Annotated in this window: 44 protein-coding genes and 1 CRISPR repeat array; of the genes, 20 read left to right on the top strand and 24 right to left on the bottom strand. The window is 72.8% G+C overall.

Annotated features, from left to right (window positions below; genetic code table 11):
* Positions 1 to 661: 661 nt before the first annotated feature.
* The 5 genes from ABZ873_RS07740 to ABZ873_RS07720 all read left to right on the top strand — a co-directional run bounded on the left by ABZ873_RS07740 (position 662) and on the right by ABZ873_RS07720 (position 6773).
* The gene (locus ABZ873_RS07740) at positions 662 to 1969 is read left to right on the top strand and encodes a hypothetical protein (RefSeq protein ID WP_360866796.1); all 1308 of its coding nucleotides are present in this window, start codon (positions 662 to 664) and stop codon (positions 1967 to 1969) included.
* 227 nt (positions 1970 to 2196) lie between these two features.
* On the top strand, positions 2197 to 3039 hold the full coding sequence (locus ABZ873_RS07735; protein WP_360866793.1) for a nitrilase-related carbon-nitrogen hydrolase: 843 nt from the start codon (positions 2197 to 2199) through the stop codon (positions 3037 to 3039).
* A complete protein-coding gene (locus ABZ873_RS07730) occupies positions 3036 to 4331 on the top strand; it encodes an aspartate aminotransferase family protein (protein WP_360866790.1) in 1296 nt (431 codons plus the stop codon). Before ABZ873_RS07735 ends, ABZ873_RS07730 begins: the two co-directional genes overlap by 4 nt.
* A gap of 10 nt (positions 4332 to 4341) precedes the next feature.
* Positions 4342 to 5745 (top strand): dihydropyrimidinase, encoded by a 1404-nt coding sequence (gene hydA / locus ABZ873_RS07725; protein WP_360866788.1) that lies wholly within the window; start codon positions 4342 to 4344, stop codon positions 5743 to 5745.
* Positions 5746 to 5756: 11 nt separating this feature from the next.
* Positions 5757 to 6773: a TIGR03842 family LLM class F420-dependent oxidoreductase gene (locus tag ABZ873_RS07720; protein WP_360866785.1), complete on the top strand. Its 1017-nt coding sequence runs from the start codon at positions 5757 to 5759 to the stop codon at positions 6771 to 6773.
* Here the strand turns inward: ABZ873_RS07720 and ABZ873_RS07715 are convergent.
* From ABZ873_RS07715 to ABZ873_RS07675, 9 genes are all read right to left on the bottom strand, one after another.
* Positions 6737 to 7102 (bottom strand): RICIN domain-containing protein, encoded by a 366-nt coding sequence (locus tag ABZ873_RS07715; protein ID WP_360866782.1) that lies wholly within the window; start codon positions 7100 to 7102, stop codon positions 6737 to 6739. The genes ABZ873_RS07720 and ABZ873_RS07715 overlap by 37 nt on opposite strands.
* A gap of 529 nt (positions 7103 to 7631) precedes the next feature.
* A complete protein-coding gene (gene cas2e / locus ABZ873_RS07710) occupies positions 7632 to 7979 on the bottom strand; it encodes a type I-E CRISPR-associated endoribonuclease Cas2e (protein ID WP_360866778.1) in 348 nt (115 codons plus the stop codon).
* Positions 7979 to 8953 carry a type I-E CRISPR-associated endonuclease Cas1e gene (gene cas1e / locus ABZ873_RS07705; protein ID WP_360866775.1) on the bottom strand — a complete coding sequence of 325 codons (975 nt, stop codon included), beginning with the start codon at positions 8951 to 8953 and terminating at the stop codon, positions 7979 to 7981. The genes cas2e and cas1e overlap by 1 nt, the downstream gene beginning before the upstream one ends.
* A 4-nt stretch (positions 8954 to 8957) precedes the next feature.
* Entirely contained in the window at positions 8958 to 9662 is a 705-nt protein-coding gene (cas6e, locus tag ABZ873_RS07700) for a type I-E CRISPR-associated protein Cas6/Cse3/CasE (RefSeq protein ID WP_360866772.1), read from the bottom strand.
* Positions 9662 to 10411, bottom strand: a complete 750-nt coding sequence (cas5e, locus tag ABZ873_RS07695; RefSeq protein WP_360866769.1) for a type I-E CRISPR-associated protein Cas5/CasD — start codon at positions 10409 to 10411, stop codon at positions 9662 to 9664. The genes cas6e and cas5e overlap by 1 nt, the downstream gene beginning before the upstream one ends.
* Positions 10408 to 11619, bottom strand: coding sequence for a type I-E CRISPR-associated protein Cas7/Cse4/CasC (gene cas7e, locus ABZ873_RS07690; protein ID WP_360866766.1), 1212 nt, complete (start codon positions 11617 to 11619; stop codon positions 10408 to 10410). The genes cas5e and cas7e overlap by 4 nt, the downstream gene beginning before the upstream one ends.
* Positions 11616 to 12383, bottom strand: a complete 768-nt coding sequence (gene casB, locus ABZ873_RS07685) for a type I-E CRISPR-associated protein Cse2/CasB (protein WP_360866763.1) — start codon at positions 12381 to 12383, stop codon at positions 11616 to 11618. Before casB ends, cas7e begins: the two co-directional genes overlap by 4 nt.
* Positions 12380 to 16897 carry a type I-E CRISPR-associated protein Cse1/CasA gene (gene casA / locus ABZ873_RS07680; protein WP_360866760.1) on the bottom strand — a complete coding sequence of 1506 codons (4518 nt, stop codon included), beginning with the start codon at positions 16895 to 16897 and terminating at the stop codon, positions 12380 to 12382. Before casA ends, casB begins: the two co-directional genes overlap by 4 nt.
* A gap of 934 nt (positions 16898 to 17831) precedes the next feature.
* A CRISPR array of direct repeats spans positions 17832 to 18469; the repeat unit is 28 nt; unit sequence CTGCTCCCCGCGACCGCGGGGATGACCC.
* Between the two features lie 58 nt (positions 18470 to 18527).
* Positions 18528 to 20024 (bottom strand): MFS transporter, encoded by a 1497-nt coding sequence (locus tag ABZ873_RS07675; RefSeq protein ID WP_360866757.1) that lies wholly within the window; start codon positions 20022 to 20024, stop codon positions 18528 to 18530.
* Positions 20025 to 20172: 148 nt separating this feature from the next.
* On the opposite strand from ABZ873_RS07675, the gene ABZ873_RS07670 reads away from it, so the two are divergent.
* From ABZ873_RS07670 to ABZ873_RS07655, 4 genes are all read left to right on the top strand, one after another.
* On the top strand, positions 20173 to 20994 hold the full coding sequence (locus tag ABZ873_RS07670; RefSeq protein WP_360867060.1) for a helix-turn-helix transcriptional regulator: 822 nt from the start codon (positions 20173 to 20175) through the stop codon (positions 20992 to 20994).
* A gap of 191 nt (positions 20995 to 21185) precedes the next feature.
* On the top strand, positions 21186 to 22010 hold the full coding sequence (locus tag ABZ873_RS07665; RefSeq protein ID WP_360866754.1) for an inositol monophosphatase: 825 nt from the start codon (positions 21186 to 21188) through the stop codon (positions 22008 to 22010).
* Between the two features lie 81 nt (positions 22011 to 22091).
* Positions 22092 to 23510 carry an NAD(P)/FAD-dependent oxidoreductase gene (locus ABZ873_RS07660; protein WP_360866751.1) on the top strand — a complete coding sequence of 473 codons (1419 nt, stop codon included), beginning with the start codon at positions 22092 to 22094 and terminating at the stop codon, positions 23508 to 23510.
* A gap of 153 nt (positions 23511 to 23663) precedes the next feature.
* Positions 23664 to 24182, top strand: a complete 519-nt coding sequence (locus ABZ873_RS07655; protein ID WP_360866748.1) for an O-acetyl-ADP-ribose deacetylase — start codon at positions 23664 to 23666, stop codon at positions 24180 to 24182.
* Between the two features lie 64 nt (positions 24183 to 24246).
* Here ABZ873_RS07655 and ABZ873_RS07650 read toward each other — a convergent pair whose 3' ends face one another.
* Complete coding sequence (locus ABZ873_RS07650) at positions 24247 to 24729, bottom strand: Lrp/AsnC family transcriptional regulator (protein WP_360866745.1); 483 nt, start codon at positions 24727 to 24729, stop codon at positions 24247 to 24249.
* 133 nt (positions 24730 to 24862) lie between these two features.
* Here ABZ873_RS07650 and ABZ873_RS07645 point away from each other — a divergent pair, with 133 nt between their 5' ends.
* From ABZ873_RS07645 to ABZ873_RS07635, 3 genes are all read left to right on the top strand, one after another.
* The gene (locus ABZ873_RS07645) at positions 24863 to 25846 is read left to right on the top strand and encodes a DMT family transporter (RefSeq protein ID WP_360866742.1); all 984 of its coding nucleotides are present in this window, start codon (positions 24863 to 24865) and stop codon (positions 25844 to 25846) included.
* A complete protein-coding gene (locus ABZ873_RS07640) occupies positions 25839 to 27053 on the top strand; it encodes an aromatic amino acid transaminase (protein WP_360866739.1) in 1215 nt (404 codons plus the stop codon). The genes ABZ873_RS07645 and ABZ873_RS07640 overlap by 8 nt, the downstream gene beginning before the upstream one ends.
* A gap of 87 nt (positions 27054 to 27140) precedes the next feature.
* Positions 27141 to 29207: a SpoIIE family protein phosphatase gene (locus ABZ873_RS07635; protein WP_360866737.1), complete on the top strand. Its 2067-nt coding sequence runs from the start codon at positions 27141 to 27143 to the stop codon at positions 29205 to 29207.
* 51 nt (positions 29208 to 29258) lie between these two features.
* Here the strand turns inward: ABZ873_RS07635 and ABZ873_RS07630 are convergent, their stop codons facing one another.
* Both ABZ873_RS07630 and ABZ873_RS07625 read right to left on the bottom strand, forming a co-directional pair.
* Positions 29259 to 32069, bottom strand: coding sequence for a SpoIIE family protein phosphatase (locus tag ABZ873_RS07630; protein WP_360866734.1), 2811 nt, complete (start codon positions 32067 to 32069; stop codon positions 29259 to 29261).
* A 153-nt stretch (positions 32070 to 32222) separates the two neighbouring features.
* Positions 32223 to 33371 carry a glycerate kinase gene (locus tag ABZ873_RS07625; RefSeq protein WP_360866732.1) on the bottom strand — a complete coding sequence of 383 codons (1149 nt, stop codon included), beginning with the start codon at positions 33369 to 33371 and terminating at the stop codon, positions 32223 to 32225.
* A gap of 142 nt (positions 33372 to 33513) precedes the next feature.
* Here ABZ873_RS07625 and ABZ873_RS07620 point away from each other — a divergent pair, with 142 nt between their 5' ends.
* The 3 genes from ABZ873_RS07620 to ABZ873_RS07610 are packed head-to-tail and all read left to right on the top strand — an operon-like array spanning position 33514 to position 36164.
* Positions 33514 to 35190 carry a BCCT family transporter gene (locus tag ABZ873_RS07620; RefSeq protein WP_360866729.1) on the top strand — a complete coding sequence of 559 codons (1677 nt, stop codon included), beginning with the start codon at positions 33514 to 33516 and terminating at the stop codon, positions 35188 to 35190.
* A 9-nt stretch (positions 35191 to 35199) separates the two neighbouring features.
* A complete protein-coding gene (locus ABZ873_RS07615) occupies positions 35200 to 35700 on the top strand; it encodes an NUDIX hydrolase (RefSeq protein WP_360866726.1) in 501 nt (166 codons plus the stop codon).
* Between the two features lie 35 nt (positions 35701 to 35735).
* Positions 35736 to 36164 carry a hypothetical protein gene (locus tag ABZ873_RS07610; protein ID WP_360866723.1) on the top strand — a complete coding sequence of 143 codons (429 nt, stop codon included), beginning with the start codon at positions 35736 to 35738 and terminating at the stop codon, positions 36162 to 36164.
* Here ABZ873_RS07610 and ABZ873_RS07605 read toward each other — a convergent pair.
* From ABZ873_RS07605 to ABZ873_RS07555, 11 genes are all read right to left on the bottom strand, one after another.
* Positions 36157 to 36669, bottom strand: coding sequence for a methylated-DNA--[protein]-cysteine S-methyltransferase (locus tag ABZ873_RS07605; RefSeq protein WP_360866720.1), 513 nt, complete (start codon positions 36667 to 36669; stop codon positions 36157 to 36159). The two genes, ABZ873_RS07610 and ABZ873_RS07605, sit on opposite strands and share 8 nt — an antisense overlap.
* Positions 36670 to 36681: 12 nt before the next feature.
* Positions 36682 to 38166, bottom strand: coding sequence for a DNA-3-methyladenine glycosylase 2 family protein (locus tag ABZ873_RS07600; RefSeq protein WP_360866717.1), 1485 nt, complete (start codon positions 38164 to 38166; stop codon positions 36682 to 36684).
* Positions 38167 to 38769: 603 nt separating this feature from the next.
* Positions 38770 to 39552: a CDP-diacylglycerol--serine O-phosphatidyltransferase gene (gene pssA, locus ABZ873_RS07595; protein ID WP_360867057.1), complete on the bottom strand. Its 783-nt coding sequence runs from the start codon at positions 39550 to 39552 to the stop codon at positions 38770 to 38772.
* Between the two features lie 64 nt (positions 39553 to 39616).
* A complete protein-coding gene (locus ABZ873_RS07590) occupies positions 39617 to 40273 on the bottom strand; it encodes a phosphatidylserine decarboxylase (RefSeq protein ID WP_360866714.1) in 657 nt (218 codons plus the stop codon).
* A gap of 186 nt (positions 40274 to 40459) precedes the next feature.
* Entirely contained in the window at positions 40460 to 41665 is a 1206-nt protein-coding gene (locus tag ABZ873_RS07585) for an acyl-CoA dehydrogenase family protein (protein WP_360866710.1), read from the bottom strand.
* A gap of 2 nt (positions 41666 to 41667) precedes the next feature.
* A complete protein-coding gene (locus ABZ873_RS07580; RefSeq protein ID WP_030715386.1) occupies positions 41668 to 42180 on the bottom strand; it encodes a MaoC family dehydratase in 513 nt (170 codons plus the stop codon).
* Between the two features lie 2 nt (positions 42181 to 42182).
* Complete coding sequence (locus ABZ873_RS07575) at positions 42183 to 43154, bottom strand: CoA ester lyase (protein WP_360867054.1); 972 nt, start codon at positions 43152 to 43154, stop codon at positions 42183 to 42185.
* A gap of 74 nt (positions 43155 to 43228) precedes the next feature.
* Complete coding sequence (locus ABZ873_RS07570) at positions 43229 to 45310, bottom strand: protein meaA (protein WP_360866706.1); 2082 nt, start codon at positions 45308 to 45310, stop codon at positions 43229 to 43231.
* A 31-nt stretch (positions 45311 to 45341) separates the two neighbouring features.
* Complete coding sequence (gene ccrA, locus ABZ873_RS07565; RefSeq protein ID WP_360866703.1) at positions 45342 to 46679, bottom strand: crotonyl-CoA carboxylase/reductase; 1338 nt, start codon at positions 46677 to 46679, stop codon at positions 45342 to 45344.
* A gap of 389 nt (positions 46680 to 47068) precedes the next feature.
* Positions 47069 to 47896: a TetR family transcriptional regulator gene (locus ABZ873_RS07560; protein ID WP_360866700.1), complete on the bottom strand. Its 828-nt coding sequence runs from the start codon at positions 47894 to 47896 to the stop codon at positions 47069 to 47071.
* 163 nt (positions 47897 to 48059) lie between these two features.
* Positions 48060 to 49856, bottom strand: coding sequence for a 3-hydroxybutyryl-CoA dehydrogenase (locus ABZ873_RS07555; RefSeq protein WP_360866698.1), 1797 nt, complete (start codon positions 49854 to 49856; stop codon positions 48060 to 48062).
* Positions 49857 to 50276: 420 nt separating this feature from the next.
* On the opposite strand from ABZ873_RS07555, the gene ABZ873_RS07550 reads away from it, so the two are divergent.
* A complete protein-coding gene (locus tag ABZ873_RS07550; RefSeq protein ID WP_360866695.1) occupies positions 50277 to 50831 on the top strand; it encodes an adenylosuccinate lyase in 555 nt (184 codons plus the stop codon).
* Between the two features lie 26 nt (positions 50832 to 50857).
* On the opposite strand, the gene ABZ873_RS07545 is transcribed toward ABZ873_RS07550, so the two are convergent.
* Entirely contained in the window at positions 50858 to 52423 is a 1566-nt protein-coding gene (locus ABZ873_RS07545) for an alpha/beta hydrolase (protein ID WP_360866692.1), read from the bottom strand.
* A 273-nt stretch (positions 52424 to 52696) separates the two neighbouring features.
* Between ABZ873_RS07545 and ABZ873_RS07540 the strand changes: the two genes are divergently transcribed.
* The 4 genes from ABZ873_RS07540 to ABZ873_RS07525 all read left to right on the top strand — a co-directional run bounded on the left by ABZ873_RS07540 (position 52697) and on the right by ABZ873_RS07525 (position 57561).
* On the top strand, positions 52697 to 53140 hold the full coding sequence (locus ABZ873_RS07540; protein WP_360866689.1) for an SRPBCC family protein: 444 nt from the start codon (positions 52697 to 52699) through the stop codon (positions 53138 to 53140).
* A 219-nt stretch (positions 53141 to 53359) separates the two neighbouring features.
* Positions 53360 to 54193: a M55 family metallopeptidase gene (locus ABZ873_RS07535; RefSeq protein WP_360866686.1), complete on the top strand. Its 834-nt coding sequence runs from the start codon at positions 53360 to 53362 to the stop codon at positions 54191 to 54193.
* On the top strand, positions 54186 to 55547 hold the full coding sequence (locus tag ABZ873_RS07530; RefSeq protein WP_360866683.1) for a M20/M25/M40 family metallo-hydrolase: 1362 nt from the start codon (positions 54186 to 54188) through the stop codon (positions 55545 to 55547). The genes ABZ873_RS07535 and ABZ873_RS07530 overlap by 8 nt, the downstream gene beginning before the upstream one ends.
* A 13-nt stretch (positions 55548 to 55560) precedes the next feature.
* Positions 55561 to 57561, top strand: a complete 2001-nt coding sequence (locus tag ABZ873_RS07525) for a prolyl oligopeptidase family serine peptidase (protein ID WP_360866680.1) — start codon at positions 55561 to 55563, stop codon at positions 57559 to 57561.
* The last annotated feature ends 110 nt before the right edge of the window (positions 57562 to 57671 follow it).

The raw sequence follows: 57671 nt of genomic DNA, 5'->3' as shown, positions 1-57671 counted from the left end.
CAATGCGGGCATGGAGACCGTGACTTCACTGGCGATCAGTCAACTCTCCGGATACTTACGGGGCTTGACGCAGCGGCTGGATCCCGGAGCGGGCTGGTACGGGGAGTTCCTGCGCCGGGACCCGGAGGGCCTGCGGGCCTGCCTGGAGGGGGCGGCGATACCGCCGTGGGACGTGGTGGAATCCCTGCTGCGGGACCTGGCGGGGCTGCGGGGCGCGGAGCCGGCGGCGCGGGAGACCGTATACGCGGCGCGGCTGCGGGCCGCGGCGGTCGCCGCCTGGGACCGCCTCCCGGGCGGCGAGGCCGAACTCCGCGCCCTGCTGTCGGCGACGGCGGCCCAGCGCGCCGCATCCGAAGCGGCCCTCCGCACCCTGACCACCCGCCTGACGGCCCCCACGGACGACCCGGCCACCACCGCCCTCACCCACGAACTCTCCTGGACCCAGGACGACATCACCCGAGCCACTTCCCGCCACGAGGACCTGACGGCCCGCCTGACCTCTTTGACGACTCCGCCGCCGGCGCCCCCCGGGGAGAGCCCGCAGCCGGACCGGCAGGCCGGGGCGCCGGACGGGTGGACCGGGGGAGTTACGCAACGAAGCCAGACACCCCGCTCTGCTGGGTGGGCCGGGGGAGATACAGAGCCAGCCGCAGGCCCCGAGGTGCGGCAGGACTACGCCCACGAGCCGGACGGGCCGCTCGGCGAGGGCCCGGAGTCGGCCGCAGACCCCCGGGTGCGGCAGGACCACGCGCACGACGAGGCCACACCGGTAGCCGACAGCCCGCGGCAGGCTGACGGGCTGGCGCCCGTCGGGCGGGCCGAGGGGCGGTGGTTGCGCGGGGCGCGGCGGGGTGGCGGGGCCCGGTACGCCGGGGCGGTGGCGCCGCAGGCGCCGGGCTTCGCCCTGCCGCCCGGCCTCGAAGAGGCCACGACACCGCCGGCCCCCGCCCCCCGAGGCGCCCGCTACGGTCCGCCTCAGCCCACCACGGCCCCTGGCGAACCGACCCCGCAGACCGCCGACTTCGGGGTACCCACCCCCGGGCCCGGGGTCCCCGGCACCCTGGATTCCCGCCGCGCCGTCGACGTGTCGGCCCAGTGGGCGGGTGTGCCTGGCGAGTACAGCCCGCGCATCCCCGGGCCCGGGGGCGCTGACGAGGCGGCCCCGCGCCCCGCCCGCGTCGGGTGGACCGACCCCGGGCCCGGGGTCCCCGGCGACCCGGATCCCCGCCGCGGTGCCCCCGGCGATGGCCAGGCCCGGTGGTACGGCGACGGTGGCGGGGCGGGCCCGCGCGGTGTCGGCACCGCCGGGCATGCTCCCGCAGCGGGAGTTCCCGCCGAAGCGGACCCGCGCCGCGCCGACTTCGGAGCGGCCGGTCCGCACGGTGCCCGGGACGGGGCGCCCGGCGGCCAGGGGGCCGGCCCGGCGCCGTCCCCGGCGGCCCGTAGCGGGACCGGCATCGCCCACCTGCTCAGCGCCCTCCGGGCGCAGGGGCGGAGTGGGGAGGCGCATGGGGTGATCTGTGAGGCCGCCGCGCGGCCCGCGGGGGAGTTGCCGCTGCTCGCGGAGGAGTTGGGCCGCGCCGGGCTAGCCGCCGACTGGGCGACCCTGCTCTGGGAGGCCGCCTCCCTGCCCTCCCGCCAGTTCGCCGCGGCCGCCGCCGCCCTCGCCGAGGCCGGCCGCGAGGCCGACTGCGACGCTCTGCTGCGCCAGGGCGTGGCCCGGCCCGCCGCCGAGGTGGCCGTCGCCGCCCTCGCCCTCGACGCCGCCGGCCGCGCCCGCGAGGTCGACGCCCTGCTCGCCGCGTTCGTCCGGGTCCGTACCGCCGAGGAGGCCGCCGCCCTGGCCGGCCAGGACCCCCGGTGGTTCGCCCCGCGCCTGCTCCGCGCCGCCCAGGCCCAGCCCGGCTCCCACCACCGCCACCGGGACCTCATCCACGCCCTCCGCGTCGCCGGCATCGGCGCGGCCTGAGGCCCCGCCAGACCCCACCAGACCCCTCCGCACCCCCCGCCCCCGCAGCGCCGCGCCGCAAACCGCCCGTCTCCTGACCGCATCCGACCGCGTAGCGACGTAACGTGATCGACTACTCCAACCGCGCACGGCGCTCTTGCCCCACACCTCACCGCGGCCTACGTTCTACTCCCTACGCACACCGTCTACGTGCGTAGAACCGGCGTTCCCGTCGCGAGGAGCAGCTCATGGCCCAAGTCGTCCGCGCCGCGCTGGTCCAGGCCACCTGGACCGGAGACACCGAATCGATGATCACCAAGCATGAGGAGTACGCCCGCCGCGCCGCCGCCGAAGGCGCGAAGGTCATCGGCTTCCAGGAGGTGTTCAACGCCCCCTACTTCTGCCAGGTCCAGGAGCCCGAGCACTACCGCTGGGCCGAAGCCGTCCCCGACGGCCCCACCGTCCGCCGTATGCAGGACCTCGCCCGCGAGACCGGCATGGTCATCGTCGTCCCCGTCTTCGAGCTGGAGAGCGAGGGCTTCTACTACAACACCGCCGCCGTCATCGACGCCGACGGCAGCTACCTCGGCAAGTACCGCAAGCACCACATCCCCCAGGTCAAAGGCTTCTGGGAGAAGTACTACTTCCGCCCGGGCAACCTCGGCTGGCCCGTCTTCGACACCGCCGTCGGCCGCATCGGCGTCTATATCTGCTACGACCGCCACTTCCCCGAGGGCTGGCGCCAACTCGGCCTCGCCGGCGCCCAGCTGGTCTACAACCCCTCCGCCACCCACCGCGGCCTCTCCGCCTACCTCTGGCAGCTGGAGCAGCCCGCCGCGGCCGTCGCCAACGAGTACTTCATCGCCGCGATCAACCGCATCGGCCAGGAGGAGTACGGCGACAACGACTTCTACGGCACCAGCTACTTCGTCGACCCGCGCGGCCGCTTCGTCGGGGACGTCGCCAGCGACAAGGAGGAGGAACTGGTCGTCCGCGACCTCGACTTCGACCTGATCAAGGAGGTCCGCGACCAGTGGGCCTTCTACCGCGACCGCCGTCCCGACGCCTACGGAGGGCTCGTACAGCCGTGACCGACCCCACCCCGCTCCACAGCCGCCACCGCACCGTCCTGCCCGACTGGCTCGCGCTGTACTACAAGCACCCCATCGAGCTCACCCACGGCGAGGGCCGCCACGTCTGGGACGCCGACGGCAACCGCTACCTCGACTTCTTCGGCGGCATCCTCACCACCATGACCGCCCACGCCCTGCCCGAGGTCACCAAGGCCGTCTCCGAGCAGGCCGGACGGATCATCCACTCCTCCACCCTCTACCTCAACCGGCCGATGATCGAGCTGGCCGAACGGATCGCCGCCCTCTCCGGCATCCCCGACGCCCGCGTCTTCTTCACCACCTCCGGCACCGAGGCCAACGACACCGCCCTGCTGCTCGCCACGACGTACCGCCGCTCCAACCAGATCCTGGCGATGCGCAACAGCTACCACGGCCGGTCCTTCTCCACCGTCTCCATCACCGGCAACCGCGGCTGGTCCCCGACCAGCCTGTCCCCCCTCCAGACCTACTACGTGCACGGCGCCGTCCGCGGCCGCGGCCCCCTCGCCCACCTCGACGACACCGCCTTCACCGCCGCCGCCGTCGCGGACCTGGAGGACGTACTCGGACAGGCCCGCGGGGGAGTGGCCGCCCTCATCGCCGAACCCGTCCAGGGCGTCGGCGGCTTCACCTCCCCGCCCGACGGCCTCTACGGAGCCTTCCGCGAGGTGCTGGACCGGCACGGCATCCTCTGGATCAGCGACGAGGTCCAGACCGGCTGGGGCCGCACCGGCGAGCACTTCTGGGGCTGGCAGGCCCACGCCCAGAACGGGCCGCCGGACATCCTCACCTTCGCCAAGGGCATCGGCAACGGCATGTCCATCGGCGGGGTCGTCGCCCGCGCCGAGGTGATGAACTGCCTGGACTCCAACTCCATCTCCACCTTCGGCGGCTCGCCCGTCACCATGGCCGCCGGCGTCGCCAACCTCGCGTACCTGCTGGAACACGACCTCCAGGGCAACGCCCGCCGCGTCGGCGGCCTGCTCCTGGAGCGGCTGCGCGGCATCGCCGCCACCGTGCCCGCCGTACGGGAGGTCCGCGGCCGGGGCCTGATGGCCGGCCTGGAACTGACGAAGCCCGGCACCGACCAGGCCGATCCGGACGCGGCCGCGGCCGTGCTGGAGGCGGCCCGCGCGGGCGGCCTGCTCATCGGCAAGGGCGGTGGCCACAACACCAGCGTGCTGCGCATCGCGCCGCCGCTCTCCCTCACCGTCGCCGAGGCGGAAGAGGGCGCCGAGATCCTCGAACAGGCCCTGCACGGCATCGAGTAGGGGGAACCCGATGAGCATCCGCACCCTGATCAGCGGTGGCCTGGTCGTCACCGCCGCCGACGAGATCCACGCGGACGTCCTGATCGAGGACGGCCGCGTCGCCGCCCTGGCCGCCCACGGCTCCGCCGCCGCCGAGGCGTGGACCGCCGACCGCACCCTTGACGCCACCGGCAAGTACGTCATCCCGGGCGGGGTCGACGCGCACACCCATATGGAGCTGCCCTTCGGCGGGACCTCCGCCTCCGACACCTTCGAGACCGGCACCCGGGCCGCCGCCTGGGGCGGAACGACCACGATCGTCGACTTCGCGGTCCAGTCGCAGGGCCAGTCGCTCCGCGCCGGCCTGGACACCTGGTACGGCAAGGCCGACGGCCAGTGCGCCATCGACTACGCCTTCCACATGATCGTGTCGGACGTCAACGAGCACACCCTCAAGGAGATGGACGGGCTCGTCGAGGAGGGCGTCAGCTCGTTCAAGCTGTTCATGGCCTACCCGGGGGTCTTCTACTCCGACGACGGCCAGATCCTGCGCGCGATGCAGCGGGCCTCCGGCAACGGCGGCCTGATCATGATGCACGCCGAGAACGGCATCGCGATCGACGTCCTCATCGAGCAGGCCCTGGCCCGCGGCGAGACCGACCCCCGCCACCACGGCGAGGTCCGCAAGGTGCTCCTGGAGGCCGAGGCCACCCACCGCGCGATCCAGCTCGCCCGGGTGGCCGGAGCCCCGCTGTACGTGGTCCACGTATCGGCGGAGGAGGCCGTGGCCGAGCTGGCGGCGGCCCGCGACAAGGGGCTCCCGGTCTTCGGGGAGACCTGCCCGCAGTACCTCTTCCTGTCCACCGACAACCTGGCGGAGCCGGACTTCCAGGGCGCCAAGTACGTCTGCTCCACACCGCTGCGGCCCCGCGAGCACCAGGCGGCGCTGTGGCGGGGGCTGCGGACGAACGACCTCCAGGTGGTCTCCACCGACCACTGCCCGTTCTGCTTCCGCGGCCAGAAGGAACTGGGCCGCGGGGACTTCTCCAAGATCCCCAACGGTCTGCCGGGCGTGGAGAACCGTATGGACCTCCTCCACCAGGCCGTGCTCGACGGGCACATCAGCCGCCGCCGCTGGATCGAGATCGCCTGCGCGACCCCGGCCCGGATGTTCGGCCTCTACCCCCGCAAGGGCACCATCGCACCCGGCTCCGACGCCGACATCGTCCTCTACGATCCGCACGCCGAGCAGGTCATCTCCGCCGAGACGCACCACATGAACGTGGACTACTCGGCGTACGAGGGCAGGCGGATCACCGGACGCGTCGACACCGTGCTCTCGCGCGGCGAACTCGTCATCGACCGGCGCGAGTACACCGGACGGGCCGGCCACGGCGCCTTCGTCCACCGCTCCACCTGCCAGTACCTGAACTAGGAGGCCACCCCTTGGACTTCGGACTTGTCCTGCAGACCGACCCGCCCGCCTCCCACGTCATCAGCCTCATGAAGCGCGCCGAGCGCAACGGCTTCCGCTACGGCTGGACCTTCGACTCGGCGGTGCTCTGGCAGGAACCGTTCGTCATCTACAGCCAGATCCTCGCGCACACGCAGAAGCTGGTCATCGGCCCGATGGTGACCAACCCCGGCACCCGCACCTGGGAGGTCACCGCCTCCACCTTCGCCACCCTCAACGACATGTACGGCAACCGCACCGTCTGCGGCATCGGCCGCGGCGACTCCGCGATGCGGGTCGCGGGCCGCGCCCCGAACACCCTGGCCCGCCTCGGCGAGGCCATCGAGGTGATCCGCGACCTGGCGGAGGGCCGCGAGGCGGTCGTGGACGGCAAACCGCTCCGCATCCCGTGGATCAAGGACGGGCGGCTGCCCGTCTGGATGGCGGCGTACGGGCCGAAGGCGCTCGCCCTCACCGGCCAGAAGGCGGACGGGTTCATCCTCCAGCTCGCGGACCCCTTCCTCACCGAGTGGATGATCAAGGCGGTCCGGGACGCCGCCGCCGAGGCGGGCCGCGACCCGGCCTCCCTCACCATCTGCGTGGCCGCCCCGGCGTACGTCACGGCCGACGACTCGGCATCCGCCCTGGCCCACGCCCGCGACCAGTGCCGCTGGTTCGGCGGCATGGTCGGCAACCACGTCGCCGACCTCGTCTCCCGCTACGGGGAGCACTCGGGCATGGTCCCCGACGAACTCACCGAGTACATCAAGGCCCGCCAGGGCTACGACTACAGCCACCACGGCCGCGCCGGAAACCCCGACACCGCCTTCGTCCCGGACGAGATCGTCGACCGCTTCTGCCTCCTGGGCCCACCGGAGGCCCACATCGAAAAACTCCGCCACCTGCGCGACCTGGGCGTGGACCAGTTCGCGGTCTACGCCATGCACGACGCGAGAGAATCCACCATCGACGCCTACGGCTCCGAGATCATCCCCACGACCAACTCCTGACCCCACCCGCCGCCGCCCACGGCTTCCACCGTGGGCGCCGGGGGCCCGGGTGGCGGAGTCACGACGTGCCGGGGGCCACAGGTCCGCCGGATGACCGGAGCCCCGTTCGCCGTGGATCCGTCCGCCACGTCGAGCACCTTGCCGCTGGCCCGGTTGATCAAGCGGGAGTCGCCGGTGAGCAGGCCGACACCGATACGGGTACGGACTCCCGCAGTGAGCATGGGCGCCGAGGACGACAGTGAGGCGATGCCTCGGCGGCAGACGAAGGTGAGGGTCTGCGTGACATCCGAGACGAGGGTGACGATGGCGCTGCGCGCGCGGTGTCCCATGCGAGGCTTGCCACGAGCACCCGGTTGCGGCCCCGTACGAGCTGCTCGGGCAGAGCGGGAAGGATCTCCAGCAGGCCCGGCCGGTTGCAGATCAGAGCCTCGGCGATGACCGCCGGCAGGACGTCCGCGGCGTCGGTGTTGCAGAGGTACAGGTCCGGGTTGTGGGAGGTGGCCAGTGAGCGCCACACCATGCTGCTGCGGAGCTTCTTGTAGATGTTGTCGTAAACGCCCGCCCCGTCCTTGAGCCGGCTCCAGCCGAGCGCGCGGTACAGGCTGCGTACTTCGCGTACACGTGAGCATCCCCGCACGCGCGGGGAGCAGGCGTGCTGGCTGTCGGTCCGCCACGCCGACCGGGGAACATCCCCGCACGCGCGGGGAGACAGGTCGCCATCGCCGCGGCGATGTCGTGGAACGGGGGAACATCCCCGCACGCGCGGGGAGCAGGCTGGCTGGGCTGGGGGTTTAGGGCGGGGGGGGCGTCCGCTGTGCGTGACTTGCTGTGAGTCGGGCATTTGGGGGGTATCGGCTCTTAGCGGGTTCCGAAGCGGCGGCGCTTTGATGCCTTGCTCCAGCCTGGAGTGGTGGGTGGGGGCGCGGAGGGGTGGGGGTTCGGGCGGTGGATCAGGGTGACGCCCTCGCGGTCCGTCGGGTGCCATTTGTGGTCGTGGGTGGCGAACGTGAAGCCCTGTTCGTTGTCCGTGCTGTACGCCAGCAGCGCTCGGCCGTTGCCCGCGTACTGGCGTACCTCCGCCCACAGCACCTCGCGGATCCGCGCCGAGGGGCCCCCGATGAAGACCCCCGGGGAGATTTCGAGCAGCCACCGGGTCAGGAAGCCTCGCAGTCCCACCGGGCACTGGGTCAGGACGATTACTGTCACTACCAGGTCATCTCCTCCGCGTAGTAGTTGCGGCCCGCAGGGACGGTCGCCTCGCGGTCGGAGTGGAGGGTGACCCGGTCCTGGGGGTCGGCGGGGTCGGGGGGCGGCGGCGTCCCGGTGTCGCGTAGGCCCGGCGCGAGCAGATGCTTGATGTCGTCGACGCAGCGGTCCAGCAGCCGGCCCCGGTTGATCCGGTCCCGCAGCGCGCGCCGCGTCCGCGCACCCACGTCCTCGCCGCTCTCGGCCGCCACGTCGAAAGCCACGGGAATGCCGATCTCCGTCTTGTACAGATCGGCCACGTCCAGGACGAACGACAGCTCGTGGCCGGAGTGCACGAAGCCGAGGCCGGGGGAGCAGCCCAGCGCCGCGACGACCGCGTGCGCGATCCCGTACATGCACTGGGCGGCCGCCGTCACCCCCTGGTTCGGGGCGTCGCCCGCCGCGAAGTCCCCCGGGACGTACTGTCGGCCCCGCCACGGCACTCCCGTACGCCGCGCCTCGTCCCGATAGCAGTCCTTGACGCGGCGGCCCTCGTGCCCGAGCAGCTCCTGCCGCGTGAACCCGGCCGGATCGTCCTCCGGGAAGCGCAGCCGGTACATCGCCCGCGCCACCTCCAGACGGCTCCGCCGGTTCGCCCACAGGGTGGCCTGCGCCTCCACGAGCCCCGAAGAGCGGTTGAGGGAGCGGCCACCGGCGTAGTACCGGACGCCCTGCTCACCCACCCATACGACGCCCGCCCCGCATTCCCCGAGCACGCTCATCGCCTGGTGGGTGATGCGGGTGCCCGGCCCGAGGAGAAGGGTTCCGATCGTCGCCGACGGGATGTGGGTGGTCCCGTCCGCGTCCTCGGCGGTGATCGCGTTGTCCTCGCGGTGGACGGTGCACCGCTCCAGGTAGAGGAAGGAGATGCGTTCCGCGACACGGGTGAGCTCGCGCGGGGAGACCGCGCGGCGTTGGCTGACACTGCTGGGCATCGCCTCACCCGGCCTTGGCGAGGGTCATCAGGCCGCATCCGTACGCCTTCGCCTTGCCGAGGCCCAGGGTCAGGGTGCGCCGGAGAGCGTCGGCGTCGGTGACCTCCAGACGGCCGTCGAAGGTGACGGCGACGAGCGGGACCCGCTGCCCCGCGCCGCCCCGGGGGCCGGACTTCTCGAAGTGGTGCCTGCGTTCGTCGCGTACCGCCAGCTGGTACTCGTCACCCTCCGGCAGGCGCCGTCGCTCCGGAGGCGTGTCCAGGATCCGGAATCCGCCGCCCTCCTGCCGGTCGAGCAGCCACCCCCTCTGGTGCCGGGGTGTCACATGCGCGGTCCGCTTGGTGGGTTCGCCCTCCTTACGCCGGATGTGGTGGACCGGGTTGGCGGTGAGGCGGAAGGCCCAGGTGTCGCCGGTGCGGAGCCCGGCGAGGAAGGTCCCGTAGTCGTAGGTCTGCCACGCGGCCGTCGTGGGCCAGCCGGCCTGCTCCACCAGGTGCGTGAGGTCGGGGCGTTCCGGGCTGACGATGTACAGCAGTGCCTCCGCCTTGGCGTTCCGGTCGAGCCGCCACAGGGTCCGCGGCGGGTCGGCGTCGGTGGGCAGTACCCCGGGGAAGGAGGACATCACGGCGGCGTGCAGACGCTGGGGCGAGGCGAGGAGGCTACGGGCCCCGAGCCGCGCGGTGTTGAATCGGAAGCGGGTCAGATGCATCAGGGACCGTCCATCCGGGACAGCAGAGCCTCGGGCTCGTGCCGGGGTACGGGAACAGGGCTGTGCCGGATTCGGCCGGGCGCGCGGAACAACGGGTTGGGCACATCGACCGAGGTGGCGACCACACTGCGCAGGGCGTAGCGGCGGTGGCGCGGGTCGAAGCTGACCGGCTGGTCCCTGAGCGTGTCCCCGGCGCGATCGCCGGCCGTGCCCTCGCCGAGGATGGTCAGGGTGACCGTCTCGTCGTGGCGGCGCTGTTCGCGGTACCAGTCGGACGCCTGCCACTCCTCCGCCCTCAGGGCCTCGACCGGATCACCGGCATCCCGGAGGCCGAGGTCCACGGGCCCCTGCGGCGGGCACGAGCGTCTGCCGAGGTAGGGGAGGTAGACGGGTGACCGTACGGCGGCGTGCAGCGCCCGGATCAGGGCGTCCTCGCCCGCGACCGCGGCGACGAACACGGCGTCGGCCAGGTAGAAGCGCTGCGACACCGGCATCGCCTTGTCGGTGTCGGCGTGATGGGCGGTCTGGAAGTCCCGCAGACGGGTGCCCGGCTGGTCGATTCGTACGGCGAACCGCAGTGCGGCCAGGTCGGTGAGGTCCGCGCCGCGGTCCCGCCCGAGGGCGGCGGCGAGAAGGCCGATCACGCCGCTCTTGGTGGGGGCGGTCTCGGTGGTGCGCCGGGTGAACCGGGCCGAGGCTCCCCACGATTGCAGGGGGCCGGCCAGGCGCAGGGCCAGGGCGCTGGTCATGCCCTCTTCCTCAGGCGTTCGGTGACGGCCTCGCCCACCTCCGTGACCAGGGGCCCAAGGTCGACGGAAGCCCCGAGCGGGGCCAGGGCGGCCGTGGGCTCGCCGACGCGCAGGATCCAGGTGCGGTCGGCGGTGGCGCCGAAGGTCTTCTCGACCGCCGGGATGTGGTCCGCCAGCGCCTGGCAGGCCGCGCGGACATGCCCCTCGCCGGTCTCCTGCTGCGCAACCGGCTTCTCGAAGGCCCCCACGAAGCTGACCGGGCGGGAGGACCGCAGCTTGACGATCACGGCGTCCGGGACGGTGTGGTTGCCGAAGGTGTTGGCCTTGCCGGTGGGCATCGACATCACGAAGCCCTCGACGAACGCCTCCACCGCCCTGCGCACCGGTTCGCCGGAGCGTTCCCCGTCCGCGAGGCCGGCGTCGAGGTTCCGTGCGAGCAGGTCGACGTCCACCGCGGCGTAGCGGTACAGCGTGGCCGAGTTGAAGTCGACCGTGCCGATCATCCCCGCGCCGGGCTCCGCGGTGGTGTTCCGATCGTCCACGGCGGTGAAATAGTCCGACTCCAGGTCCACGGCGTGCACGCTGAGCGCGTGGGCGACCTGGGCCGCGGCGTCGACGTTGATGTCGGCGGCGTCCGCCACCATGCGGCCGAAGAGCGCGATGTCGACCGAGTGGCGGGTGGCGGCCAGGTGCTTGGCCCGCGCCTTGATCTCCCTGTCCTTCACGAACACCTTGGGCTCGGCCCCCTTGCCGATGCCCTCGACCACCAGCTTCGCCAGCCCGTCCAGCTGGTGGGAGCTCAGGAAGAGCAGGTAGGAGGACTGAGGGGACTGGGGCTCCTGGGCCTCCGCGTCCTGGGCATCCTTCCCGCCGGACTTCCGGACGGGCGTCTCGATCTTCGCGCCGGTCGCCGCCTGGACCAGCTCGGCTGCCATGGGCCATACCTGCTCGGGCACCAGCGACGGTTCGAGCGCCCCGACCCGCGCCGCCAGCGCGTCGACGACCTTCTTCGTACGGACTCCCAGCTCGGCCGGGTCGAGCAGGTCCTCGAACGCCTTCCGGGTGGCTCGCTTCCACGCCTGGCTGGAGACCCGGGAGCGGCGCACCCCACCGTAGACGGCGCTCTTGGGGGCCCCGGTGTCGTCCCGGTTGATATTGCTCGGCGGCACGGTCTGCAGGACATGCACGTCGAGGATGGTGCGGCTCACTCGTTTTCCCTCATCTCGGTCGTCGCGGTCTCAAGCCGCGCGGCGAAAGCGTCTCCGGCCTGCAGGTCCTGCCCGTCCTGCGCCGTTCCGTGAGCCGGAGCCGGAGCCGGAGCCGGGGGACGGTAGGCGTGGAAGCTGCGTCCCCATGCCTGGCGGACCCGGCCGGTGCCGCCCGGCCGCTGCCACTGGTCGAGCTGCTCGGCCAGCAGCCCGTAGTCGAGGGGGACCTCCGCCGTACGCATCAGCGCGACCAGTTCCCTCAGCCGCTGGGCCAGCACATCGAAGGTGCTGGATGTCCCCGCGCGGACGAACCTCTTGCGGACCGGATCGTCCGCATCGGTCCCCGACATCAACCGGCGCACGGCCGTTCCCACCGACGGTCCGCCGGCCACATGCATCCGCTTCGACCGGTTCGACTGCTGGTGCACGGCCCACAGCGTGACGGCGACATGCGCGGCGCGCTCGGCCCGCAGCGCCTCGGCGTCCCCAGCGGGCCGTCCCCGCTGGGCGAGGTACGCCGCATAAAAGCCCTCGACGCCCACCAGCCCCCAGAGGTCGGGTGTCTGCGTCGGCTGACGGCCCACGCCCCGCCGCAGGCGCGCCAGCGTCTGCACGGCATGGGGGCGGTCCGCGAAGTATCCGGTCTGCAGGGTGTGGATGTGCTCGCTGACGGCCCGACGGAGCGGACCGGGCTCCTTCACCGGAGCCTGCGGCACCTCCCGTGACGCGGCGGGCGCCGGGATCGTCGGCGCGGTGTCGGTCATGGGGATACTCCCTCGCTGATGTCGGCCGCTTCCTGATCCGGTACGGGGGCGTGGCGCAGCGGAAACGTCCGGTTGAGCCGCGCGTGGAAGACCCGCTCGGCGGCGGCGCTGTCCAGCCAGCCGGCCGCACCCGCGGCGCCGGCCCACTGCCGGTCGGCCGCTTCCCACAGGATCCGGTGGGCCGTCGCCTGCCATGCCCTGCGGGCCACTTCGGGATCGAGTGCGGTGCCGAGGTCGGCCAGCCACTGCCGGTACGGGCCGTCCAGCACGCCGAAGCCCAGATCCCTGGCCGTCTCACGCGGTGCCTCGGGATCTCGGCCCGCTGCTCTGGCCAGGTCGGCGGCCAGGTCGCCCAGGGCATTGACCCCGTCGGTGCTGTCCTTGACCGCCTGCCGGGCGGTGGTCGCGTACCGCCGGTCCTGTTCGTGCAGCAGGATGACCTGCATCGTGAGGCTGTCGTCGACGACCTCGTCGATGACGGACTGCTGGGTGCCGTATCTCGCGCCGATCAGGCGGGGTCTGATGAGCATGTGCTCGGGCAGCAGACGTTCATTGGCCAGCTCGGAGATCCATTTCAGGATCCCTGCCCGTACGCGTGCCGGGGCCTCATGCCTCGCCCCTGTCCCTTCCTGCGCTTCGGACGTGAGCAGCGAGTCGAGGCCGCGCCATGCCGCGCGGGTCGGATCGTGTTCGAGCGGCATGTAGACCGGTGTGCGGCCCAGCTTCTTCTCCTGGGGCTTGCTGCGGCGCCAGCCGCTCATCGGCTCGTACGGCAGATTGCCGGGCGCCGTGAGCGGATCGCCGTATGCCAGGACGACGCCGTGGACGGCATGACCGTCGTGGTGCAGCCGGATGCGGCGCGACTGCCAGGTGTACAGGTCCCGGGGGCCGGTGGGCCGTGATGCGAGGCCCTGTTGCACATCCGGCTCGCACTGCTCCCGGCGCCAGGCCGGTGTGTCGTCCTTGTCGATGGTGAGCGCGGTCGTGTCGGCCGCCACCAGGTTGAGCAGGAGGGTCTGGCGGAGGCAGTAGCCCTCGACGAAGACACCGCCCAGGTTGCCGGCCCAGCCCACTCCTTGTGGATAGCCCTTGCCTCCCTTGACCCGGGAGTCCCCCACGGCACCGGATTTGATGCCGGAGGTGTCGAAGGCGTGGGCGTGTACGAGCCATCGCGCCGCCTCCGCGAACGAGAGCCGTTCCACGCCTGGTTGGCGCATGGTGAAGAAGGCTTCGCCGTTGGGGACGTCCGCGACGATGCGGTTGAGTGAGGCGACCTCGTCCTTCTGCGTCCTCAGACCGGCCACTTGGAAGAACGGCTGGGTGGGATGCAGGAGGTCGAACCGGTCACGGTGGCGATCGAGGTAGGCCGGGACATCCGCGAACGGATCGGGGCTCTCGTACAGGTCCTGCCAGGAATCAAGGTCCTCCGGTCCCTCCACCGCGTCGTGCAGGACCGCCAGCAGGAGCCTCAGCAGGGCGAACTCCTGCGACGGCACGTCCCCGACGAGGCGGCGTACCTGGCCGGCCCGCGCGAAGACCTCCTTCAAGGAGAGCTCCGCGGTGGTGCCGTCGCTCAACTGGACGGGCAACCACGGGCGGGAGACCAAGTCGAAACCGGGCACACCCTTCACCAGCCTCACGTCCTGGGCCCCGGCCGGGTTGATCCTCAGGCCGTCGGCCTCGCTGTAGTGCACGTCGAAGCCGGCCAGCCGGGTCCGGCAGTCCTCGTCGAGGACGAGGATCAGTTCGCCGGCCAGCCAATGGCACTCCGCCGTCTGCCAAGCCGCGGGACCGAATCTCTCCAGCTCCTCGATGGCACGGTCGATCACCCAAGGCTTCGAGAAGTGGTAGGGGAGACGGAGGGCGCTCGCCGCGATCGCACGTGCTGTCCGCGGGGGCGGCACCGCGTCCACGGTCACCTCGAGGCCGCCCTGTCCTCGGTTCAGCCAGGGCAGCGTCGCGTATGTCCCGTCACTCCGTCGTTGGATGACGAGGACTTCCAGGCTCTCGTCACTGTCCCGCACCTGGGCCCGGCCGGCCCGGGTGTCGTCCGCGTCGCCCACACCGGCGTCGATCCACCCCACCAGAGAGCGCCCGGGCTTGCGGATTTCGGCGATCCGGAAGACCTGTGCGGCGCGGCGCTGCTTGGCGACGGTGATTCCGTGCTCGGTGAGCGCCTCTGCCATCGCCTCGGCCCACTCCTCCCGCGGGGGAGTGAGCTGGTCGGCGTAGGCGGACTGCACCAGCGGGCTGATGTCGTCCGGGAGCACGACCGGTCGGGCCTTCCCGTGCGGGAGCAGCACGGCCAGAGATCTCAGCAGTGCGTGCCGCCCGTAGACGGAGACCGAACCGCTGACCGGAGCCGGCGGTACCACTTCCCAGTCCACGCCCGTGATCAGGCATCGCGGCACCCGGAGGCGGGGTGGACGGTCCCCTTGGCCGGGACCGCGTGGGTGGCGGTGGAGCCGGCCCATGCGCTGGAGGACGAGGTCGACGGGAGCGAGGTCGGTGACCAGGATGTCGAAGTCGATGTCGAGCGAGGACTCGGCGACCTGGCTGGCGACGACGATGTGTGGCTCGGTCGGCCGCGTGCCCTCGGGGCCGAAGCGGTGCACGAGGAGGTCGTCGTTGCGCGCACGGTCCAGGTCGAGGAATCGGGAGTGGGCCACGGTGACGGCCTTGGCGCCGAACCGCTCGCGCAGCACCTCCGCGGCCTGGAGGACGCGGTCGACGGTGTTGCGCACCACCAGCGCGCAGCCGCCGCCCACGAGTTCGTCCTCCAGCCGGTCCGCGAGCACCCCCAGGTCCTCACCGAGCTGCTCTACGACGACCTCCGTACGGCGGTCCGCGGCCGCTTCCGGCGTGCGGACGACGGAGTTCCGGCCGGGGGCGATCATGGTGATCAGCGGGTAGGCGTCGGCGGTCTCCAGCTCGGGGCGGGGACCGGTCCCACCGGCGTAGGCGTCGGCCAGTTGCCTTCGGCGGCCGGAGGGGAGGGTGGCGGACAGCATGACGACGGGCACCTTGTACGCCCCGAGCCAGGACAGCACCCGCTCCAAGTACTCGTTCATGTAGGCGTCGTAGGCGTGGACCTCGTCGATCACGACGACTTTTCCGGCGAGCGCGAGGTGCCGGAGCGCGAGGTGCCGGCTTTTCAGCCCGGCGAAAAGGAGCTGGTCGATGGTGCCGACGACGAACGGGGCCAGCATTCCCTTCTTCCGGCCCCTGAGCCATTGATGGGCGACGAGTTGCCCGGAGGCGGCGGTGGTGTCTTCGCGGTGCGAGGTCGTGACACCGGGCGCCGCGTCCAGGTCGACTGCGGCGACGGTGCGGGCGCCGGCCCGCAGGTCCTTCGCGAACTCGTCGTTGAGCGAGCCCTTGGCATGGGCGAGGAACACCGCCAGATCCACTTCGCCTGGCAGGCGCTGCAACCATCGCCGCACGCGGGTGTACATCGCGTTCGACGTGGCCCGCGTGGGCAGGGCGATGAAACACCCTCCGGCCCCGGACCGTGAGGCGAAGACCTCCGCCACGGCGAGCGCGGCCTCGGTCTTCCCCTCGCCCATCGGCGCCTCGATGATCATCAGGCCGGGCGCGTCGGCTTCCCGGGCGGCCTGGACGGCCTCGGCTTGCAAGGGCCGTACGGAGGGCAGGCCGAAGCGGGCGGCGAAGAACTGCTCCGCTGAACCCTCGGGTTGGTGCGGGGCCCAGGGGCGTGGAAGGCCGATGCCGCGCCATGCGGCCTCGATGCGGTCGGCGTCGTCGCGGTGCCGCTCCTCCGGGAAGAGGAGGAAGAGATCCGGATTGCTGGCGATCCAGTCTGCGACGATCACCAGGGCGGACAGGATGGCCTGGACGGGCTGCGACAGCCTGACGTTGTGCCACCGGGCAAGGCGCTCGCGTGTTGCGTATGCATCCGCGCAGGTGTCCAGGAGCTCGGTCTGCACGGCGTGCCACAGCTGTTCGCTGGGCCCCGGCGTGCGCAGGAGCTCGGGGTGGCGGCGCAGGTCGTGAATCTGCTCGTGCGCGGGAGGCACTCCGTGATGGCCGCCCACCGGAATGGCGAAGGCCATGACGTTGCGGGGCGGCCAGCCCTGGTGCTCCAGCCACTCCTCCAGGAGGACTTGCCCGGCCAGGCCGTGCGGTGCGCGGCTACGGGCGGTCCCGAACTGCTTCTGCGTGGGCATCTCCAGCCCGAGGGCGCTCATGCGGCCGGCCAGTACGTCGACCTGGCAGGCGAAGGCTGGCGTGGCCTTGCCGATGTCGTGAACGGCGGCGAGCCATACGGCCAGTGCCCGGGCGTCCTCGTCGCCGCCGGGTAATTCGTCAGCCACGAGCTCCCGAACCTGACGTGGCATCCACTCGTCCCAGAGGCGGCGGGCCATGGCGGCGGCATCGGCCATATGGCGCCACAAGGGCAGCCACTTCTCCGTCTTCCTGTCGTGCTTGGCCCAGACACTGCGCGCCTCGGCCGTGAGCCGCAGCCCCCAGTGCGGCAGTGTGCTGTCCAGCATCGGTTCCCTCCCCAGAGACCGCATCGCGCACAACGGTGCGGGGGCCCGGTGCCCTTTCGGAGCACCGGGTCCCGCCAACTGTTCGATCTCTACCTTGCTGCGAACGCGGCTTCTAGACGATCCCTCGTCGGAGTGAACCTCGGACGACGAAGATCAGGATCACGATCACGACGGCGAGCCGGACACCGACATCCACGGGCAACTGAGACCCGGCCCCGGTGGCCAGCAAGGCGACCAGCAAGGGGGGCGATGGCTCTGGAGGGGGGCGCCGCCTGCCGGTGATGTGGTGGTGCGCTGGAAATCTCATTTGCACGCTCCTTCGGGGACGGTGAGGCCCGGCCGTAATTTCGTCGCACAAATAGCCGGCCCGAGTCTTTCGGGCGCCTAATCCGGTGCCGTGAGCGGCTGGGCGTCGTGGTGCGAGACCTTATCGGCCTGATCTTGCTGACTGGCGCATTTCCGACAGGGCGTTTCGACTTGAACATACATGGTTCAGCATCATGTGAGCCGTACTGCGAAATTGGGTGGATGCTGCTCCATCCCCGCAGGGGCGGGGAGCACAATCGACTCGAGCATGCATGGGGGTCATCCCTGCGGGGCAGGGAGCAAGGCGACTCAAATGGTCGACCGTGAAGGTGCGGGTAGCGTAGCGGACGCGAGTCGTTTGCCGCTCAGGGTTGGGCGATGCGGGGAACGGATTCCATGCTCGCCCTGGTGTTTCCACCGGCGTGCCCTCGACGCCGGTAGCGAAGCCCGAGCGCCGATCTCGACGCGCCCTATCGGGGCATGCCTATCAGCTGATGTTGCATGCCCAATGGCGCGAGGTGGGAGTCGGTGCCGTCGTATTCCTCGGCGCACTCCGCCCGGATTGTCGGATTCTCGAGAAGTGCTGCAAAGCGGCTTGTGATCACCATAGAGTGCCAGGTCAGACAGTCTGCTCCCCGCGACCGCGGGGATGACCCGTCCTCGCGGTCACCGTCAACAGCGCAGGACTGCTGCTCCCCGCGACCGCGGGGATGACCCCCAATACCTCCGGCGCCATTTACCTGGACACCTCTGCTCCCCGCGACCGCGGGGATGACCCTTTCAGGTGGAGACGGGAGACCCGGAACATTCCCTGCTCCCCGCGACCGCGAGGATGACCCCTGCGCCGACAGGCGCGCGCGCGAGGGTGGGCGCTGCTCCCCGCGGCCGCGGGGATGGCCCCTCCACCGGTGCGGACGGCGAGCCGTACCAGTCCTGCTCCCCGCGACCGCGGGGATGACCCCGTCGGCCCGCCCAGTGCCGCTGACCGAGCACCCCTGCTCCCCGCGACCGCGCGGATGACCCCGGCAATGTGCGCGTCTGGTAGCTCAGGCACGTCTGCTCCCCGCGACCGCGGGGATGACCCCGGTCCGGCGACCGGCGGCGCGGCGGCTTTTGCCTGCTCCCCGCGACCGCGGGGATGACCCCAGTGGTCCCCTTCGGCGGGGACCGGCTCGGGACTGCTCCCCGCGACCGCGGGATGAACCCTCAACGTTCGTCGTCATGCCGAGCAGAACCCTCGGCTCCCCGCGAACGCGGGGATGAGCCTCCGTACCGGCATTGAGGTGTTGCCGCTTGCTCTCTTGTGCGGTTGGGGCGGTGGGGCTCAGGGCTCTTTGCGGCCCAAGGTCAGGGTGAGGAGGAGGGCTGCCGTCAGGACTATGGCCGCGTTCGTTGTCAGGACTGTGCGGACGCCTGCGTACAGGGTGGGTTCCGTGGTGGCCAGGATGCCCAGGAGGGGGATGCCTATCGTGAGGCCGATTTGCTGGGTGGTGGTGACCAAGCCTGTGGCCAGGCCCTGGTCCGTGTTCGGGACGCCGCTCGTGGCGACCACGCCGTACGAGACGATCGCGCCCAGGTGGCACATGCTGGCCAGGGAGACGGCGACTGTGGCCAGGAGGGCGCCCGAGTCCGGGCCGATGCCGAGGAGGGCCGAGCTCAGGAGGCCCTGGCCGAGGAGGGAGGCGATCAGGGTGCGGCGGGCGCCGAAGCGGCCGATGATCCGGGGGGCGTAGGAGCCGGCCAGGACTGACGCGAGGCCCTGGATGCCGAAGACCAGGCCCGTGCGGAAGGACGACAGCCCCAGGGTCTCCTGGAGGTAGAGCGTCAGGACGAAGACGACCGTGGACATCATCGAGAAGGTCACCAGGCCGCCGAAGTTGCCCCACGCGACCGTACGCCGCCTCAGCATCGGCAGCGAGACCAGCGGCGCCGGGGACCTCGACTCCACCGCCACGAACGCGGCGAGCAGTACGAGCCCGGCGATGAGGGTGCCCCGGACGTCCGCGTCGCCGAAGCCGCGCTGGGCCGCCGTCGAGAGGGAGTAGATCAGCGCGAGCAGACCGCCCGTGACCGTGACCGCCCCCGGTACGTCCAGGCGCGGCCGTTCCGGCGTACGGGACTCCGGCAGCAGCCCCGGCGCGAGGACCAGGACGAGCAGCGCCGCGCCCGCGAGCAGGCCCATCGTGGAGCGCCAGCCCAGGGTGTCGGTCATGACACCGCCGAGCACCATGCCGACCGTGAAGCCCAGCGACAGCAGCGTGCCGGAGATGCCGAGCGCCTTGTCGCGCTGCGGGCCCTCCGGGAAGGTCGTCGTCAGGAGGGACATGCCGGTCGGGACGATGACCGCGGCGCCCAGCCCCTGGAGGGCCCGCCCGGTCAGGAAGGACGCCGGGTCCCAGGCCAGCGTCGCGAGCACGGAGGCGGCGCCGAAGACGGCCAGGCCGGTGAGGAAGAGCTTCTTGCGGCCGTAGAGGTCGGCGATGCGGCCGAACAGCAGCAGGAAGCCGCCCGACGGCAGTGCGAACGCGGTGATGGCCCACTGGAGGGCGGAGGGGCTGAGGCCCAGGTCCTTGCCGAGCACGGGCAGCGCCACGTTCAGGACGGAGAAGTCGAGCGCGACCATGAACTGGGCCGCGCAGAGTACGAAGAGGACCAGGCGGGCCCGGCCGGACAGCCTGCCCGAATCCGGCCCGGCTGCGGAACCCGTCGTGGGCCCGGCCGGGGAACCCGTATCGGGCCCGGCCTGGGGGCCCGTATCGGGCCCGGCCGGGGAAGTGGAGCCCCGCGGTGCGGCGGGTGTGGTGTGGGTGTCGGTCGTCATGGGCACCACCCTCGCGGCCCGGGAATGCCCGTGCAGAGTGGGAACTTATCCTGTTGGCGGTACCACCAGGCAGGCGCATCAGGGGGAGTTCGTGGCCACTTCGACATCGATCCACGCGGGCCGGCGCGGGGAGCTGCGCGAGTTCCTGATGAGCAGACGGGCCCGCATCACCCCCACCGAGGCCGGACTCCCCGACGGCGGGGCCCGCCGCCGGACCCCCGGGCTGCGCCGCGAGGAGGTGGCCGTCCTCGCCGGGGTCGGAGCCTCCTGGTACCAGTGGCTGGAGCAGGGGCGCGACATCACCGTGTCGGGGCAGGTCCTGGACTCCGTCGGCCGCGTGCTCAAGCTGACCAGCGCCGAGCGCCGCCACCTGTACGCGCTCGCCGGCCTCAACCCGCCCGCCCTCGAAGTGGCCCCCGCCGACGAGGGCATGCGCCCCGGCCTCCAGCGGCTGATCGACGCCTGGACGCCCTACCCCGCGCACATCATGGACACGTACTGGAACACCATCCTCTACAACGACGCGGCGGCCCTGGTCTTCGGCATGCGCCCCGAGACCACCCAGAACTGCCTGATCACCTTCTTCACCGACCCCATCTACCGCTCCCGCGCCAAGGGCTGGGAGGACATCGCCGGCCAGGTGGTGGCCCAGTTCCGGGCCGCCTGCTCGGAGCGGCCGCACGACGACGGCTTCCGGGCGGTGATCGCGGAGGCGCGCGAGGCCAGCTCCGAGTTCGCCGACCTCTGGGACCGCAACGACGTACGGCCGGGCGGGCAGACGCAGAAGGACATCGAGCACCCGGTGGCCGGCACGCTCTCCGTGGAGTCCACGCAGCTGCGGGTGCCCGCCCGCCCCGACCTGACGATCGTGCTGCACACGGCGCTGCCCGGCACGGGGACCGCCGAGAAGCTGGAGTGGCTGAGCTCCCCGGAGGGCCGCCGCGCCTCCCTGGTCCCCCTCGCCGGCTGAGCCGGACCCCGGCCGAGCCCACCCAGCCCCGCCCCGGCCGAGCCCACCCCAGCCGATCCGCCCCCGCCCGAGCCCGCCCCGCCCCCCCCCCAGCCGAGCCCGCCCCGGTTCACCCCCACGCCACCCGCTGTCCGTCCCCCCGTCCAGGACCGGCACTGGGGTTTGTCCGTCCGGCGTGCTTTGCTGGAGGCATGATCGATGAGTTCCTGGCCCAGGGCCTGTCCGATGTGGAAGAGGCCGTCCGCAAGGCGGCGGCGGTCGAGATCATGCCGAGGTTCCGGCAGCTCGCCGAGCACGAGGTCGACGAGAAGACCGGACCGCACGACCTGGTGACCGTCGCCGACCGCAAGGCCGAGGAGCACCTGACGGCCTCCCTCACCCGGCTGCTGCCCGGCTCGGCCGTGGTCGGGGAGGAGGCCGTGCACGCCGACCCCACCGTGTACGAGGCGCTGCGCGGCGAGGCCCCGGTGTGGATCGTCGACCCGGTCGACGGCACGCGCCAGTTCGTGGCGGGCGAACCGGCCTTCTGCACCCTCGTCGCGCTCGCCGTACGCGGCGAGATCCTGGCCTCCTGGACCTTCGCCCCCGCGCTGGATGAGCTGGCGACCGCCGTGCGCGGGCAGGGGGCGTACGTCAACGGCACCCGGATCAGCAGCGGTTTGCCGGAGCCCGGCGCCGATCTGCGCGTCGCCATAGCCCACCCGCTCTACACCTCCGACGAGCACAAGCGCCTCCTCGCCCGGCTCGACGTGCCCGGTCTCGCGCCCCGGCCCTGCGGTTCGGCCGGCCTGGAGTACCTGAAGGTGGCCCGGGGCGAGATGGACGGCCTGGCCTTCACCTGGCCCTCCGCCTGGGACCACGCGGCCGGCCTGCTGCTGGTCGCGGAGGCGGGCGGCGCGCAGAGCACCGTCGACGGGGTCCCCTTCCGGGTGGACCGGGACAACGCGCTGCCGTTCGCCGTCGGCCGCGACGAGGCCACCGCCGTCCGCATCCGGGAGTTGCTGCGCGGAGCGTAGGGCCTGCCCGGCCGGGCGGGTGCTCCCGCCCCGGCGCCATATCCTGGGGGCGCAGACGCCCGAGGGACGAAGGAGTCGCAAGTGCCGTCGATTTTCGATGTGGTCGTGGTGGGAGCGGGCCCCAACGGGCTCACGGCTGCCGTCGAACTGGCCCGGCGCGGCTTCTCGGTGGCCGTCTTCGAGGCCGCCGGCACCGTCGGCGGCGGAGCCCGCACCGAGGAGCTGACGCTCCCCGGCTTCCGGCACGACCCCTGCTCGGCCGTGCACCCGCTGGGCATCGGCTCGCCGGTCTTCTCCACCATGCCGCTGGAGCGGTACGGCCTGGAATGGCTGCACGCCCCGCTGCCCATGGCCCACCCCTTCGACGACGGCACCGCCGCCGTGCTCTCCCGCTCCGTCGCGGAGACGGCGGCCTCCCTCGGGCCGCGCGACGCCGGTACCTACCGCCGCCTCGTCGGCCCCTTCCTCGGCCGGTGGGACACCCTCGCCCGGGACTTCATGTCCCTGCCGGACACCGCGCTGCCCCGCGATCCGGCCACCCTCGCCCGTTTCGGGCTCGCCGGGCTGCCGCCCGCGACCTGGCTCCTGCGCCGCTTCCGCGACGAGCCCGCGCGGGCGCTCCTCGCGGGGCTCGTCGCCCATGTCATCGCCCCGCTCGGCGGGATCGCGACCAGCGCCGTCGGCCTGGTCTTCGCCCTCGCCGCCCACGCCAACGGCTGGCCGCTGCCGCGCGGCGGCTCCCAGTCCGTCTCCGACGCCCTCGCCGGCTACCTGCGCGATCTCGGCGGGGCGATCCACACCGACTTCGAGGTCAAGCGGCTCGACGACCTCCCGCCCGCCCGCGCCTACGTCTTCGACACCTCCCCGACCGCGCTCGCCCGGATCGCCCGGCTGGGCCGCGTCTACGACGGCTACCGGTACGGGGCCGCCGCCTTCAAGGTCGACTACGCGCTGTCCGGGCCCGTCCCGTGGACCGCCGAGGAGCCGCGCCGCGCCGGCACCGTCCAGATCGGCCCCCGCGCCCGCGACATCGACGCCGCCCTCCAGCTCGCCTCCGGCGGCCGGGCCCCCCGTAGCCCCTTCCTCATCACCGCGCAGCCCAGCCTGGTCGACCCCGGCCGGGCGCCCGAGGGGAAGCACGTGTTCTGGGCGTACGGACATGTCCCCGCGGGCTGGGACGGGGACCTCACCGAAGCCATCGAGCGCCAACTGGAGCGCTTCGCCCCGGGCTTCCGCGACCTGGTGCTGGCCCGCGCCACCGCCGGACCGCCGCAGCTCGCCGCGCGCAACCCCAACTACGTCGGCGGGGACATCGCCTGCGGGGCCGCCTCGGGACTCCAGCTCCTGCTGCGCCCGAAGCTCACTCTCTCCCCGTACACGACACCCCACCCGGCGGTCTTCCTCTGCTCCTCCGCGACCCCGCCCGGCCCGGGCGTGCACGGCATGTCCGGCCACAACGCCGCCAAGGCCGTCTGGCGCCACCTCCGCAGGGCCGGCTGAGCCCCGGGCCATCCGGGCGCCGGACCACCCGAACCCCGAACGAGCCGCCGCCCCGCGCCCCGCAATCGGCGTGCCGGGCGGCGCGCCCCTGACTAGGGTCGTACGCGGAGCCCGGCACACCGCCGGACACAGCCCCCGCGAGAGGAAAGCCCCATGGTCCGCATCACCCTGGCCCTCGGCGACATCACCGCCGAGAAGGCCGACGCCCTCGTCAACGCGGCCAACTCCTCCCTGCTCGGCGGCGGCGGGGTCGACGGGGCCATCCACCGGCGCGGCGGCCCGGAGATCCTGGCCGCCTGCGAGGAGCTGCGCCGCTCGCACTACGGCAAGGGGCTCCCCGCCGGCCGGGCCGTCGCCACCACCGCCGGAAAGCTCGACGCCGGGCACGTCATCCACACCGTCGGGCCCGTCTGGTCGCGCGAGGAGGACCGCTCGGAGCTGCTGGCCTCCTGCTACCGCGAGTCGCTGCGCGTCGCCGACGAGCTGGGGGCCCGTACGGTCGCCTTCCCGGCGATCTCCACCGGCGTCTACGGCTGGCCCATGGAGGACGGGGCCCGGATCGCGGTGAGCACCGTACGGGCCGCTCGCACCGAGGTGGAGGAGGTCCGCTTCGTGCTCTACGACGAGGCCGCCTACGAGACCTTCCGTACGGTGGCCGGAGCCGACGAGTAGCCCTGCGCCCAGGTCCCCACACGGGCCTGCACGCAAGTCCTCCCACGGTCCTGCGCCCAGGTCCTCACACGGGCCTGCGCGCGGGTCCCGGGGCCGGGCGCGGGTACGTCCGCGTCTGCTTGACGCTGCCGTAGGCGAAGCTCGACTCCATCGAGGCGATCCCGGGGATGGCGTGGATCCGCTGGCGCACCAGGGCCTCGTACGCCTCCAGGTCCTCGATGACCACGCGCAGCAGGTAGTCGCTGCTCCCGGCCATCAGATAGCAGTCCTGGATGTGCTCGATGACCGCCACGTGCTCCTCGAAGAGGCGTACCGCCTGCGCCGTGTGCCGCTCCAGGCGGATCCGGACGAAGACGGTCACCGGCAGTCCGAAGGCCACCTGGTCCACCATGGCCGTGTAGCCGCGGATCAGCCCCGCCTCCTCCAGCCGCCGGACCCGGCGCAGGCAGGGGGAGGGGGAGAGCCGGACGCGGTCGGCCAGCTCCTGGTTGGAGAGCCGCCCGTCGGCCTGCAATTCCCGGATGATCTGCAGATCGACTGCGTCCACGGCCCCTCCTTGGCAGATTCTGCCCCAAACGTATGTCCGAGCGGCAGAACTGGCAATCGCCTGCCCCGCCCCAAGCCCTACCGTTGCGACCAGCGGACCGGACCGGTCCGCCTTCGGAGGCTGGAGCACTTCCTTGGTCGCGACCCACACCACCCCGGCGACCCCGCCTCCCGCCGCGGCGGGCCCGCGGGCCGGACACCCCGGCCGGCGCGGGCTCACACCGCAGGCGAAGGGCATGCTGGCCCTGCTGGTGACCGTGTCGATCTGGGCGGCCTTCGCGCTCAGCGCCCGCGCCCTCAGTGCCTCCTCCCTGCTGCCCGCCGACGCGGCCCTGCTGCGCTTCGGCGTCCCCCTCGTGGTCCTCCTGCCCGCCCTGTGGCGGCGGCGCCGCGCCCTGGCCGCCGTACGGCCGGGACCCGCGGTCAAGATCGTCTGCGGGGCCGGGGTGCCCTTCTTCCTGGCCGCCATGCACGGCGGCTCCCTGACCTCCGCCGCCTTCGTGGGCTCCATCGTGCCCGGCATGGTCCCGCTCTTCGTCTCCCTGATCATGGCGCGGCGCGGGCACGGCCTGCCCCGCGGCACCCAGGCGGCCGGGCTCGCCCTGATCGCCGCCGGGGTGATCGCCCTCGTCTGGCGCTACGTGGTCCCCGTGGACACCGACGTGCTCGCCGGGTCCGGCACCCTCCTGGTCGCCAGCGGTCTGTGGGCCCTCTACACGGTGGGCCTGCGCGAGGTCGCACTCGACCCCGTCGGCTCCATCGGACTGCTCTGCCTGCCGTCCTTCGCCGTGATCGGGCTCCTGGTCCTCACTGGGATCCTCCCCACCGGCATCGCCCATGCCTCCGGCGGCGACATCCTGCTGTTCCTCGTCGTCCAGGGGCTCGGCGTCGGGCTCTGCGCGGGCCTGCTCTACGCCTTCGCCATCCGCACCCTCGGCGCCGAACGCAGCTCCGTCGTCGGCAGCCTCAGCCCGGTCGCCGTCGTCCTGCTGGCCGTCCCCCTGCTCGGGGAGGCGCCGACCGCCGCCGTGCTCGCCGGCGTCCCCCTCATCACCGCCGGCGTGGTCCTCGCCAACCGCCGGCCCCGCCCCCGACCCGAGGTCCCCGCCCATGCTTGAGCTCCTGCCCCCGCCGCCCACCGACCCGCTGTGGGACCTGACCTACGAGTTCGGCGGCGACGAGCGGCCCGAGCGGCTGAACCTCGTCCTCGGCGTCTACCGCGACCAGACCGGCACCACCCCCGTCATGGCCGCCGTACGGGAGGCCGAGCTCCGCCTCGCCGAGCGCTCCGAGTCCAAGGAGTACCGGGGCCTGTCCGGGAACGCCGCCTTCAACCGCTCCCTCCTCCGCCTGGTCCTCGGCCCCGAGGGCCCCTCCGAGCGCGCCGCGGCCGTCCAGACCGTCGCCGGCTCCGGGGCCCTGCGGCTGCTGGCCGACCTGATCCACCGCACCCGCCCCGGCGCCACCGTGTGGATCAGCGACCCCGCCTACGTCAACCACCGCCCGATCTTCGAGGCGGCCGGGCTGGACGTCCGTACCTACGGCTGGCGCGACGCCGACGGCGGCTTCGACACCGAGGGCGTGCTGGGCGCACTGGAAGGCGCCCGGCGCGACGACGTCGTCCTGCTCCAGGGCTGCTGCCACAACCCCACCGGCGTCGACCCGCTGCTCGACGACTGGGAGGCGCTGGCCGCATCCGCCGAGCGCAACGGCTGGGTGCCGTTCGTCGACCTGGCCTACCACGGCCTCGGCGACGGCCTGGAGGCCGACCTGCTGCCCACCCGGATGCTCGCCGCCCGCGTCCCCGAGATGCTGATCGCCGTCAGCTGCTCCAAGAACTTCGGCCTCTACAGCGACCGCGTCGGCTGCGCCATCGTCCTCGGCGGCTCCGCCCGGGCTGTCCAGCACGCCGAAACGGCCCTGCAGAACGCCGCCCGCACCCTGTACTCGATGCCGCCCGAGCACGGCGCCGCCGTCGTCACCACCATCCTTGAGGACGAGGGACTGCGCGCCTCCTGGCGCGCCGAGCTGGACGTCATGCGCGGCCGCATCCAGTCCAACCGGGCCGATCTGACCGCCCACCTCAGCGCCCTCGGCCGCACCGCGCAGGCCCGTGCGCTCGCCCGCCAGCAGGGCATGTTCTCGATGCTGCCGCTCAGCTCCCCCCAGATGCTCCGGCTGCGCAGGCAGTACGCCATCTACGGCACCACCTCCGGCCGCATCAACATCGCGGGCATCCCCGCCCACCGCATCCCCTGCCTGGCCCAGGGCATCGCCGCCGTCCTGGACCCGGCCGAGGCCCCGCGCCTGCGCGAGCCCGCCTGAGGCCCCGTCCGACGCAGAGCCCCGCGCCCGGCCCTCGGATAGGGTGAATCGGTAGGAATCGGGCCCCCCCGGGGTGAGGTCGGTGCGTTGGACACTTACCAGTCGACGAGCGAGCTGCCGGACCCGCCGCCGGCGGCCGTCGGCTACGCGGGCGTGCTCCGCGAACTGCTGCCGATCGCGCTGTGGCGGGAGGACGCCGACGGCCGCATCGTCGAGTGGTCCCTCGCCGCACAGGACCTCCTCGGGCACCGGCCCGAGGAGATCATCGGCCGCCCCGGCACCTCCGTCCTCGTCCCCGAGGCCAACCGTGAGCTCGCCGAGCAGCTGACCCGGCGCGTCCAGGCGGGCGAGACCGTCGTCGGCACCCTGCCCGTCCGCCACCGCGACGGGCACCGCGTCGCCATGGAGATGTGGATCGTCCCCGCCGTCGACCCGCAGGGCCGTACGGGAGCCATGCTCATCGCCGTGGAGACCTCCGAGGTCCTCCACATGCGCGACTCCCTCGCCGCCCTGCAGAGCCTCTTCACCCAGTCGCCCATCGGCCTCGCCACCCTCGGCCCCGACCTGCGCTTCCTCCGCGTCAACGACGCCCTCGCCCAGATGAACGGGGTCTCCGCCGCCGCACACCTCGGCAAGCGCCTCACCGAGGTCGTGCCCGGAGTCAACGCCGCCGCGCTGGAGGCCACCATGCGGCAGGTCCTCGACCGGGGCACCGCCGTCGTCGACGTCCGCCGCACCGGACGCACCCCCTCCGACCCCGACCACGACCGCACCTGGTCCTGCTCCTACGCCCCGCTGCTGGACGGCTCCGGCCGCCGCCTCGGCCTGATCGCCTCCCTCATCGACATCACCGAGGGCCAGCGGGCCCAGGCCGAGGCCGAACGGGCCCGCCGCCGGTTCGCCCTGCTCGCGGAGGCCGGCACCCGCATCGGCACCACCCTCGACCTGCACCGCACCGCCCAGGAGATCGTGGAACTGCTCGTACCGCAGCTCTCCGACTCCGCCGACGTCCAGCTGCTCGAATCCGTCCTCGGACCCGACGAGGGCGGCGCGCCCGCCGCCTCCACCCGCGGCCTGCTGCGCCGGCTGGCCGCGCAGTTCCCCGACCCCACCGCCCCCACCGCGCAGCTCGCCCCCGGCCAGACCTTCCAGATCCCCGCAGGCACCGTCTACGAGGAGGTCATCACCGCGGGCCGCCCCCTGGACCTCTTCACCTCCGACATCCCCGCCCTGATCACCTCCCCGCGCGCCGGCGCCCTGCGCGGCTACCTGGCCACCCTCGGATCCGCCCGGCTGATCCCCCTCGTCGCCCGCGGCACCGTGCTCGGCGCCGTCACCGTGACCCGCACCCGCGAGCGGGAACCCTTCGACGAGCAGGACTGCATCCTCGTCGACGAACTCGTCTCCCGCGCCGCCCTCAACATCGACAACGCCCGCATGTACACCCTCCAGCGCCAGGCCGCCCTGACCCTCCAGCGCAGCCTCACCAACAGCGTGCTCCCCGTCGTCCCCGGCCTCGAACTCACCGGCCGCTACCTGCCCGCCAGCGACCACGACGTCGGCGGGGACTGGTTCGACGCCATCCCGCTGCCCGGCGGCCGCACCGGACTCGTCATCGGGGACGTCATGGGCCACGGCATCCACGCGGCCGCCGTGATGGGCCAGCTGCGCACCGCCGTACGGAGCCTCGCGCGCCACGGGGTACCGCCCGCGGAGCTGCTGTGCTCGCTCGACGCGGTGGTCGCCGACCTCGGCGAGGACGAGATGGCCACCTGCGTCTACGCCGTGCACGACCCCGCCACCGGCGGCTGCGTGATCGCCCGCGCGGGCCATCCGCCGCCCGCCGTCGTCGCCCCCGGCGGCGCCGTCACCTTCCTCGACGGGCCGCCCGGGACCCCGCTCGGCGCGGGCGGCCGGGACTTCCGCACCGAGGAGGTGGCGCTTCCCGCCGGCAACCTCCTCGCCCTCTACACCGACGGCCTCATCGAAGCCCGCGAACGCGACCTCGACCAGGGCATGGACCAGCTCGCCGCAGCCCTGCGCGGGCCCGCTCAGCCTCTGGACGAGCTGTGCGACCGGATCCTGCGGCGGCTCCTGCCGCACGCGCAGCAGGACGACGTGGCCGTACTCCTCGCCCGCGCCCGGCCGCTCTGACGGCGGCGGCCCGCCGGGCCCACCGCCGCCCGCTCACCGGGCCAGGTCCTCTCACCAGGCCAGGTCCTCCAGCGCGTCCAGATCCAGCGGGGCGGGCGGCGCCGGCTCCGCGCCCCCGGTCAGCGCCAGCTCGGCCCAGATGACCTTCCCCCGGTCCGTGTACCGGGTGCCCCACCGCTCGGCGTACTGCGCGACGAGGAACAGCCCGCGCCCGCCCTCGTCGGTGGTGGCCGCGTACCGCAGATGCGGGGAGGTGCTGCTGCCGTCGGACACCTCGCAGATCAGACTGCGGTCCCGCACCAGACGCACCCGCACGGGCGCGCTCCCGTACCGGATCGCGTTGGTGACCAGCTCGCTCAGCACCAGCTCGGTGGTGAACGCCACGTTCTCCAGCCCCCAGGCGACGAGCTGCGCCGAGGCGGCGTTCCGCACCCGGGAGACCGCCGACGACTCGCCCGGCACCTCCCACTCCGCGATCCGGCCGGGCTCCAGCCGCCGGGTGTCGGCGATCATCAGCACGATGTCGTCGCTCGGCACCGGGAACAGCATCGAGACCAGGATGTCGGAGCACGCCTGGTCGGTACTGCGGCCCGGCCGGGACAGCGCCTCCCCGAGCAGCCGCAGCCCGGAGTCGAAGTCCCGGTCGCGGTCCTCCACCAGCCCGTCCGTGAACAGCACCAGCCGGCTGCCCTCGGGCAGCTGGAACTCGGTGGCCTCGAACGGCATCCCGCCCACCCCCAGCGGCAGCCCGGCCGGCAGCTCGGGGAACTCCACCGGCCCGCCGGGGCGGACCAGCGCCGGGCCGGGGTGCCCGGCGCTCGCCATCCGGCACTGCCCGGAGGTGGGGTCGTAGACCACGTACAGGCAGGTCGCGCCGGTGATCCCGGTGGACTCCCCGCCCTCGGGGCCGCCGTCCGGCCCACCGCCGGGCCCGTCCTCCCCGGCCGCCGCCTCCCCGCCGTCGGTCTCGTTCTGGTCGATCCGGTGGATCAGCTCGTCCAGATGACCCAGCAGCTCGTCGGGGGGCAGGTCCAGCGTGGAGAAGTTGTGCACCGCCGTCCGCAGCCGGCCCATGGTGGCCGCCGCGTGCACCCCGTGCCCCACCACGTCCCCGACCACCAGCGCCACCCGGGCCCCCGGCAGCTGGATCACATCGAACCAGTCCCCGCCCACGCCCGCCTTCGCGGGCAGATAGCGGTACGCCACCTCCACCGCGCTCTGCTCCGGCAGCGCCCGCGGCAGCAGACTGCGCTGGAGGGTCACGGCCATCGCGTGCTCCCGCGTGAACCGGCGGGCGTTGTCGATGGAGACGGCCGCCCGCGCGCCCAGCTCCTCCGCGAAGGACAGGTCCTCCTCGTCGAAGGGCTCCGGGGTGTCCGCCCGCCAGAAGTTCGCCATCCCCAGCACCACCCCGCGCGCCTGGAGCGGTACGGAGATCAGCGAGTGCAGCCCGTAGTCCAGGGCCACCCGGGTCCCCTGCGCGTCCTGCGCCCGCCAGCCCATGGCCGCGTTCAGATCGGCCGCGAGGACCGCGTGCCCGGCGTCCAGCGCCGCCGCCATCGGAGCCGTCGGCACCACGAACCGGATCCGGTCGCCCACCGGCTGGAGCGGGGAGTCGGCCCGGATGCCGCTGATCGCCGCCCGGCGCATCTCCGTATAGGCGCCCGCGACATGGGAGGGCTCGTCCCCGCGCAGCACCGGCTCCAGCAGCTCCACCGTCACGAAGTCCGCGAAGCGGGGCACCGCGACCTCCGACAGTTCCTCCGCCGTCCGCACCACGTCCAGGGTGGTCCCGATCCGCACGCCCGCGTCGTACAGCAGCTGGAGCCGGCTGCGCGCCACCTCCGCCCGGCCCGACACCGAGGCGAGCTCGGTGGAGTCGCGCAGGGTCACCACATTGCCCGCGGGCCGCCCCGCGTACGGCTGCGTCGGCCGGACGTTGACCGCCAGCAGCCGGTCGCCCGCCAGGTGGACGTGGTCCGTCACCACCCGGCCCGAGGCCAGCAGCTCGGTGGTCCGGGGGTCGAGCCCCAGCTCGGCCACCGTGCGCTCCTCGGCGTCGGACGGCAGGTCGAGCAGGCGGCGGGCCTCGTCGTTGGCGAGGATCAGCCGCTGGTCGTTGCCGATGATCAGCACGCCCTCGCGGACGGCGTGCAGCACCGCCTCGTGGTGCTCGTTCATCCGGCTCATCTCGGCCTCGCCCAGACCGCGCGTCTGCCGCTGCAGCCGCCGGCTGACCAGCCCGGCGCCCGCCGTGCCCACCAGCAGACCGCCCGCCGCCGCGCCCAGCAGCAGCGGAAGCTGGCCCTCCAGCGCCTGGGAGACCTTGGCCACCTCTATGCCGGTGCCGACCAGCCCGACGACGGTGCCGTCCGCGTCCCGGACGGGGACCACGGCCCGTACGGCGTCGCTCGGCTCGCCCTCGAAGGTCTCGGTGAAGGACTGCCCGGCCGCGGCCCGGCCGACGTCGGCGGCCCGCTGCCCGATCAGCTCGGGCCGTGAATCGGTGTACCGGACGCCCCGCAGGTCCATCACCGCGATGAAGTCCACCCCCGAGGCCCGGCGGGCGGCCTCGGTCAGCGGCTGGAGCTGGGCGGTGGGATCGGCCGCCCGCAGCGCGGTCACCATGCCGGGGGCGTGCGCGAACGCCTCCGCGGCGGCGAGGGAGCGGTTGCGGGCGTCGCGCTGGCTGTCGTAGCGGGCCTGGAGTACGAGGGCCAGCGCGGCCGCGGTGATCAGCAGGACGACGATCACCGCCATGAGGGCGAAGACCTGACCGGCGACACTGTGCGCCCGCCGGGACAGGCGCGCGGACAGGCGGGGATCCCGCCCGGTCGGCTGGCGACCAAAACGTCCGGTCATGAGCCCTTTCTAACACTGTCCCGCCGGTTTGGGCTCGGTCACCCCGCCCACGCCGCCCGCCGGTACGCACGGCCGTACGCACGGCCCGCGCGCGCGGCGGAGGCCCGGCCTCCGGGGCGATCCGCGGGGGCCGGGCCTCAGGGGCCGGTGGGGTCAGAGGACCTCGGCGGCGATACCGGCCGCGACCCGTTCCAGCAGCGGGCCGGCGTTCGGGATGGACTTGGCCGGGTCCGGCTCCAGGTCCGTCAGCGGGTACGCCTTGCGGATGCCCGCCTCCTCCAGGGCCGCCTGGCCCAGCAGCAGCCGTCCGCAGACCGCCACCACCGGCTTGCCCGCGGCGCGCGCGGCCGCCGCGACACCCGCGGGCGCCTTGCCGTGCAGGGTCTGCTCGTCGAGGGAGCCCTCGCCGGTGATGACCAGCGTGGCCCGCTCCAGCGCCGGGGCGAAGCCCAGGACGTCCAGCATCAGCTCGATGCCGGGACGGAAGCTCGCGCCCAGCAGCAGCGCGCCGTAGCCGATGCCGCCCGCGCCGCCCGCGCCGGGGGAGGCCGCCAGCTCGGCGGCCCGGGAGCCGAGGGACTTCTCCAGCACCCGCGCGTAATGCGCCAGGGCCGTGTCCAGCGCGGCCACGTCCTCGGGGGAGGCGCCCTTCTGCGGGCCGTAGACCGCCGCGCAGCCCTTCGGGCCGGTCAGCGGGTTGTCCACATCGCTGGCCAGGACGAAGTCCACCTCGGCGAAGCGCGGGTCGACCCCGGACAGGTCGGCCGAGGCCAGCGCGGCCAGGCCGCCGCCGCCCGGACCCACCGGTTCGCCGTCCTCGTCGAGGAACACGGCGCCCAGCGCGGCCAGCATGCCGGCGCCGCCGTCCGTGGTGGCGCTGCCGCCCACACCGAAGACGATCGTGCGCGCGCCCGCGTCCAGCGCGGCTTTCAGTACCTCGCCCGAGCCGTACGTGGTGGCCGTCAGCGGGGCGAAGGTGCCCGCCGGCAGCAGCTGGAGGCCGGAGGCTTCCGCCATCTCCACCACCGCGGTGCCGTCCCGCAGCGCGAAGGCGGCCGTGACCTGCTCGCCGAGGGGCCCGGTGACCCGTACCTCGCGGCGTTCGAAACCGGCCGCCACGGCGGCCGCGACCGTACCGTCGCCGCCGTCCGCCACAGGCAGGGTCTCGACCTCCAGGCCCGGCACGGCCGAGCGGAGACCGGCCGTCACCCGCTCCGCGACCTGTACGGCCGTGAGCGAGCCCTTGAATTTGTCCGCGGCGATGAGCACGCGCGCGGTCTCAGTTACTGCTCCGTCCGTCACCTTGCTATTCCCTTGCTATCGAACGTGCAGTCGCGCCTCCCTGAGCTTATCCGGAGGATCCTCCTATGCCCATGAGTGGCCTGGGCCACATCCGGCGCGCCATGCGGCTAAATACGGATATACGCCTGCATAGTGTGGCCGCATGAGCGCGGAATCACTGGACGGGCCGCCCCCGGACCCCACCGAAGGCGGCCCCCACGGCCCGGGGGACCCCGGGAACCCCGGGGACCCCGCCCCGGACCGCACCGTCGTCACCGTGGGCGTGCTCGCCGTGCTGGCCGCCGTCGCCTGGGCGGCCCTCGGCAAGGAGTCCTTCGACAGCGCTTCCAGTACCGCGCTCGCTTGGGTCCTCGCCAACTTCGCCTGGCTCTTCGTGACCGCCGCCGACGTCTTCCTCGTCCTGTGCGTCGTGATCGCCGTCAGCCGCTTCGGCCGGATCCGCCTCGGCGCCGACGACTCCGAACCGGAGTTCACCAACCTGGCGTGGATCGCCATGATGTTCAGCGCCGGCATGGGCATCGGCCTGATGTTCTACGGGGTGGGGGAGCCGCTGACCCACTACCTCGCCCCGCCCCCGGCCTCGGGCGCGGCCCCCCGCACCGGCGCCGCCGCCCTCGCGGCCATGGAGTACTCCTTCTTCCACTGGACCCTCACCCCCTGGGCCATCTACGGCATCGCCGGCCTCGCCCTCGCCTACGCCACCTTCCGCAAGGGCCGCGGCAACCGCCTCAGCTCCGCCTTCGTCCCCCTGATCGGCGCCCGGCGGGCCGACGGCGCCCCCGGCAGGGCCATCGACCTCCTCGCCGTCTTCGCCACCGTCTTCGGCACCGCCACCAGCCTCGGCCTCGGCGCCCTCCAGGTCTCCAAGGGCCTCAGCATCACCACCGGCATCGCGGACACCACCACCGTCGAGCTGATCATCATCGGCTCGCTCTCCGCGGCCTTCGTGCTCTCCGCCTTCTCCGGACTGCACAAGGGCGTGAAATGGCTCAGCACCAGCAACCTCGTGCTCGCCGGAGTCCTCGCCCTCTTCGTCTTCGTCCTCGGACCCACCGTCTACATCCTCGACGTGATCCCCGCCGGCGTCGGCGGCTACCTCCACCAGCTGCTCCCCATGGCCACCCGCACCGGAGCCTTCACCGACAGCGCCTGGCTCGGCGCGTGGACCATCTTCTACTGGGCGTGGTGGCTCTCCTGGGCGCCCTTCGTCGGCACCTTCATCGCCCGCATCTCCCGCGGCCGCACCATCCGCGAATTCCTCATCGGCGTCCTGCTCGTCCCCAGCGGCGCCACCGTCGTCTGGTTCTGCGTCATGGGCGGCACCGCCATCCGCCTCGACTCCACCGGCGCCGTGCAGTTCGCCGCCACCCTCAAGGAGGGCACCGAGGCATCCCTCTTCGCGATGCTCGACGCCCTGCCGCTCGGCACCCTGACCTCCTGGGTGGCCATGGTCCTCGTCATGACCTACTTCGTCACCAGCGCCGACTCCGCCTCCCTGGTCATGGGCTCCCTCACCAGCCGCGGCTCCCTCCACCCGCCCACCTGGCTCGTCGTCACCTGGGGCGTACTGATGGCCGCCGTCGCCGCCGTCCTGCTCGTCGCGGGCGGCCTCAAATCCCTCCAGACCGCCACCATCCTCGTCGCCCTGCCCTTCGCCGTGGTGATGCTGCTCCTCTGCTGGGCCCTGCTGAAAGAGCTGCGGGCCGACCCCGGCGCCGGGCCCGCCCGCCAGCACCCCCTGCACGGGATGCGGGACGCCGTACGGGCCATGGTCGGGGACGTCCTCACCGAGCGGGGGAGCACCCGCCGCCCTCGGTAGGGTGGCCCGGTGACCACCACCGATGACTACGCCACCTACATCGCGAGCCTGCCCCGGGTGCTGGCCGGCGCCGCCGCCCTCTACCGGGACACCGAGGGCCGCGTCCTGCTCGTCGAGCCCAACTACCGCGAGGGCTGGGCCCTCCCCGGCGGCACCATCGAATCCGACCAGAACGAGTCCCCGCGCACCGCGGCCCGCCGCGAGAGCGCCGAGGAGATCGGCATCGACGTCCCCCTCGGCCGGCTCCTCGCCGTCGACTGGACGGTCGGCCCCGGCCGCCCGCCGCTGGTCGCCTACCTCTACGACGGCGGCGTGCTCGACGCGGCCCAGCTCGCCTCCATCCGGCTCCAGGAGGAGGAACTGCTCTCCTGGAAGCTCGTCGAACCCGCCGAACTGAGCAGCTACCTCATCGGCTCCCTCGGCCCGCGCACCGAGGAGGCGTACCGGGTCTGGCAGACCGGTGAGGGCACGGCGGAACTGGAGAACGGCCGGCGCCCTCTCACCTCGTGACACCGGACTTACTGCGAGCAGGACAGAATCAGCTGATGATCACGATGTACGCCTGGCCCAGCACCGCCGAGGGCCCCGACGCCCTGCCCATGGTGCACTTCACCACCGACGAACAGGCCGGGAACGAGGTCACCCCCGAGGGCACGCCCGTCTGGCTCTTCGACACCGCGATACGCGAGGGCGGCTGGGCCCTGTTCAACGACTTCGACGGCTGGTCCGTACCCGCCACCGCATGGCGGGCCCTCTACCGCCGCGAGGACGACTTCCTCGCCGTCACCGGACCCGGCTCCTGCGAAGGCTGGTACGAAGGCGGCCTCGGCGCCGACGCCGACTGGATCGCCGCCGCCGAAGCCCGGCAGAGCCTGGTCCTGCTCGCCGCCCCCGTCCAGCACCCCTCCCTCTACGGCTACGCCGTCGAAGCCGGCGCCGGCTTCGCGCTGCTCGTCCCGCTGCTCGTCATCTGACACCCGGCGCCGGGAGCGCCCGCTCCCCGGCCTCGAAGGCCAGCAGCCGCACCTTGCGCTCCAGCCCGCCGCCGTACCCCGTCATCGAACCCGAGGCACCGATCACCCGGTGGCACGGGACGATGATCCCCACCGGGTTCTTCCCGTTCGCCAGGCCCACCGCCCGCGAGGCGTTCGGCTTGCCCAGCCGCGCCGCCAGCTCACCGTACGACCAGGTCTCGCCGTACGGGATCCGCGCCAGCTGGTCCCACACGCTGCGCTGGAACTGCGTACCCTCCAGCCGGAGCGGGAGGTCGAACTCGGTCAGCTCCCCGGCGAAGTACGCGGCCAGCTGGCGCACCACCTCCGGGAACGGCTCCTCCGTGGCCGCCACCCGCTCACCGAAGGACTCCTCGGCGGGCCGGTGGCGCTGCTCCGTCATGTAGAGCCCGCCGAGGACGCCGTCCACGGCGACCAGGGTGAGCGGACCGTACGGGCTGTCGACGACCGTGTGCTGCTTGTTCATGACCGCTGCTCCTCAGACCGGCAGGTGGTTGATGGGGTGGGCGTCCGTGGCCCACAGGTACTGCACGGCGTACGCGCGCCACGGCCGCCAGGCGGCGGCCCGCGCGGTCAGCGCCGAGGGGGTGGACGGCAGGCCGAGGCCCTGCGCGGCGCGGCGCACGCCGAGATCGGACGGCAGGAAGGCGTCCGGGTCGCCGAGCGCCCGCATCGCGATCACCTCGGTGGTCCACGGGCCGAAGCCGGGCAGGGCCGTCAGGCGGGCCCGGGCCTCCTCCCAGTCGCTGTCGATGCCGAGCGGCAGCGAGCCGTCCGCGAGCGCGGCGACCAGGGTGGTGAGCGTGGCCCGCCGGCTGCGGGGCAGCGCCAGGGTCTCCGGGTCCAGGGCGGCCAGGGCCTGCGGGGAGGGGAAGAGGTGGGTCAGCCCGCCCAGCGGGTCCTCCACCCGCTCCCCGTACGCGGTGACCAGCCGGGCCGCGTGCGTGCGCGCCGCCGCGGTCGACACCTGCTGGCCGAGCACCGCCCGTACGGCGAACTCCGCCGCGTCGACCGTACGGGGCACCCGGCGGCCGGGGGCCTTGTCCACCAGCGGCGCGAGCAGCGGATCCGCGCGCAGCTGCTCGTCCACCGCCTCCGGGTCCGCGTCCAGGTCCAGCATCCAGCGGCAGCGGCTGATCGCGATCGTGAGGTCGCGCAGGTCGGTCAGGGCCAGCCGGCAGGCGATGTGGTCGGGGCGCGGGGCGAGGGCGACGATGCCCGTGCCGTGGGGGAGGCGCAGGGTGCGGCGGTAGGCGCCGTCGCGCCACTCCTCCACGCCGGGGACGGCGGTCGCGGCGAGGTGGCCGAAGAGGTTGTCCGGGTTGAGTGGCGCGCGGAACGGCAGCCGGAGGCTGATCGTGCCGGGGATCCGGGGCGGGAGGTCCTTCGCCCGGCCGGCGGTGGCGGAGCGGGTCCGCAGCTCGCTGGGGGAGAGGGCGAAGACCTCGCGGACGGTGTCGTTGAAGGTGCGGATGGAGGAGAAGCCGGCGGCGAAGGCGATGTCGCCCATGGGCAGCTCGGAGGTCTCGATGAGCAGGCGGGCCGTCTGGGCGCGCTGGGCGCGGGCCAGGGCGAGGGGGCCGGCGCCGAGCTCGGCGCTCAGCTGGCGCTCCACCTGGCGGGCGGAGTACCCGAGGCGGGCGGCCAGGCCGGGGACGCCCTCGCGGTCGACCACGCCGTCCTGGATGAGACGCATGGCGCGGGCGACGGCGTCGGCGCGGGCGTTCCACTCGGGGGAGCCGGGGCTGGTGTCGGGCCGGCACCGCTTGCACGCGCGGAAGCCGGCCTGCTGGCAGGCGGCGGCGCTGGGCAGGAAGGTCATGTTCTCGACCTTCGGGGGCACGGCGGGGCAGCTGGGGCGGCAGTAGATCCGGGTGGTCAGGACGGCGGTGAAGAACCAGCCGTCGAAGCGGGCGTCCTTCGACTGCACGGCCCTTACGCAGCGCTCGGTGTCGGTGTGCATGGCTCCAGGATCCGGGGCGGGACCGATGGGGGCTGGCGATTTTCCGACATCAAGCGTAGCCCTGGCCGGGGGCCGTGCGGGGCTGTGCGGGGTGGGGCGGGGCCGGGGGCGGTGGTGGGGTGGGGGTCGTCCGGGGTAGGCATGATTTATGGCCCCTCGGCCCGACCGGCCTGTACGGGGCGCCCCGGGCCACAAATCACGTTTTACACCCCGGACAACCCCCACCCCACCACCGCCCCCGACCCCGCCCCGGCGGAGGCCGGGGGAGGGGCGGGGCCGAGGGGCCGGGGGGCTGGAGGAGCGCGGACGAAGAGAGCCTGGGCGGGGGCGGCGGGGACCGGGTGAGGGAGTGGGGGCGGGCAGAGAGGGGCGGGGAAGGCGGACGGAGGGGGTGGGGGCGGTGGTGGGGCGGGGAGTGTCCGGGGTGTCAAACGTGATTTGTGGCCCGGCTCGGCCCGTGGGGTGCGGACTGCCCGAGGGGCCATAAATCATGCCTACCCCGGACGCTCCCCGCCCCACCACCGCCCCCACCCCCGGCCCCACCCCCGGACATGCGAAGGACCCCGGATGCCAATGGCGTCCGGGGTCCTTCGACGGTGCGGGTCAGCGCAGGGATGTGGCGCGGGCCTCGCGGCGGTTGTGGCGGAAGGTGTTCGCCCTCCGCGTCGTCGCGAACAGCGGGATCGTCGCCGCCATCGCGATCTGCAGCGCACAGCCCGTCTGGAGCAGCAGCTGACCGCCCGGGGCGTCGAACGCCCAGGCCGCCAGGAGCCCCATCGCGCTGACGATCCAGCACAGCATGGCCACCGCGAGCACACCCCGCGGCTTCGGGTACTCGACCCGGCTCACCATCAGCCAGGCCACACCGATGATCGCCAGCAGCGTCGGGATGAACGGCAGCTCCAGCAGCACGATCGAGACGACCGTCAGCGCGCCGAAGGGGCTCGGCATGCCCTGGAACATGCCGTCCTTCATCGTCACGCAGCTGAACCGCGCGAGTCTCAGCACCACGGCCAGCAGCACCACGATCGCCGCCAGGGCGGACATCTTCTGGTCCGCGTCCACGGCGACCATGCCGTAGACGAGGACGAAGTACGCCGGCGCCAGCCCGAAGCTGATCAGGTCGGACAGGTTGTCCAGCTCCGCGCCCATCGGCGAGCTGCGCAGCTTGCGGGCGACGATGCCGTCGAAGAGGTCGAAGACCGCGGCGAGCAGCATCAGTATCACCGCCGTGGCGGCGCTGTTGCGTGCCATGCCCGTCTCGCCGCTGCCGGTGAGGTGCGGGATGAGGATCCCGGTGGTGGTGAAGTACACCGCCATGAATCCGCACGTGGCGTTACCGAGGGTGAGGGTGTCCGCTATCGACAGCCGCAGCGACAGCGGCATGTCGTCCTCGGCGGACTCCTCCTCGGCCGGCTCCGGCACCCAGCCGGTGGACGGAGTCTCAGGGTCAGTCACGGTCAATTCGTGTCACCCCCGCGGTGGTGGCCTGCCCGACCTCGACCGCGACCTCGACGCCCTCGGGGAGGTAGATGTCGACGCGGGAGCCGAAGCGGATCAGGCCGATGCGTTCGCCCTGTTCGACCTTGGTGCCTGCCGGCAGGTACGGCACGATGCGGCGGGCGACGGCGCCGGCGATCTGCACCATCTCGATGTCGCCGAGCTCCGTGTCGAAGTGCCAGACGACGCGCTCGTTGTTCTCGCTCTCCTTGTTGAACGCCGGGACGAATCCGCCGGGGATGTGCTCGACGGAGGTGATCGTGCCGGCGAGGGGAGCGCGGTTGACGTGGACGTTGAGCGGGCTCATGAAGATCGCGACCCGGGTCCGCCCGTCCTTCCACGGCATGATGCTCTGCACCACACCGTCGGCGGGCGAGATGACGCGGCCCTGGGTGATCTCACGCTCGGGGTCGCGGAAGAACCACAGCATGCCCGCGGCGAGCGCGGTGGCGGGCACGGCCGCGGCGGCCCAGCGCCCGGACTTGCGGGCCCGGGCCAGGCTGAGCGCCGCGGTGGCGACGGTCGGCAGAAGCCACGGCGATGCTCCGCGAGCGAGACGTACGCCGAGTCGGCTGTCGCGAGGTGCAGAGGTTTGGCTGTGGGGCATGGATGACCTTCGTAGCGGGTGATTGCCGCGCCGCAAACGGGGGGACGGGACGGCGGCTTTACTGGAATGCTATCGGTTGCGCGCAACAACTGGGCAAGCCAGAAGCCGAGTCGATGACCGTCGGCCAGTGACTGGCAGTGATCCTTTCGTGGCGGACCCAGGGAAGATCCGCCACAAAAGGGACTTTCAGCCCTGGAGTCGGTACTCCTCGAGCAGGCGTCGCCCGATGATCATTTTCTGGATTTCGGCGGTACCTTCGCCGATCAGCAGCATCGGAGCCTCCCGGTAGAGGCGCTCGATCTCGTACTCCTTCGAGAATCCGTATCCGCCGTGGATACGGAAGGCGTCCTCCACAACCTCCTTGCAGTACTCGGAGGCGAGGTACTTCGCCATCCCTGCTTCGAGGTCGTTTCGTTCCCCGGAGTCCTTTTTGCGTGCTGCATTGACCATCATCGCATGCGCGGCTTCGACCTTGGTAGCCATCTCGGCCAGCTTGAACTGGATGGCCTGGTGCGCGGCGATCGGCTTGCCGAAAGTGTGACGTTGCTGGGCATACGAGACACCGAGCTCGAAAGCACGCTGCGCGACACCGCAGCCACGGGCCGCCACGTTGACGCGGCCGACCTCGACCCCGTCCATCATTTGGTAAAACCCTCGGCCGGTCTGCCCGCCCAGGACACGATTGGCCGGAATGCGCAGTCCGTCCATGATGAGCTCGGTCGTGTCGACGCCCTTGTAGCCCATCTTGTCGATCTTGCCCGGGATGGTGAGGCCGGGGCGCACCTCGCCGAAGCCGGGCTCCTTCTCCACGAGGAAGGTCGTCATCGACTTGTGGGGCGCCGTGCCCTCGGGGTGTCCTTCGTCACTCCGGACGAGGACGGCCACCAGCGTGGAGCTGCCGCCGTTCGTCAGCCACATCTTCTGGCCGTTGAGGACGTACTCGTCGCCGTCCTTCACCGCCTTCGAGGAGATGGCCGACACATCCGAGCCCAGGGCCGGCTCGGACATCGAGAAGGCGCCGCGCACCTCGCCGAGGGCCATGCGCGGCAGGAAGTGGTCCTTCTGCTCCTGCGTGCCGTGCTGCTTGAGCATGTACGCCACGATGAAGTGCGTGTTGATGATGCCCGAGACGGACATCCAGCCCCGCGCGATCTCCTCCACGCAGAGGGCGTAGGTGAGCAGCGACTCACCGAGACCGCCGTACTCCTCGGGGATCATCAGCCCGAAGAGGCCGAGCTCCTTGAGGCCGTCGACGATCTGCTGCGGGTACTCGTCGCGGTGCTCCAGCTCGGTCGCGACCGGGATGATCTCCTTGTCGACGAACTCGCGGACGGTCTTGAGGATCTCCCGCTGGACGTCGGTCAGCCCGGCGGTCTGGGCGAGTCGGGCCATGGCTACTTCTCCTGGGTCTTCAGCTGGGGGCGGCCGGGCTGCTCGCCGCCGCGCTCCTTGATGTACGTCTCGGTCGGGACCATCACCTTGCGCCGGAAGACGCAGACGAGGGTGCCGTCCTGCTTGTAGCCCTTGGTCTCGACGTAGACGATGCCGCGGTCGTTCTTCGACTTCGACGGGGTCTTGTCCAGGACCGTGGTCTCGCCGTAGATCGTGTCGCCGTGGAAGGTCGGCGCCACGTGCCGCAGGGACTCGATCTCGAGGTTGGCGATGGCCTTCCCGGAGACGTCCGGCACGGACATGCCGAGCAGCAGCGAGTAGATGTAGTTGCCCACGACCACGTTCTTGCCGAAGTCGGTGGTGTTCTCGGCGTAGTTGCTGTCCATGTGCAGCGGGTGGTGGTTCATGGTCAGCAGACAGAAGAGGTGGTCGTCGTACTCTGTGACCGTTTTCCCGGGCCAGTGCTTGTAGACGGCCCCGACCTCGAACTCCTCGTACGTGCGTCCGAACTGCATGCTCAGACCTCCGCCGTCTTCTCGGTCGAGGGGTGCTCGAACTTGGTGGTGCGCTGCATGCCGGCGGCGCGGCCCTTGCCCGCGATGACCAGGGCCATCTTGCGGCTGGCCTCGTCGATCATCTCGTCGCCGAGCATCGCGGAGCCCTTCTTGCCGCCCTCCTCGGAGGTGCACCAGTCGTAGGCGTCGAGGATCAGCTCGGCGTGGTCGTAGTCCTCCTGGGAGGGGGAGAAGACCTCGTTCGCCGCGTCGACCTGGCCGGGGTGCAGCACCCACTTGCCGTCGAAGCCGAGCGCGGCGGCCCGGCCGGCCACCTCGCGGTAGGCGTCCACGTCGCGGATCTGGAGGAAGGGGCCGTCGATGGCCTGGAGGTTGTGCGTACGGGCCGCCATCAGGATCCGCATGAGGATGTAGTGGTAGGCGTCCGCCGGGTAGCCGGGCGGCTGCATGCCCACGACCAGGGACTTCATGTTGATGGAGGCCATGAAGTCGGCCGGGCCGAAGATGATGGTCTCCAGCCGGGGCGAGGCGGCGGCGATCTCGTCGACGTTCACCAGGCCCTTGGCGTTCTCGATCTGCGCCTCGATGCCGATCTTGCCGACCTCGAAGCCCATGGTCTTCTCGATCTGGGTCAGGAGGAGGTCGAGGGCGACGACCTGCTGGGCGTCCTGGACCTTCGGCAGCATGATGCAGTCGAGGTTCTGGCCGGCCCCCTCCACGACGGTGATCACGTCGCGGTAGGTCCAGTGGGTGGTCCAGTCGTTGACGCGCACGACGCGGGTCTTGCCGGTCCAGTCGCCGTTGTTCAGCGCGTCCACGATGGTGTGGCGGGCGCCTTCCTTGGCGAGCGGGGCGCAGGCGTCCTCCAGATCCAGGAAGACCTGGTCGGCCGGCAGGCCCTGGGCCTTCTCCAGGAACCGCGGGTTCGAGCCGGGCACCGCGAGGCAGGAGCGACGCGGGCGAAGGCGGTTCACCACGGTCCCAGGGGTGCCCGACGCGGAGCGGAGGTCAGGCAGGGCGGCGGCGGGCGACGGGTGGGCGGGCGTGGTCATGCGGGGACCTCCGTGCTTGCAACGAGTGCGTTGTCGATGTCGAGCGGGGCGAGCTTGTTGGCCTTGCGGATCTCGTCGACGATACGGCCGATGATCTCCGTGATGCCGAAGTCCTTCGGCGTGAAGACGGCGGCGACCCCCGCTGCCTTGAGCGCGACGGCGTCGGCGTTCGGAATGATGCCCCCGACGATGACGGGGATGTCACCCGCCCCCGCCCCGCGCAGCCGTTCCAGGACGTCCGGGACGAGCGCGCTGTGCGACCCGGACAGGATGGACAGCCCCACGCAGTGCACGTCCTCGGCCAGCGCCGCCGTGGAGATCTCCTCGGGGGTCAGCCGGATCCCCTGGTAGACCACCTCGAAGCCGGCGTCGCGAGCGCGGACGGCGATCTGCTCGGCGCCGTTGGAGTGCCCGTCGAGGCCGGGCTTGCCGACCAGCAGGCGCAGCCGGCCGGAGCCGAGCTCGTCGGCGGTACGGGTGACCTTCTCGCGGACCTCGTGCATCGGGGTGCCGGGCTCGGCGGCGACCGCCACCGGGGCCGAGGAGACCCCGGTGGGGGCGCGGAACTCGCCGAAGACCTCGCGCAGCGCGCCCGCCCACTCGCCGGTGGTGACACCGGCGCGGGCGCACTCCAGGGTGGCCTCCATCAGGTTCTCGGTGCCGGCGGCGGCCTCCTTGAGGCGCTCCAGCGCCTGCTGGGTGGTGGGGAAGACGAACGGGTCGCCCTCGCCCTGCCGGTCCGTGGACTCCTGGCGCTCGGCCCGCCAGCGCCCGATCCGCTCGACCGTGAAGGCTTCCACGGCTCCGTCGACGGTCATGATGGCGCCGTCGAGGTCGGCGGTGAGCGGGTTCGGCTCGGTCTGCTCGAAGCAGTTCACGCCGACGATCTTGTCCTCGCCGGCCTCGATCCGGGCGCGCCGTTCGGCGTGCGAGGAGACGAGCTGGGACTTGAGGTACCCGGACTCGACGGCGGCCATGGCGCCGCCCATCTCCTGGATCCGGTCGATCTCGGCCAGGCAGTCGGCGACCAGGGAGTCGACTTTGGCCTCGATGACGTGGGATCCGGCGAAGATGTCGTCGTACTCCAGCAGGTCGCTCTCGTGGGCGAGGACCTGCTGGATGCGCAGCGACCACTGCTGGTCCCAGGGCCGGGGCAGGCCCAGCGCCTCGTTCCAGGCGGGCAGCTGCACCGCGCGGGCGCGGGCGTCCTTGGAGAGGGTGACCGCGAGCATCTCCAGCACGATGCGCTGGACGTTGTTCTCGGGCTGGGCCTCGGTCAGGCCCAGGGAGTTGACCTGGACGCCGTAACGGAAGCGGCGCTGCTTCGCGTTCCCGATGCCGTAGCGCTCCTTGGTCACCTGGTCCCAGATGCGGCCGAAGGCGCGCATCTTGCACATCTCCTCGATGAAGCGGACGCCCGCGTTCACGAAGAAGGAGATGCGGGCGACGACCTCGCCGAAGCGCTCCTCGGGCACCTGTCCCGAGTCGCGCACCGAGTCGAGGACCGCGATCGCCGTGGACATGGCGTACGAGATCTCCTGGACCGGGGTGGCCCCGGCCTCCTGGAGGTGGTACGAGCAGATGTTGATCGGGTTCCACTTGGGGATGTGGTTGACCGTGTACGCGATCATGTCCGTCGTCAGCCGCAGGGACGGCCCCGGCGGGAAGACGTGCGTCCCGCGCGAGAGGTATTCCTTGACGATGTCGTTCTGGGTGGTGCCCTGGAGCTGGGCGATGTCCGCGCCCTGCTCCTCGGCGGCCACCTGGTAGAGCGCCAGCAGCCACATGGCGGTGGCGTTGATCGTCATCGAGGTGTTCATCTGCTCCAGGGGTATGTCCTGGAACAGCCGCCGCATGTCGCCGAGGTGGGAGACCGGGACCCCGACCCGGCCGACCTCGCCGCGGGCGAGGATGTGGTCGGGGTCGTAGCCGGTCTGCGTCGGCAGGTCGAACGCGACCGACAGGCCGGTCTGGCCCTTGGCGAGGTTGCGGCGGTACAGCTCGTTGGACGCCTCGGCCGTGGAGTGGCCGGCGTACGTCCGCATGAGCCACGGACGGTCCTTCTGGCGCTCTGTCATCTCAGGCGATCCTTACGGCCTTTGAGCGGGCTCAGACGTTGCGGAATCGGTTGATCGCGTCGAGGTGCTGGGCGCGCATCTCGTGGTCGCGGACGCCGAGGCCCTCCTCGGGGGCGAGGGCGAGGACGCCGACCTTGCCCTGGTGGAGGTTGCGGTGGACGTCGTAGGCGGCCTGGCCGGTCTCCTCCAGGGAGTAGACCTTCGACAGGGTGGGGTGGATCTTGCCCTTGGCGATCAGGCGGTTGGCCTCCCACGCCTCGCGGTAGTTGGCGAAGTGCGAGCCGACGATCCGCTTGAGGGACATCCAGAGGTAGCGGTTGTCGTACTGGTGCATGTAGCCGGAGGTGGAGGCGCAGGTGGTGATGGTGCCGCCCTTGCGGGTGACGTAGACCGAGGCGCCGAAGGTCTCGCGGCCCGGGTGCTCGAAGACGATGTCGATGTCCTCGCCGCCGGTCAGCTCGCGGATCTTGGAGCCGAAGCGCTTCCACTCGCGCGGGTCCTGGGTGTTCTCGTCCTTCCAGAACTTGTAGCCCTCGGCGTTGCGGTCGATGACCGCGGTGGCGCCCATGGACCGGCAGATCTCGGCCTTCTCGGGGGAGGAGACGACGCAGATCGGGTTGGCGCCGCCGGCCAGCGCGAACTGGGTGGCGTACGAGCCGAGGCCGCCGCTGGCGCCCCAGATCAGGACGTTGTCGCCCTGCTTCATGCCGGCGCCGTTGTTGGAGACCAGCTGGCGGTAGGCGGTGGAGTTGACCAGGCCGGGGGAGGCGGCCTCCTCCCAGCTGAGGTGGTCGGGCTTGGGCATCAGCTGGTTGGACTTGACGAGCGCGATCTCGGCGAGGCCGCCGAAGTTGGTCTCGAAGCCCCAGATGCGCTGCTCGGGGTCGAGCATCGTGTCGTTGTGGCCGTCGGAGGACTCCAGCTCGACCGAGAGGCAGTGCGCGACGACCTCGTCGCCCGGGTTCCAGGCGTTGACGCCGGGGCCGGTGCGCAGGACGACGCCCGCGAGGTCGGAGCCGATGATGTGGTACGGGAGGTCGTGGCGCTTGGTGAGCTCCGACAGGCGCCCGTAGCGCTCCAGGAAGCTGAAGGTGGAGACCGGCTCGAAGATCGAGGTCCACACGGAGTTGTAGTTGACCGACGAGGCCATGACCGCGACCAGGGCCTCGCCCGGGCCCAGCTCGGGCAGCGGGACGTGGTCGAGGTGCAGGGACTTGCGGGGGTCCTTGTCGCGGGTGGTGAGCCCGGCGAACATCTCCGCCTCGTCCTTGTGCACGGTGACCGCACGGTAGGACTCGGGGAGCGGCAGGGCCGCGAAGTCGGCGGCGGTGGCGGACTGCGACTGAATCGCGTCCAGGATGTCCTTCACGGTGAGCCTCCGGCTAGCGCTGATGAGGGTGCGCTGAGGTGTACGCGGGTGCGGGGAGCGGGTGTGGCGTGTGCCGTCGGTCCGGCTGAGCGGTGGTGCGGCGACGCTGGTGGTGCAGCGTGCGGGTGCCTGGTGACGCAGGCGTCCGGGGCGCGTTCCGAGCCGGGTGGGGCGCGGGTCGCGGGGACATCCGGACGACTTCAACGTATGGCACCCCGTGTCACCCGGCAAGGCACCGCGTGCCAAAAGTTTCTCTCATTTGCCGATTGACCTGCGCAGATGAGCGATGATCGATCAAAGCTACTGGCGAGTAGGGGCAAGCCGGACATACGAAACGGCCGCCCCCGGAGTCGGGGACGGCCGCTGTGACGAGCATCGCTCGCGCCGGGCTACCGGGCGCGCAGCGCCTCTTCGATGGTCCGCATGACCTCGTCGAGCGGGGCGTCGGTACGGGCCACCGCCACCAGCACCTCGCCCTCGGTCCGGACCGCGGCCGGGGCGGACGGGGCCGCGGGGGCCGTCGCCGGGCCCAGGGTGCGGCCCGCGCCGATGCCCGTACCGAAGGTCTTGCGGACGATGGAGAAGGCGTGGTCCAGCTGCGCCTCCACATCGCCCTGCCCGCCGGCCCGCAGCCAGCGCCGCAGCACGTGGTTGTGCGCGGTCACGACCGCCGAGGCGGCCACCTCGGCCAGCAGCGGGTCGTCGTTGCCGTCGTGGTGGTCCTGCTCGTCGAAGTGCGCCAGCAGATAGCGGGTGAACAGCCGCTCGTACCGGGCCACGGAGGCGATCTCCCGCTCCCGGAGCGCCGGGACCTCGCGGGTCAGCCGGTAGCGCTCCACCGACACCGCGGGCGAGGCGGCGTACATCTTCATGACTTCCTTGATCCCGCGGCACACCGTGTCGAGCGGGTGCTCGTGCGCCGGGGCCACGTCGAGGACGGCCTCGGCGCGGGTCAGGGTGTCGTCGTGGTCCGGGAAGATCGCCTCTTCCTTGGACCGGAAGTGCCGGAAGAACGTCCGGCGCGCGACGCCCGCGGTCGCGGCGATCTCGTCGACCGTCGTCGCCTCGTACCCCTTGGTCGCGAACAGCTCCATGGCCGCCGCGGCGAGCTCCCGGCGCATCTTGAGCCGCTGGGCGGCAGCCCGGGTGCCGGCCGCGCTCTCCGGGGCGTCGGGGGCCGAGGAGGCGCGGGGCGAGGTCTTGGCGGGCTGGGACATAGAGCGAAAGTACTTCATTCGCGCGGGGGAGCGCGCCTGCGGGGGGTGGGACGGGGAGGGATGCGGGGGAGGGCCCGCACTGGGCTCGGGAGGGTCAGCCCGCCGTGAGGGTCCGGCGGACCCGAGCAGCCCTCCCCACGCATCCGGCTCGTGGCCCGCGCGGTTACCGGCGGGCGTACTCACGGAATCCGCGGCCGGTCTTCCGGCCCAGGCAGCCCGCCGCCACCAGGTGCTCCAGGAGCGGCGACGGGGCCAGCCCCGGGTCGCGGAACTCCTTGTGGAGGACCTTCTCGATGGCCAGCGAGACATCGAGGCCGACGACGTCCAGCAGCTCGAACGGCCCCATCGGGTAGCCGCCGCCCAGCTTCATCGCCGCGTCGATCTGGTCGAGGCTGGCGTAGTGCTGCTCGACCATCTTGATCGCGTTGTTGAGGTACGGGAACAGCAGCGCGTTCACGATGAAACCGGCCCGGTCCCCGCAGTCCACCGGGTGCTTGCGCACCTTGGCGCAGACCTCGCGGACCGTGGCGTGCACGTCGTCGGCCGTCAGGACGGTCCGGACCACCTCGACCAGCTTCATCGCCGGCGCCGGGTTGAAGAAGTGCATGCCGATCACGTCCTGCGGACGCGAGGTGGCCCGCGCCACCGCGATCACCGGCAGCGAGGAGGTGGTCGTGGCCAGCACCGCGCCCGGCCGGCAGACCTTGTCCAGGGCCGCGAACAGCTCCTGCTTGACCGCCAGGTCCTCCGCGACCGCCTCCACCGCCAGGTCGACCTCGGCGAAGGAGTCCAGCGACCCGGCCGGGGTGATCCGGCCCAGGGTCGCGTCCGCCGCCTCCTGCGTCAGCCTGCCCTTGGACACCGCACGGCCCAGGGACTTGCCGATCGCGGCCTTGGCGGCCTCCGCCTTCTCCTGGCTGCGGGCGGCCAGGACCACGTCGTACCCGGACTGGGCGAAGACCTGGGCGATACCGCTCGCCATGGTCCCCGAGCCCGCGACACCCACCGAGGACACCGGGCGGCCCGCGCCCAGCAGCGACCCGTCCAGCGGGGTCTGGAGGTCGCGGACGATCACCGAACTGCCCGCGGCCTCGTACGTGTAGAAGCCGCGGCCGGACTTCTGGCCGGTCAGGCCCGCCTCCGCGAGCTGCCCCAGGATCGGGGCCGGGGCGTGCAGCCGGTCGCCGGAGGAGGCGTACATGGCCTCCAGGACGGTACGGGCCGTGTCCACGCCGATCAGGTCCAGCAGCGCCAGCGGCCCCATGGGCAGACCGCAGCCGAGCCGCATCGCCGCGTCGATGTCCTCGCGGGAGGCGTACTTGGCCTCGTACATCGCGGCGGCCTGGTTGAGGTAGCCGAACAGCAGGCCGTCCGCGACAAAACCGGGCCGGTCGCCGACCGCGACGGGCTCCTTGCCCAGCTCACGGGCCAGCTCCGTGACGGCCTCCACCGCCGGCGGGGCGGTCAGCACGCAGGAGACCACCTCGACCAGCTTCATCGCCGGCGCCGGGTTGAAGAAGTGCAGGCCCACGACGCGCTCGGGGCGCTGGGACTCGGCGGCGAGCCGGGTCACCGACAGGGCGTTGGTGCCCGTGGCCAGGATGGCGTCGGGGCGCACCACGGCGTCCAGCTCGCGGAAGACCTGCTGCTTGATCTCGTACGACTCGGGCACGACCTCGATGACCAGGTCGGCCTCGGCCGCGGCGGCCAGGTCCGTGAAGGTGCGGAAGCGGGCGAGCACGTCCGCCCGCTCCTGCCCCGTGAGCAGGTCCCGGGTCACGGAACGCGCCGTGGACGCCCCGAGGGCGGCCGCGGCCCGGCGGGCGGCGGCCTCGCTGACGTCGATGCCGATGACCTCGCGGCCGGCCCGGGCGAGGACCTCGGCGATGCCGGTGCCCATCGTGCCGAGCCCGACGACGGCGACGGTCTGGAGGGTGGGGTGACTGGACTGACGGTCCATCGAGGGACTCCAGTGGAAGAGGGTGACGACTGAGGGCGGCGCGCGGCGCACAGCGCGCGCGGATGCCGTACGGGGTGCCGTGCGGTGAAAAGGCCCGGCGGAGCATGCGAGCATGCGGGCCCGGAGAGCGAACCCCGGCGGGGGCGGACCCCCGGGGGTGGAGAACGGCGCGGGCCCTGTCCCGGGGTCACGCCGGCGAAACGAACATACGAACCGGACGGCACGGGGCGGCTGCGTCACCAGGCCGCCCTGTACGAGTGGTGCTGACACGACAGTAACTCGGCGGTAACTGCCGCGCCAGAGCACGGAGATGTGACCTGTACCGCCGAAATGTACCGATCATCGATCATCGATCAGACGGGCCCGGGAAGAATCCGGAACCCGGCGTGGCGGATCCCCCGCCGCCCTAGGGTGGGCCGGGTGAACGACGTGCTGGAGCGCCTGCGGGCGGAGGCCGGGCCCTCGCCCGTGTACGAGGAACTGCGCGCGGCCGGCCCCGACGCGCTGGCGGCCGCCCTCACCTCGGCCGGGCAGCCGCTGTGGGCCCGCGAGCTGGCCGCCTACCGCCTCGGCCTCGCCGGGGACCGCCGCGCCTTCGAGTCCCTGGTCCTCCTCCTCAACCACCGGGACCCGCCCCGCTGCGCGGCCGCCGCCGAGGCCCTGGCCGTCCTCGGCGACCCGCGCACCGCCCGCGCCGCCGCGGCCCTCGCCACCAACGGCCTGCGCACGGCCTACGCCCTCCAGCCCGTCCGGCTGCTCACGGCCCTGCGCGCCCCCGAGTCCGCCCCCGCCCTGCGGGCGACCCTGGCCCGGCTGCTGTCCCCCCACGACCCGTACTGGCGGGTGGCGCTGGCCTGCGTGGAGGGGCTGGGCGCGCTGGCCGACCCCGAGGCGCGCGAGCTGCTGGTCCGCGCCCAGTCCCACCCGCGGCTGGCGGTCGCGGCGACGGCGGCGCTGCGCGCGCTCGACGCCTGACGCGGGACGGGAGGGGCGCCCCGGGGTCAGCCGCGGAAGCCCAGCAGCCCGTGCAGGGCCGCGCCGCCCGCCGAGGGCGGGACCGCCCGCGTCGCGGTGGTGGGCAGCGGGGCCGGAGCGGCCGGGCAGGAGGCGTCCGCCGCCGCGCCCGTGCGCAGGTAGGCCGCCACCTTCTCGTCCAGGCAGGTGTTGCCGCTGAGCGCGACCCCGTGGTTGGCGCCGCCCTCCTCCACCACCAGGGCCGAGCCCGCCAGCTTCTCCCGCATGCTGACCGCCCCCTCGAAGGGGGTGGCCGCGTCCTCCGTGGCCTGGAGCAGCAGGGCGGGCGGGAGCTCGGTGTTGGCCACGTCGGGGGCCTGGAGCGGTTCGGCCGGCCAGAAGGCGCACGGCGCGTTGTACCAGGCGTTGTTCCAGGTCATGAAGGGCGCCTTGGCGTGCGTACGCCACATGTCCGCGCGCCACACGTTCCAGTCCCGCGGCCAGGCCGAGTCCCGGCACTGCACCGCCGTGTAGACGCTGTAGCTGTTGCCCGCGGAGGGCTCCACCGCGCCGAACCGCTCGTACGCGGCCACCAGCGGCTTGGGGTCCTTCTTCACCGCGTACGCGGCGAACGCCTCGGCCAGGTTCGGCCAGTAGCCGTTGTAGTACCCGCCCGGCAGGAAGGTGTCCTCCAGCTCCGCCGGGCCGACCTTGGCGCCCGCCGGGGCCGCGCGCAGCGCCTTGCGCATCGTGTACCAGGCCCGCTCGACGGCCGCAGGGTCGGTGCCGAGCCGGTAGGTGGCGTCGTGCCGGGCCACCCAGGCCAGGAACGCCTTGTGGCGGGCGTCGAAGGCGACGTCCTGGGCGAGGTTGTCCCGGTACCAGACCCCCGTCGGGTCGACGACGGAGTCCAGGACCAGGCGGTGGACGCGGCTGGGGTGGAGCTTGGCGTAGACCGCGCCGAGGTAGGTCCCGTACGAGTAGCCGAAGTAGCTGATCCGCGGCGCGCCCAGGGCGCCGCGCAGCACCTCGATGTCCCGGGCGGCGGCGACCGTGCCGATGTGCGGGAGGAGGTCCGCGTGGCGGGTGGCGCAGGAGCGTGCGAAGTCCCGTACGCGTACCAGGTTGGCACGCTCGGTGGCCGGGTCCACGGGGACGGGGTCCGGGCGGACGGGCGCGAAGTGCCCGGCCCCGCAGTCCAGGGCGGGCTCGCTCTTGCCCACACCACGGGGGTCGAACCCGATGACGTCGTACTGGGCGGCCACGTCCTTGGGCAGGGCGGAGGCGACGAACCCGGCGAGGCTCCGGCCGCTGCCGCCCGGCCCGCCGGGGTTGACCAGCAGCGGGCCCTGGGAGGTCTTGGCGGTGTGCGGGACCCGGGTCAGGGCCAGGGTGATCTGCCGCCCGGCCGGGTCGTCGTGGTCGAGCGGGACCTTGAGGGACGCGCACTGCAAGGTGGGGAACCGGGGCGTCGCGCAGGCGGCCCAGGTGAGCGCGGCGGCCTGCCCGCCCGGCGCGGGCGCCGGGGCGGCCGTCACCGGGCTCGTGAGGGCCGCGGCGACCGTGGAGATCGCCAGCAGGACGGCGGCGCGCTTCTTCAAGGGGTGGAGCATGGGGCCTCCCAGCCGAGGGTTCTGGGCGGAATCGTCCCGGAAACAGCGCCCGGAAACCGGGATTGGGAGGGCGATTGGCCCGATGTGATGACCGCTCAGGCCAGGACGCGGCCCCACCGCCCCGCCACCGGGGCCCGGCGGGCGGCCGCCCACCGGCCCGCAGATGGAGTACCGGGGTGTCACGGCCGGTCCCGCACGGGCGGATTTGGGCGGCCGGGCCGGAGGTGGTTGGCTTCGCCGTGACGAGCGGACACAACTGCTGGAGGAACAGCTATGGCGCAGGTCGAGGCCACCACGGAGCGGATCATCGCAGCCGACGCGGAGACCGTGTTCGACGCGCTGGCGGACTACAACGGAACCCGCGGCAAGGTGCTGCCCGAGCACTTCAGCGAGTACGAGGTGCGCGAGGGCGGCGACGGCGAGGGCACCCTGGTGCACTGGAAGCTCCAGGCCACCAGCAAGCGGGTACGCGACTGCCTGCTGGAGGTCACCGAGCCCACCGACGGGCAACTGGTCGAGACGGACCGCAACTCCTCCATGGTCACCACCTGGGTGGTCACCCCGGCCGGCGAGGGCAGGTCCAAGGCCGTCGTCACCACCGTGTGGAACGGCGCCGGCGGCATCGGCGGTTTCTTCGAGCGCACCTTCGCCCCCAAGGGCCTCGCCCGCATCTACGACACCCTGCTGGCCAACCTGGCCGCCGAGGTCGAGCGCTGACCCCGTCCGGCCGCCCGCCCGGGCCCACCCGGCCCGGGCCCCGCGCCGCCCCCTGAGCCTCACCGGTTCGGGTGGAATCCCCCGTACGGGCGGCCGCCCGCCGCGCCGCGCGGGCGGTGCGGGCGGATCCGGGCCCGGGCGCGGGGCAGACCGTAGGCTGGGCGTCGTGCGTGGCGTCCGCGTCGGGCGCCGCCGTGCCGACGACCGCCCGGGGGCCCGATGAAGATCCTCATCTCCGCCGACATGGAAGGCGCCACCGGCGTCACCTGGCCCGCCGACGTGCTGCCGGGCACGCCCCAGTGGGAACGCTGCCGCGCCCTGTTCACCTCCGACGTCAACGCCGCGGTCCTCGGCTTCTACGACGGCGGCGCCGACGCGGTGGTCATCAACGAGGCGCACTGGACCATGCGCAACCTGCTGCTGGAACGGCTCGACGCCCGCGCCGAGATGCTGACGGGCCGCCACAAGTCCCTCTCCATGGTGGAGGGCGTCCAGCACGGCGACATCGACGGCGTCGCCTTCGTCGGCTACCACACCGGCGCCGGCACCGAGGGCGTCCTCGCCCACACCTACCTCGCCAACTCCATCACCGGCGTCTGGCTCAACGGCGTCCGCGCCAGCGAGGGACTGCTCAACGCCCAGGTGGCCGCCGAGTACGGAGTCCCCGTCGTCCTCGTCACCGGCGACGACCTGACCTGCGTGGACGCCGCCGGCTACGCCCCGGACGCGGTGACCGTCGCCGTCAAGGACCACGTCTCGCGCTACGCGGCCGTCTGCCGCACCCCCGCCCGCACCGCCGCCGACATCCGGGCCGCCGCCAAGGAGGCCACGGCCCTGGCCGGCCGCCGCGAGCCGGCCCCCGGCGGGCCGTACACGGTGCGGCTGGAGTTCGACGCCGAGCACCTGGCGATGGCCGCGACGGTGGTCCCGGGCGTACGGCGCGACGGCGAGCGCAGGGTCGCGTACACCAGCGAGACGATGTACGAGGGGATCCGCGCCTTCAAGGCGGTCACGACGGTCGTCTCCGCGGCCGTGGAGGAGCAGTATGGCTGACATGCGCGCACCCGACAGCGACGCCCTCACCGAGGCCGTGGACCGGACGGCCCTGGACGAGGCCGTCGAGTTCACCTCCGGCCTCATCCGGATCGACACCACCAACCGCGGGGGAGGGGACTGCCACGAGCGCCCCGCCGCCGAGTACGTCGCCGAACGGCTCGCGGCCGCCGGCCTGGAGCCGGTCCTGCTGGAACGCACCCCCGGCCGCACCAATGTCGTCGCCCGGATCGCCGGCAGCGATCCCACCGCCGACGCCCTCCTCGTCCACGGCCATCTCGACGTGGTACCGGCCGAGGCCGCCGACTGGAGCGTGGACCCCTTCTCCGGGGAGGTCCGCGACGGGGTGGTCTGGGGCCGGGGCGCCGTCGACATGAAGAACATGGACGCGATGGTCCTCGCCGTCGTACGGGCCTGGGCGCGCGCGGGGGTGCGGCCGCGCCGGGACGTGGTGATCGCCTACACCGCCGACGAGGAGGACAGCGCCGTCGACGGCTCCGGCTTCCTCGCCGACGAGCATCCGGAGCTCTTCGAGGGCTGCACGGAGGGCCTGAGCGAATCCGGGGCCTTCACCGTGCACACCGGCCCCGGCCGGGCCGCGCTCTACCCCGTCGCCGCCGGGGAACGCGGCACGGCCTGGCTGAAACTGACCGCGCACGGCACCACCGGGCACGGCTCGAAGCCCAACCGGGCCAACGCCGTCAGCCGGCTCGCCGCCGCCGTCGCCCGGATCGGGGCCAACGGGTGGCCGGTGCGGCTGACGGACACCGTGGCCGCCTGCATCACCGAACTCGCCGCGCTGCACGGCCTGTCGGTGGACCCGCGGGCCCGGGACTTCGACCTCGACGCGGTCCTCGGCAAGCTCGGTCCGGCCGCCGCCCTGGTGGAGGCGACCGTCCGCAACAGCGCCAACCCGACCATGCTCAGCGCCGGTTACAAGCTCAATGTGATCCCCGGCCACGCCACCGCCCATGTGGACGGCCGGGTACTGCCGGGCGGCGAGGCCGAGTTCGCCGCCACCCTCGACGCGCTCACCGGCCCGGACGTGAGCTGGGAGTTCCACCACCGCGAGGTGGCGCTCGAAGCCCCCGTCGACGGCCGCACGTTCGCCGTCCTGCGCGAGAGCGTCGAGCGCTTCGACCCGGCCGGGCGCGTGGTGCCCTTCTGCATGGCGGGCGGCACGGACGCCAAGCAGTTCTCCCGGCTCGGCATCACCGGCTACGGCTTCTCCCCGCTGAAACTGCCCCCCGGCTTCGACTACTGGTCCCTCTTCCACGGCGTGGACGAGCGCGTCCCCGTCGAAGCCCTCCACTTCGGCGTCCGCGTCCTCGACCGCGCGCTGCGGACCCTGTGAAGGGGGCCCGGTGATGTCCTCGCCGACCTGGCCCTACGGAAGCTGGCCCTCGCCCCTCGGTGCCGCGCTGGCCGCCTCCCACGACGGGCGGCCCGAGTACGTGGGCACCGTCGGCCCCGAGGTGTGGTGGACCGAGCCCCGCCCCCGCGAGGGCGGCCGCCGCACCCTGGTCCGCCGCCGCCCCGCCGGGGAGGGTGCCGAGAGCGCGGAACTGCCGGCGCCGTGGAACGTGCGCAGCCGGTTCACCGAGTACGGCGGCATGCCCTGGGCGGGAGCCGAGCGGGAGACCGGCGGCCCGCTGATCGTCTTCGTCCACTTCGCCGACCAGCGGCTCTACGCCTACGAGCCCGACGCGCCCGGCGGCCCCGGCCCGCGCCCCCTGACCCCGCTCTCCGCCACCGGCGGCGGCCTGCGCTGGGTGGACCCGGTGCTGCGCGGCGGCGAGGTCTGGTGCGTCATGGAGGAATTCACCGGGCCCGCGCCGACGGACGTGCGGCGGGTGCTGGCCGCCGTACCGCTGGACGGGTCGGCCGCCCGGGACCGGGCGGCCGTACGCGAACTCACCGGCGAGCGGCACCGGTTCACCACCGGGCCGCGACTGTCCCCGGACGGCCGGCGGGCGGCCTGGCTGGTGTGGGACCACCCGCGGATGCCCTGGGACGGCACCGAGCTGGTGGTGGCCGATGTCACCGCCGACGGCGAACTGGCCGGGGCCCGGACGGTGTTCGGCGGGCCCGAGGAGTCCGTGGCGCAGGTGGAGTGGGCGCCCGACGGGGCCCTGCTCGCGGTCAGCGACCGGGGCGGCTGGTGGAACCCGTACCGGGTGGAGCCCGCCACCGGCTGGGCCGTCAACCTGTGCCTGCGGGAGGAGGAGTTCGGCGGGGCGCTGTGGAAGCCGGGCCTGCGCTGGATGGCGCCGCTCGCGGAGGGGCCCGTGGCGGTGCTGCACGGCCAGGGCTCCTCGGTGCTCGGCATCCTGGACCCGGAGACCGGGGACCTGGTGGACGCGGCCGGGCCGTGGACGGCCTGGCAGCCGACCCTGGCCGTGTCCGGGACGCGTGTCTACGGGGTCGCCGCCAGCCCCCGCAGCGCCTACGAGGTGGTCGAGCTGGACACCGCCACCGGGCACGCCCGGGTGGTCTCCGAGCGGGGCGCGGACCCGGTGGACCCGGCCTTCTACCCGGAGCCGCTGAGCCGGACCTTCCTCGGGCCCGACGACCGCCAGATCCACGCGCACGTCTACCCGCCGCACCATCCGGCCTGCCGGGCGCCCGCCGACGAGCTGCCCCCGTACGTGGTGTGGGCGCACGGCGGGCCCACCGACCACGTGCCGCCCGTACTCGACCTGCACATCGCCTACTTCACCACGCGCGGCATCGGCGTGGTCGAGGTGAACTACGGCGGCTCCACCGGCTACGGCCGCGCCTACCGGGAGCGGCTGCGCGAGCAGTGGGGCGTGGTCGACGTCGAGGACTGCGCGGCGGTGGCGCGGGCCCTGGCGGACGAGGGCACCGCCGATCCGGCGCGGCTGGCCGTACGCGGCGGCAGCGCGGGCGGCTGGACGGCGGCGGCCTCGCTGGCGGCGACCGGCCTCTACGCCTGCGCGGCGATCATCTACCCGGTGCTGGACCTGACGGGATTCGCGGAGGAGACCCACGACCTGGAGTCCCGCTACATCGAGGGCCTGGCCGGGCCGCCGCAGACCCTGGCCGTGGTGAACCGCGAGCGCTCTCCGGTGGCCAACGCCGACCGGATCACGGCGCCGTTCCTCCTGCTCCAGGGGCTGGACGACGCGGTGTGCCCGCCGGCCCAGGCGGAGCGGCTGACGGAGGCGATGCGGGGCCGGGCGGTGCCGCACGCCTATCTGACCTTCGAGGGCGAGGGGCACGGCTTCCGGCGGGCGGACACGATGGTCCGGGCGCTGGAGGCGGAACTGTCGCTGTACGCGCAGGTCTTCGGGATCGAGCGGAACGACGTGCCCCGGCTGCGGCTGCGGATCGAACGGGAGCGCTGAGGGGCCGCCGGGCGCCGGCGCCCGGCGGGCCCCGCCGCCGGGCCCCCCCCGGGGGGGGGGGGGGGCCCGCGGGGGCCATGGGTAGTGGGGGGGGGGGGGGGAGGGTGGGG

The organism is Streptomyces sp. NPDC047014 (genome assembly GCF_040644195.1).
Taxonomy (GTDB): domain Bacteria; phylum Actinomycetota; class Actinomycetes; order Streptomycetales; family Streptomycetaceae; genus Streptomyces.
The sequence above is the reverse complement of the archived record's forward strand: the minus strand, read 5'-3'. Positions and strand labels throughout refer to the sequence as shown.

Excerpts from the sequence above, each read along its gene's own strand:
- ABZ873_RS07535 (WP_360866686.1), top strand. The coding sequence starts at position 53,360 with ATGAAGATCCTCATCTCCGCCGACATGGAAGGCGCCACCGGCGTCACC.
- ABZ873_RS07665 (WP_360866754.1), top strand. The coding sequence starts at position 21,186 with ATGATCGATGAGTTCCTGGCCCAGGGCCTGTCCGATGTGGAAGAGGCC.
- ABZ873_RS07735 (WP_360866793.1), top strand. The coding sequence starts at position 2,197 with ATGGCCCAAGTCGTCCGCGCCGCGCTGGTCCAGGCCACCTGGACCGGA.
- ABZ873_RS07590 (WP_360866714.1), bottom strand. The coding sequence starts at position 40,273 with ATGCCCCACAGCCAAACCTCTGCACCTCGCGACAGCCGACTCGGCGTA.
- ABZ873_RS07570 (WP_360866706.1), bottom strand. The coding sequence starts at position 45,310 with ATGACAGAGCGCCAGAAGGACCGTCCGTGGCTCATGCGGACGTACGCC.
- hydA (WP_360866788.1), top strand. The coding sequence starts at position 4,342 with ATGAGCATCCGCACCCTGATCAGCGGTGGCCTGGTCGTCACCGCCGCC.
- ABZ873_RS07675 (WP_360866757.1), bottom strand. The coding sequence starts at position 20,024 with ATGACGACCGACACCCACACCACACCCGCCGCACCGCGGGGCTCCACT.
- ABZ873_RS07670 (WP_360867060.1), top strand. The coding sequence starts at position 20,173 with ATGAGCAGACGGGCCCGCATCACCCCCACCGAGGCCGGACTCCCCGAC.
- ABZ873_RS07630 (WP_360866734.1), bottom strand. The coding sequence starts at position 32,069 with ATGACCGGACGTTTTGGTCGCCAGCCGACCGGGCGGGATCCCCGCCTG.
- cas5e (WP_360866769.1), bottom strand. The coding sequence starts at position 10,411 with ATGACCAGCGCCCTGGCCCTGCGCCTGGCCGGCCCCCTGCAATCGTGG.
- ABZ873_RS07715 (WP_360866782.1), bottom strand. The coding sequence starts at position 7,102 with ATGGGACACCGCGCGCGCAGCGCCATCGTCACCCTCGTCTCGGATGTC.
- ABZ873_RS07600 (WP_360866717.1), bottom strand. The coding sequence starts at position 38,166 with ATGCACACCGACACCGAGCGCTGCGTAAGGGCCGTGCAGTCGAAGGAC.
- ABZ873_RS07525 (WP_360866680.1), top strand. The coding sequence starts at position 55,561 with ATGTCCTCGCCGACCTGGCCCTACGGAAGCTGGCCCTCGCCCCTCGGT.
- ABZ873_RS07620 (WP_360866729.1), top strand. The coding sequence starts at position 33,514 with ATGAGCGCGGAATCACTGGACGGGCCGCCCCCGGACCCCACCGAAGGC.
- ABZ873_RS07655 (WP_360866748.1), top strand. The coding sequence starts at position 23,664 with ATGGTCCGCATCACCCTGGCCCTCGGCGACATCACCGCCGAGAAGGCC.
- ABZ873_RS07545 (WP_360866692.1), bottom strand. The coding sequence starts at position 52,423 with ATGCTCCACCCCTTGAAGAAGCGCGCCGCCGTCCTGCTGGCGATCTCC.
- cas1e (WP_360866775.1), bottom strand. The coding sequence starts at position 8,953 with ATGCCCAGCAGTGTCAGCCAACGCCGCGCGGTCTCCCCGCGCGAGCTC.
- pssA (WP_360867057.1), bottom strand. The coding sequence starts at position 39,552 with ATGCCGCTGTCGCTGCGGCTGTCGATAGCGGACACCCTCACCCTCGGT.
- cas6e (WP_360866772.1), bottom strand. The coding sequence starts at position 9,662 with ATGCATCTGACCCGCTTCCGATTCAACACCGCGCGGCTCGGGGCCCGT.
- ABZ873_RS07585 (WP_360866710.1), bottom strand. The coding sequence starts at position 41,665 with ATGGCCCGACTCGCCCAGACCGCCGGGCTGACCGACGTCCAGCGGGAG.
- ABZ873_RS07530 (WP_360866683.1), top strand. The coding sequence starts at position 54,186 with ATGGCTGACATGCGCGCACCCGACAGCGACGCCCTCACCGAGGCCGTG.
- casA (WP_360866760.1), bottom strand. The coding sequence starts at position 16,897 with ATGCTGGACAGCACACTGCCGCACTGGGGGCTGCGGCTCACGGCCGAG.
- ABZ873_RS07640 (WP_360866739.1), top strand. The coding sequence starts at position 25,839 with ATGCTTGAGCTCCTGCCCCCGCCGCCCACCGACCCGCTGTGGGACCTG.
- ABZ873_RS07540 (WP_360866689.1), top strand. The coding sequence starts at position 52,697 with ATGGCGCAGGTCGAGGCCACCACGGAGCGGATCATCGCAGCCGACGCG.
- casB (WP_360866763.1), bottom strand. The coding sequence starts at position 12,383 with ATGACCGACACCGCGCCGACGATCCCGGCGCCCGCCGCGTCACGGGAG.
- ABZ873_RS07580 (WP_030715386.1), bottom strand. The coding sequence starts at position 42,180 with ATGCAGTTCGGACGCACGTACGAGGAGTTCGAGGTCGGGGCCGTCTAC.
- ABZ873_RS07555 (WP_360866698.1), bottom strand. The coding sequence starts at position 49,856 with ATGGACCGTCAGTCCAGTCACCCCACCCTCCAGACCGTCGCCGTCGTC.
- ABZ873_RS07610 (WP_360866723.1), top strand. The coding sequence starts at position 35,736 with ATGATCACGATGTACGCCTGGCCCAGCACCGCCGAGGGCCCCGACGCC.
- ABZ873_RS07560 (WP_360866700.1), bottom strand. The coding sequence starts at position 47,896 with ATGTCCCAGCCCGCCAAGACCTCGCCCCGCGCCTCCTCGGCCCCCGAC.
- ABZ873_RS07605 (WP_360866720.1), bottom strand. The coding sequence starts at position 36,669 with ATGAACAAGCAGCACACGGTCGTCGACAGCCCGTACGGTCCGCTCACC.